The sequence below is a fragment of the Stenotrophomonas sp. Pemsol genome, from assembly GCF_003586545.1.
In the GTDB taxonomy this organism is placed as follows: Bacteria; Pseudomonadota; Gammaproteobacteria; order Xanthomonadales; family Xanthomonadaceae; genus Stenotrophomonas; species Stenotrophomonas sepilia.
The window spans coordinates 3,812,354-3,869,246 of the sequence record NZ_CP025780.1; the positions used below are offsets into that span (position 1 = coordinate 3,812,354).

The window sequence follows — 56,893 nt, forward strand, 5'->3', positions numbered from 1 at the left end:
GGGCACGGCCTACACCGGCAGCGACCAGGACAGCCTGATCGAGGCACTGGGCGCGCGGTTGGACACGCACTTCGTGCTGGCCAACGTCGGCGCCAGCGAGGTCGGCCTGTTGCTGCGCAACGGCCGCATCGATGAAGTGCTGCCGCCGGGCAGCCACCGCCTGTACTGGCGCGGTTCTGTCGACACCCAGGTGCGCGTGATGGCACTGGGTGACGAGCCGCGCGTCCCGGCGGACGTGCAGCAGCGGCTGGGCCAGCTGGGCGTGCTGCCGCGTGTGGCGGTGATCAGCACCGTGCCGAGCGAGTCGGTGGGCCTGCTGTTCATCGATGGCACGCTGCGGCAGACCCTGGACGCCGGCCTGCACGCGTTCTGGAACTTCAACGGCAACGTGTCGGTGGAGCGTGTGGAGCTGCGTGCGCGTTCGCTGGACGTATCCGGCCAGGAGCTGCTCAGCCGCGACAAGGTGACCCTGCGGGTGAACCTGGCCGCGACCGTGCAGGTGGTCGACCCGGTGCGCGCACACCGCTCGCTCAGCAACGCTGATGAGTTCATCTATCGTCAGCTGCAGTTCGGCCTGCGCCAGGCGATTGCCGCGCGCAGCCTGGACGAGCTGCTGGGTGACAAGGCGGCACTGGACGGTGAGATCGCCGCCCATGTGCAGGCCGCGATCGAGGGCCACGGTGTACGTCTGCTTGGCGTGGGCATCAAGGACGTGATCCTGCCGGGCGAGATGAAGGAGATTCTCAACGGCGTGGTGCTGGCCGAGAAGCAGGCCCAGGCCAGCGTGATCCGCCGCCGCGAGGAGGCCAATGCCACCCGTTCGCAGCTCAACACCGCAAAGCTGATCGAGGACAACCCGGTGTTGATGCGCCTGAAGGAGCTGGAGGCGCTGGAGAAGGTCACCGAGAAGATCGACAAGCTCACCGTGTTCGGCGGCCTGGACGGCGTGCTGAAGCAGCTGGTGACGATCAGGTAGGGGGTCGCGGTGGCGCAGGGACGCGCCGCCGGCCCATCAAGGACATACACGAAGACATGGACACTCAACACAATTATCAATGGCTGCATGCCGAGGGCAGCACGCCGATCAAGGGCTGGGTCAACGGCGTGCCACTGGAGGCGCAGGCGCATGAGCAGCTGCGCAACATCGCCGCGATCCCGTTCGTCGGGCCGTGGGTGGCGGTGATGCCGGACGTGCACCTGGGCAAGGGCGCGACCGTCGGCTCGGTGATCCCGACCCGCGGTGCAATCATCCCGGCGGCGGTCGGCGTCGACATCGGCTGCGGCATGGCGGCCGTGCGCACCACGCTGCGCGCCAACGACCTGCCCGATGACCTGCGGCAGCTGCGCAACAGCATCGAGCGCAGCATCCCGGTCGGCAACGGGCGCGGCGGCGAGCATCAGCGCATGCCCGACAGCATCCATACCCGGCTGGTGCAGTCCGGGCTGGCCGCCGGCCTGGAGAAGATCAAGGACAGGCACCGCAGGATCCGCACCGACAAGCTCGACCGCCAGCTCGGTACGCTGGGTGGCGGCAACCACTTCATCGAACTGTGCCTGGACGAGACGGATACGGTGTGGGTGATGCTGCACAGCGGGTCGCGCGGTACCGGCAACCTGATCGGTACCTACTTCATCGAGAAGGCGCGCGAGGAACTGGCCCGGCGCGTGCTGGGCTTCCACCTGCCGGACAAGGACCTGGCGTTCTTCATGGAAGGCGAGCCGCTGTTCGATGACTACGTCGAAGCCGTGTCGTGGGCACAGGACTACGCCCGGCAGAACCGCGAGGCGATGATGTCGCGCGTGCTGGCCGAGATGCGCCACCGGCTGCCGAAGTTCCAGCTGGCGGCGATGGCAGTGAACTGCCACCACAACTACGTGCAGAAGGAAACGCACCACGGACAGGAGCTGCTGGTGACGCGCAAGGGGGCCGTCAGTGCCCGCGAGGGTGAGCTGGGCATCATTCCCGGCAGCATGGGCACGCGCAGTTACATCGTGCGTGGCAAGGGCAACGCGGACAGCTTCAACAGCTGCAGCCACGGTGCCGGCCGGGTGATGAGCCGTGGCGCCGCGCGCCAGCAGATCACGCTGGCCCAGCATCGCGAGGCCACCGCGCATGTGGAATGCCGCAAGGACAGCGGCGTGCTGGACGAGTCACCGGCCGCGTACAAGTCGATCGACGATGTGATGGCCGCGCAGCTGGACCTGGTCGACGTGGTGCACACGCTGCGCCAGGTGTTGTGCGTGAAGGGGTAATGGAGCGGTGCCGGCCAAGGCCGGCACCCACCGCGCATCAATCATGCTCGACCGCGCTGCAGTCGAGCCACGCCATGCGTGGATGGAACGGCGCCGACCAAGGTCGGCATCTACCGGAACACGCGCTTTCAGCGCGGCATGCTGTCCTCGGCCACCAGCGCGTGGTGCACGCCGATACCTGCCCGCACGCCCTCGGCAGCGGCCAACGTGATGTTGCCGACCGTGGTCGCATCGCCTGCGGCATACACGTTCGGCACCGAGGTCTGCTTCATCGCATCGACCTCGATCAGCACGCCCAACGGGCTCTCGGCCAGCACGCAGCCGAGCTGCTGCACCAGCGGCGTGGCCATCGCCTGGGTGGCCGGCACGAACAGCGCACGCTGGGCGATGCGGCGGCCATCGGCCAGCTCCACTTCCAGCCAAGTCGGCTGGTCGCCCTGCACGCCCAGCACCGGCGACGTCTCGATCCGCACGCCACGCTGCTGCATGGCAGCCCGTTCCTCATCGGTGATCGGCAGGCCCTGGCTGAAGAAGGTGACATTGCCCCAGTCGGCAAAGAGCGGCGCCTTGCTGGCGGACATCGGATGCCCACCAAGCAGCCCGATGGCGCCACCGCCCACTTCGTAACCGTGGCAATAGGGGCAGTGCAGCACGGTGCTGCCCCAGCGCTCGGCCAGCCCGGGCAGCTCCGGCAGCTGGTCGGCGATACCGCTTGCCAGCAGCAGCTTGCGCGCGGCGAGCACCTGCCCATCGGCGGTTCGCACTTCCACACCCTCTGCGCCGGCGGTGGCCTGCACGGCCTCGGCATGCACCCAGCGCACGCTGGGGTAGTCCAGCAGCTGCTGGCGCGCGGCCTTCAGCAGCTCGGCACCGCTGATGCCATCCAGCCCCAGCACCCCGTGCGAATGGCTGGCGAAACGATTGCGCGGCAAACCGGCGTCGATGACGGTGACCGGGCGGCGGGCACGGGCCAGGATCAGGCCCGCAGCAATGCCGGCATAACTGCCGCCGACGATGAGCACATCAGGATTCATGGTGACCTTCCAGGGAGCGGTGATGGGCGAGGTGGCGGGCGAAGTCGGCGCCGAGCTTGTCCAGTGTGGTCGCCCGCAGGCGCTGTTCGAGCAGGCGCTGTGCTTCGCGTGCACCCTCCAGCAAAGCGCTGTTGACCAGCTGCTGGATCGGGCAGCCACCGCCGGAATCGCGGGTGCCTACCTGTACCAGCGACGGTGCGCCCACCGCCAGGTAGACGTCATGCAGGGTGATGGCTGCGGCATCGCGGGCCAGGTGGCTGCCACCGCCATGGCCACGGGCGCTGCGAACCAGGCCCGCCCTGTGCAGCTGCGCCAGCAGACGGCGGATCACCACCGGATGGGTCGGCAGGCAGGACGCCAGCTGCTCGGAGGTGCGCGGGCCGTCCTGGCCGACCAGATGCGCCATCACGTGCAGGGCGTCGGAGAGCGGGTTCGCGGTCTTCATGTAACTACGATAGTTACATTTATATCCCCTGTCCAGGGTCCACATTTGTTCCATACGGACACATTTGTCCTATGATACAGTTCCTTCACATCACTAAACGAAACGCTAATGTGATTTACGTCGCACTTCAGCGGGAGCTTGGCGGGTCGATACCGCAATGCCCCTTCCCGAGAGTGCTTCCCCATGAATGCGTCTGTCCGTGCTCCGCGCCTGCAGTCCAAGCTGCTCGGCGCGGTGTCTGTTGGCTTGGCCGTGGTCCTGCTGTGCGCGCTGGCTGGCCTGGCCTCCGCCTGGTTCAAGTTGTCCACCGAGGTTCCGCCCGAAGTCACGCACAGCCGCGACGCCGAACGCCTGCAGCGTGAGTTCCGCGGCCAGGTGCAGGAATGGAAGAACGTGCTGCTCCGCGGCCACGACGACGCGTTGCGTCAGCGCCACCTGGACGCTTTCGACAACGAAGGCCGCCTGGTCGAACGGCTGGCCAAGGGCCTGGTGACCAGCCCGGACGCGCGCACGCGTGAACTGGCGCAGGCGTTCGTTGGCCTGCACGCGCAGCTGCAGCAGGACTATCACGCGGCGCTGCAGGCATTTGCCGCGGCCGGCTACGATCCGGCCGCCGGCGACAACCTGGTGCGCGGCAAGGATCGCGCGGTGGCGACCGCTCTGGATGCACTGAGCGCGCATGCCACGCAGGTGGCCGAAGCGGCGCTGGCGGCACGTGCGCAGCAGGCGCGGCAGACCCTGCTGCTGTGCGCGTCACTGACGGTGCTGGCCGCGGTGCTGTTGCTGATCGGCCTGGCCTGGTGGCTGCGGCGCGCCGTGGTGCAGCCGGTACTGGCGGTGGAAGCCGCTGCACGCGCAGTGGCTGCCGGCGATCTGCAGCACGTGGTGCAGGTGCGCAGCCGCGACGAGATCGGACGCCTCGCCCAGGCGATGCAGGCGTTGCAGTCCACGCTGCGCGGCGTGCTGGATGCACAGGCCGCGATGGCTCAGGCGCACGAGGCCGGCACGATCAGCCATCGCATGGACGCCGCTGCCTTCCCCGGCGCGTTCGGCACCATGGTGGCCGACTGCAACACGCTGGTCGACGCACACATCCGGGTGAAGATGCGCGCGATCTCGATCATGGGCCGCTACGCCGTCGGCGACCTCAGCCAGGACATGGAACGCCTGCCCGGCGAGAAGGCAGTGATCACCGAAGCGCTGGATGCGGTCAAGCACAACCTCGGTGCGATCAACGGCGAAATCCGCCGCCTGGCCGAAGCGGCGGCCGCCGGTGACTTCAGCCAGCGCGGCGACAGTGCGCGCTTCGAGCATGATTTCCATGCGATGGTCGAGGGCCTCAACCGCCTGATGCAGACTACCGAGCTGAACCTGGGCGAGGTCTCCAGCATGCTGCGTGCCATCGCCGGCGGCCGCCTCGGCGCGCGCATGCACGGCGATTTCCAGGGCGTGTTCGCGCGCATCGCCGGCGATGCCAACACCACTGCCGCGCAGCTGGCAACCATCGTCACCGACATCAAGCATGCCTCCGGCAACATCCATACCGCTGCCGCAGAGATTGCCGCCGGCAACAATGACCTGTCGCGCCGTACCGAGCAGCAGGCCGCCAATCTGGAAGAGACCGCGGCATCCATGGAAGAGCTGACCTCCACCGTGCGCCAGAATGCCGAGCACGCGCGCCAGGCCAACCAACTGGCGATCGGGGCACAGAGTGTCGCCTCACACGGTGGCAGCGTGGTCGGGCAGGTGGTGGCGACCATGGGTGCGATCGAAACGTCGTCGCGGCAGATCGCCGAGATCATCAGCGTGATCGATGGCATCGCCTTCCAGACCAACATCCTGGCGCTGAACGCTGCGGTGGAAGCGGCACGCGCCGGTGAGCAGGGCCGCGGATTCGCGGTTGTCGCCAGCGAAGTGCGCACCCTGGCGCAGCGCTCTGCGGCGGCGGCAAAGGAGATCAAATCGCTGATCGAGGCGTCGGTGGAACAGGTCGGTGAGGGTGCGCAGCGCGTGCGCGAGGCCGGTGACACCATGGCCGAGATCGTCGCCTCGGTGCAGCGCGTGACCGACATCATGGCCGAGATCTCCGCGGCGTCGCAGGAGCAGAGCGCAGGCATCGAACAGGTCAGCCAGACGGTGATCCAGATGGACGGCACCACCCAGCAGAACGCCGCGCTGGTGGAAGAAGCCAGCGCCGCGGCGCGCAGCCTGGAACAGCAGGCGAACCGGTTGATCGATGCGGTGGATGTGTTCGACCTGTCGGCCACGGCGACAGCGAAGGACGCGTTGGCGCGCGCGGCCTGAGTGATCCGGTTGCCGGCCAGCGGCCGGCAGCATCCACCGCCGCACGGGTGGCGCCCGGCCGTTGGTCGGGCGATGGCAGGAATCCGTGCGGACCAATGGTCCGCACCCACAAACCGGTCCGCACACACCGCGGCCCGCAGCGGCCTCGTGGTCGTACACGGTGGTGCAATGCACCGTTGCCGGCATGCACACGGGCGCTGGCCTACCCTTTCGTGGATATTCCCGTCTCCCTCCCCCCTGCTGGAGCCCCTCATGACAGTCCCCGCCTTCGGTCTCGGCACCTTCCGCCTGAAAGACCAGACCGTGATCGACTCCGTGCGCAACGCGCTGGATGCCGGCTACCGCGCCATCGATACCGCGCAGATCTACGGCAACGAAGCCGAAGTCGGCCAGGCCATCGCCGATTCCGGCGTGCCGCGCGATGAGATCTACCTGACCACCAAGGTCTGGATCACCGCGTTCAAGCGCGAAGCGCTGCTGGCCAGCCTGCGTACCAGCCTGGAAAAGCTGCGCACCGATCATGTCGACCTGACACTGATCCACTGGCCGTCGCCGAACGACAAGGTCGACGTGCCGATGGAGGAGTACCTGACCGCACTGGCCGAGGCCAAGGCACAGGGCCTGACGAAGGAGATCGGCATCTCCAACTTCACCATCGCGCAGACCCGCAAGGCGATCGGCATCCTGGGTGACGGCGCCATCGCCACCAACCAGATCGAGATCCACCCGTACCTGCAGAACCGCCTGCTGGTGAAATTCCTGCAGGACAACGGCATCCACATCACCGCCTACATGAGCCTGGCCTATGGCGAGGTAATCAAGGACCCGGTGATCCAGGCCATTGCCGGCCGCCACCAGGCCACGCCGGCGCAGATCGCGCTGGCCTGGGCGCTGCAGCAGGGCTTCTCGGTCATTCCGTCCTCGACCAAGCGCGAGAACCTGGCCAGCAACCTGGAGGCAGCAGCGATCCGCCTGACCGACGAAGACATGGCACAGATCGCCAAGCTTGACCGCGGCCATCGCCTGGCCAACCCGGAAGGCATCGCCCCGGCCTGGGATTGATTCCAAGACGGCGCGCAACCGCTCTGGTAGACGCCGCCCCTGGTCGGCGCAGACGTCTGACCGATCGATGAAACACCGTGCCGACCAAGGTCGGCACCTACCGGAACGCGGGGATCATCCCCTGCCCTGCAACAACCACCCACGCATCGCCGCACTGACCTCGTCCGGTTTTTCCATCGGCGCCAGGTGCCCGCAATCGGGAACCACCACCAGCTGCGAGTGCGGCACCATCGCGTGCATTTCCTCGCTCACCGCGAGTGGCGTAATGCGGTCGTTCGCGCCGCACACGATCAGCAGCGGATCACGGTAACCGGCCAGCACATCATGACCATCACGGCGTTCCAGCGCGCTCTGGCGCAGGAACACCTCCGCGCCCAGGCGGGTGGTCATGTCGCGCACGCGCTGCACCAGCACGTAGTCGTCCAGCCGCGAGGCATCGATGTAGCTGCGCATCAGCACATCGCCGAAGCCGTGGAACTTCCCCGGCAGGCGCACGCTGGCGCGCTGGCTGCGCCGCTGCTCGGCCCGCTCCGGCGAGTCGGCGTGGATGGAGGTGTCGATCAGCGCCAGCTGCAGCACCCGCTCCGGCGCAATGCGCAGGATCTGCTGGGCCACGAAGCCGCCCAGCGAGAACCCGGCCAGCGCAAAGCGCTCCGGTGCCTGCGCCAGCACGTCTTCGGCCACCGCCTGCAGGGTCTCGCCACCGGTCTGGTCGCCCACGGTGCAGTCGGCGATATCGGCCAGGTCGGCCAACTGCGCGCGCCACAGCTCAGCATCGTTGAGCAGGCCGGGCAGCAGCAACAGGGGGATACGGTCGGTCATGGGGATATTGTCGCGCCAGCACGGTGACGGAACCATGCCGCAACGGGCGATTGCGTTGTAGAGTCGCGCCATGCTCGACTGCAGTACAGCCCGTCGAGCATGGCTCGACTCTACAGAAGGCAGCGACACGGACGCGACCATGGCAGACCCCTACAACAGCGGCAGCCCCACCCCACCCGCGCTGCGCTTCGACGATGCGCTGGTCACCACCGCCTTCGAGCTGCCCGGCCATCGCGTCGTGCGCAACCTCGGCGTGGTGCGCGGTATCACCGTGCGCTCGCGTTCGATCGTCGGCAACTTCCTGGGCGGTATCCAGACGCTCTTCGGTGGCAACATCACCATCTACACCGAGCTGTGCGAACAGGCTCGCGAGGAAACCTACCGCGACATGGTCAAGCACGCGCGGCAGCTGGGTGCCAACGCGATCATCGGCATGCGCTACGACGCCACTGATGTGATGACCGGGCTGACCGAAGTGCTGTGCTATGGCACGGCGGTGGTGGTAGAGCCGGTGCGGTGATGCAGCCGCCAAGCGTGCGCAAAAGCAGCCGAGCGTAGGCTCGGCTCTACAGGAATTACGCCACCGGCGGCACGTCGGGCACCTCGACCTGCTGCACCGGCAAGGTCACCATCATCACCGTCGGGTCGTCCGGGTCCAGCCTGGTCTTGAATCCCAGGCTCTGGCACATCGCCAGCATGGTGCTGTTTTCGCGCAGCACCTGGCCTTCGACCACGTCCAGGCCCAGCCACTTCGCGTACTCGATCATGATCGCCATCAGCCGCCAGCCGATGCCGTGGCCCTTCAGGTCCGAGCGGATCAGGATGCCGTACTCGCCACGGTGGTAATCGGCATCGGCGTGCAGGCGCACTGCGCCCAGCATCTCGCCGCTGCGCGGTTCGATCGCTACCAGCGCGATCGAGCGCGCGTAGTCGAGCTGGGTCAGGCGCGCGATGAATTCGTGGCTGAAGTGCTTCACCGACTGGAAGAAGCGCAGGCGCAGGTCTTCGTCGCTGACGCGGGCGAAGAACGCGCGGAACAGCGCATCGTCTTCCGGCCGCACCGGGCGGACGAACGCGCGGCCGCCATCGGACAGTTCGATGGTGCGCTCCCACTCCTTCGGATACGGGAACACCGAGAAGCGCGGATGCCCGCGGCCCTTGTGCAGGATGCGCGACGGTGCCACTGCCACGCGCGCGTCGAGGGCGAGGATGCCCTTGCCGTCGACCAGCAGCGGGTTGATGTCCAGCGTACGCACTTCGGGAATGTCGGCGGCCAGCTGTGCCAGCTTGACCAGTGCCAGCGCCAGTGCGCGCTCGTCGGCGGCGGGCACATCGCCGTAGGCCTTGAGGATGCGCGAAGCGCGGGTCTGGCCGATCAGCTCGTGGGCCAGGCGCAGGTCCAGCGGCGGCAGGGCCAGCGCCTTGTCGTTGATCACTTCGACGGCGGTTCCGCCACGTCCGACCACGATCACCGGGCCGAACGTCGCGTCATCGGCGATGCCGACAATCAGTTCGCGCGCCTTCGGGCGGACGATGGTCGGCTGTACCAGCAGGCCATCGATGCGCGCATCCGGCCGCAGCTGGCGCGCACGCGACAGGATCGCGTTGGCCGCGCTCTGCACCGCCGGCAGCGTGGACAGATTCAGGCGCACGCCGTCCACTTCGGACTTGTGCGGAATGTCCGGCGACAGGATCTTCAGCGCTACGGACGCACCGCGTTCCAGCAGTGGCTGCGCCAGGTCCATCGCCTCATGCGCATCGCGCGCATGCATCACCGGCGCGGACGGGATGCCGTAGGCCTTGAGCAGCTCGTGCGTGGCCAGCGGGTCCAGCCACTGCTGGCCGTTGGCCAGCGCGGCATCGACCAGTGCGCGCGCGGTGGCCGTGTCGACGCTGAAGTCCTGCGGCAGGCTGGGCGGCGTTTCCATCAACGCGTTCTGTGCCTCGCGGTAGCGCACCAGGTGCTGGAAGCCCCGTACTGCTTCGGCCTCGGTCGGATAGGTCGGCACTCGTGCTGCGTTGAGCGTGGCGGTGGCCTGGTCGTCGTTGCCCAGCCACACCGCGAATACCGGCTTGTCGCGGTGATGGCGCGGGCGCAGGCCGAGCGTGCGGGTGAGGGCCTGCGCCGCGTCGGCGGACGAGGTAAACGCGGTTGGCACGTTGACCACCATCACCGCATCGTTCTCGTTGTCGGCCAGCAGTGCTTCGATGGCCGACGCATAGCGGTCACCATCGGCGTCGACCACGATGTCCACCGGATTGCTGCGCGACCAGCCCTGCGGCAGCACCGCATCGAGCTTCTCCACCGTGCTGTCGGAAAGGGTGGCCAGCGTGCCACGCAGCGCGATCAGTTGGTCCACGGCCAGGCGGCCGACACCGCCGCCATTGCTGAGAATGGCCAGGCGGCGACCGGGAAAGGTGCCCAGCCGCCCCAGCGATTCGGCAGCAGTGAACAGTTCGTCCAGCGCACCCACGCGCAGCAGGCCGGCACGATTGAAGGCCGCACCATACACATCATCGGCACGCGCCAGGGCCTGCACATGGGTATCGCGGCTGCCCGGCTGCACGCGCTCGGCGCGACCGGACTTCACCACCACCACCGGCTTGGCGCGGGCGGCGGCACGCGCGGCCGACATGAACTTGCGCGCGTCCTTGATCTGCTCGACATACAGCAGGATGGCGCGGGTGCGGTAGTCCGTGGCGAAGTAGTCGAGCAGGTCGCCGAAGTCGACGTCCATCGTGTCGCCCAGCGAAACCACGGCGGAGAAGCCCACCGAGCGCGCCACGCCCCACTCCACCAGCGCGGCGGCAATGGCCGAGGATTCGGAGATCAGCGCGAGGTCGCCGGCCTGCGGGAAGTGCGCGGCGATGCTGGCATTGAGTCGCGCGTGCGGCGCGATGACGCCCAGGCAATGCGGCCCGAGGATGCGCAGGCCATGCTTGCGCGCCACCGCCTCTACCTGTGCGGACAACGAACCCGGGCCTTCGCCCAGGTGCGCGGTGAGGATGATCGCCGCCTGCACGCCACGCTCTGCAGCTGTACGCACCACCTGCGGCACGATCGCCGCCGGCGCGGTGATCACCACCAGGTCGGGCACCCAGTCCAGGTCCTTCAAGCGCTTGACCGTGCGGATGCCGTCGATCTCGGCGTGCCGCGGGTTGATCCACGCCACCTTGCCGGGGAAGCCGGTGCCGCGCAGGTTGCGCATCACTGCGCGGCCGGCCGAACGCTCACGCGGGCTGCCGCCGATCACCGCGACCGACTGCGGACGGAATACGGACTGCAGGTGGTAGGTACTCATGCGCCTACGGTACCCAAATTCCGTGGCGATGGGGTCGGAGGAAGGGTCGGATCCCTTTTCGCAGGAAAGGGCTCCGACCCCTGCTGCGGATATCCGGGGTCAGAGCCCTTCGCTGCGCGAAGGGATCCGACCCCGGCGTGCACGTTTTGTTACAGCAGCGTGCCGTGCAGGATCAGCGCGGCGATGCTGAAATAGATCACCAGGCCGGTCACATCCACCAGGGTGGCCACGAACGGGGCCGAGGCGCTGGCCGGGTCGAAGCCGAGGCGCTTCAGGACGAAGGGCAGCATCGAGCCGGACAGCGAACCAAAGGTGACGATGCCGACCAGCGCGGCGCCGATGGTGATCGCCAGCAGGATCCAGTGCTCGCCGTAGTCATGCAGGCCACCCAGCTGCCAGATCACGATGCGCACGATCGCCAGGCAGCCGAGGATGGCACCCAGCACCATGCCGGTCGGGATCTCGCGGATGGCCACCTTCCACCAGTCGCGCAGGCGCAGTTCGCGCAGCGCCAGGCTGCGGATCAACAGCGAGGTGGCCTGCGAGCCGGAATTTCCGCCCGAACTCATGATCAACGGGATGAACAGGGTCAGCACCACCGCGCGCGCCAGTTCGTCCTCGTAGTGCTGCATCGCACTGGCCGTCAGCATCTCGCCCAGGAACAGCACGCTCAGCCAGCCGGCACGCTTGCGCAGCATCTCGAAGAAGCCGATCTGCATATAGGGCTTGTCCAGCGCTTCCATGCCGCCGAACTTGTGCGCGTCCTCGGTCGATTCCTCGATCAGCGCATCGAGCACGTCGTCCACGGTGACGATGCCGAGCATCTGCTGCTGCGCGTCGACCACCGGAATCGCCAACAGGTCGTGGCGGCGGATCAGACGCGCGACTTCTTCCTGGTCCATCAGCGCGTCCACCGTCACCGGCGGATTGACCTGGGCCACGTCCAGGATCGATTCCTCGGGCAGGCCGGTGATCAGCCGGCGCATGGTCACCACCTGCTGCAGCTGCTGGCTGGCCGGGTCCAGCACGTAGATCGCGTACACCGTTTCACGCGTGCGCTCGACCTGGCGGATGTGCTGCAGGGTCTGCGCCACGGTCCAGCTGGCGGGCACCGCCACGTATTCGGTGGTCATCAGCGCGCCGGCGGTGTTCGGCGGGTAGCTCAGCAGCTTCTGGATGACCTGGCGGGCGTCGGTGCCCAGCAGCGGGATCAGCCGCGCGCGTTCTTCCTCATCCAGCTCGTGGACGATGTCGGTGGCGCGGTCGTCAGCCATCAGCCCGAGCAGGGCAGCGGCGCGTGCCGGCGGCAGCGCGGCCACCAGCTCGCCGCTGCGGTGCAGCTCCGGCGCTTCCAGCATCTTCACTGCACGCGGCAACGGCAGCGCGGCCAGCGTTTCCGCCGCGCGGGCCAGTTCCAATGTGTTGAGGAATTCCACCGCATCGGCGGTGTTGTAGTTCGCCAGCGGTGCGGCCAATGCGGCGGCATCGGCCACCGGGCGCAGCAATTGCTTCTGGTTCATCGGTTTTGCCTTGTGGGGGTGCGACCTCGCGCAACGCCAACGCAGGCAAACCGTCCCGATGTCAGGCGGTGGCCATCGCTGGCGTCGAACGAGGTCGACTTCTACTGTCGCTGGACATGGGTTGGGGACTCCGGAATGCGCGTGCCGGCGGTGCGCCGCCAGCGGCGGGCAGTCTGGACCCGCGGGCCATGCAGGTCAACCCGGCATCCCTGCGCCGGGCGCCTGCCGGCCGGTTGTTCTCGTGCATACACCAACCGGCGCGCATAATGGCCGGGTGGCGCTCGCCACGCTTTCCCCACCCGAACGGACGCACTGCGGGCTTCCCCGATGACCAGGTATTCCCATGCATAGCGGCGGTCTGGAACTGGCCCTGGTGCTGCTGCTGGCGGCGGTCATTGCCGTGCCGGTGTTCAAGAAGTTCGGCTTCGGCGCGGTGCTGGGCTACCTGGCGGCCGGCGTGGTGCTGGGCCCGGACGGGCTGGGCTTCGTGCAGGACGCCGACCGCATCCTCGGCGCGGCCGAGATCGGCGTGGTGATGCTGCTGTTCGTGATCGGCCTGGAGCTGTCGCCGGCACGCCTGAAGGTGATGCGGCGCTCGGTGTTCGGCGCGGGCGCGGCGCAGGTGGCGATGTCCGGGCTGGTGCTGGGCGGCCTGCTGCTGCTCGACCACTTCCAGTGGAAGAGCGCGCTGGTGGTCGGTGTTGCGCTGGCGCTGTCATCCACCGCGGTAGGCCTGCAGCTGCTGTCCGAGCACAAGGCGATCAACAGCGACCATGGCCGGCTGGGTTTTGCCATCCTGCTGTTCCAGGACCTGATCGCGATCCCGCTGCTGGCGGCCATCCCGCTGCTGGGCGGGGTGAAGAACGAGACCCTGCGCTGGGAAGACGCCGCCGTGGCCCTCGGTGCGCTGGCAGTGGTGATCCTGTGCGGGCGACCGGTGCTGCGCAAGGTGTTCAGCATCATCGCCCGCACCCGCAGCCCGGAAGTGTTCACCGCCACCGCACTGCTGGTGGTGCTGGGCACCGCCTGGTTCATGCAGGAAGCCGGCCTCAGCCCCAGCCTCGGCGCGTTCCTGGCCGGCGTGCTGCTGTCCGATTCGGAGTTCCGGCATGAGCTGGAAGCGCAGATCGAGCCGTTCAAGGGCCTGCTGCTGGGCCTGTTCTTCATCGCGGTGGGCATGGGCATCGACCTGGACCGCATTGCCGCCGAACCGTGGATGATCGCGGCTGGCGTCGGCATCCTGCTGGTGGTCAAGTTCAGCCTGCTGTACGCGATCGGCCGCATCGCCCGGCTCAGTCCGCGGCAGTCGCTGCTGCTGGGCAGCGTGTTGTGGCTGGGCGGCGAGTTCGCTTTCGTGGTGTTCAACGAAGCGCAGCGCGCGCACCTGCTCGGCAATGCCAACCACGACCGGCTGGTGGCGATCGTGGGCCTGTCGATGGCGATCACGCCGCTGCTGATGATTGCGCTGCTCAAGCTGCTCGGCCAGGAGAAGGCCGCACCGCGCGAGGCAGCCGAGGCCGACAAGGTGGCGCCGGACAACCGCCCCAAGGTGCTGATCGCCGGAATGGGCCGCTTCGGCCAGGTCATCGCACGCCTGCTGACGGCACAGAAGGTGCCCTTCGTGGCGCTGGAGGCGAACCCGGACACCGTGGCCGACCTGCGCCGTTTCGGCAACCAGCTGTATTACGGCGACCCGACCCGGCCGGAGATGCTGCGTGCGGCGGGCGGCGAGCACATCGATGTGTTCGTGATCACCGTGGACGACCCGGAGACCAACCTGCGCGCGGTGCGCATGGTGCGCCGGCTGTACCCGGACGCGAAGGTGCTGGCGCGTGCGCGCAACCGCCAGCATGCCTGGCGCCTGATGGACATGTCGGCCGAGCCGTTCCGCGAAGTGTTTGGCACCAGCCTGGAGATGAGCGGCCGCGTGCTGACCGCATTGGGCGTGGCGCCGGACGTGGCCGAACGCCATGTGCAGCGCTTCCGTGAGCATGATGAGCAGCTGCTGCGTGACCAGTACCTGGTGTACGACGACGAGGCCGCGGTGATCCAGACCTCGCGTGATGCGCGCAACGACCTGATGCACCTGTTCGAGGCCGACGCGGAAAGGGACGGCGAGTAGGGTGTGCCGGCCAACGGTCGGCATCCAGCTGATCGATGGCACTACCCACTGCGGATTCTGGCAGCGCGGTGTTGGGGTCAGAGCCCTTTCCTTCGGAAAGGGATCCGACCCCGGCCTTTCAGCCGTTGTCGCGCAGGAACCGCGCCATCGAGGAAACGCCCGGCACGCGCGGCTCGAACTCGCCGGCCACGTCGATGAAGCCACGCATCACCGCGATCTCGCGCGGGCTGCGGTTGAGGCTGTCGCGCGCTTCAGGATCGGCGCCGGCGCGCAGCAGGCGCTGCACCAGCAGCGGCAGGCCATGCAGCGCGGCCAGATGCAGCGGGCCGAAGCCACGCGGGTCGCGTACATCCAGGCTTACGTCCTCGTCCAGCAGGCGCTCCACTGCGGCCATCACCACCTGCTCGTCGCAGGCGGTACCCGGCTCGGCGCGCGCGCCCAGCAGCAGCAGCAGCGGCGTGACAGAACCAGCGGCGGCCTGGTCCGGTTCGGCACCGGCCAGCAGCAGGGTGTCGAGCAGCGCCAGCAGGCGCGAGCGGTCGCGGGCACTGAAACCGTACAGCGCGGCACAGTGCAGCGGACCCAGCTGCTGCGCGTCACCGGCATGCACGTCGGCACCCGCCGTAAGCAGGCGCGCGACGATGTCCGGAAGGCCCAGCGCGGAGGCCAGCATCAGCACCGTCACGCCACCCGGCAGGCGGTGTTCCAGCTTGGCGCCAGCGTCGAGCAGGGCCGAAACGATGTCCACCTGGCGCATGCTGACCGCCGCCGACAGCGGCGTCGCGCCACTGGCCGCCGCGTGCTGCGGATCGGCGCCGCGCGCCAGCAGCAGGTCGGTTACCGCCAGGTGGCCGCCACCGGCAGCACGCAGCAGCGCGGTGCAGCCCTGTGCGTCGACGGCGTCGACGGCGAAGCCCAGATCGATCAGGCGGCGCACGGCATCGACGTCACCGGCCATTGCGGCGGCCGGCAGATCGGCCTCGCGCAGGGTGCGGCGCGGCAACGGCCACACCCGCCAATCGAGCCAGTCGGCCAGATCGCGGCGACCGATCGACAGCGCCACGCCCAGCGGTGTCTGGCCGTCGGCGGCACGTGCTTCCGGCGAGGCACCATGCTGCACCAGCAGCTTAAGCGCGCCTTCGCGGGCCAATGCGGTGGCCAGGTGCAGTGCGGTCATGCCGTGGCTGTCGCGTGCTTCGCGATCAACGCCGGCCTTGAGCAGGGCCTGCTGCAGCCGCAGCCACCCCAGGCGCACCGCCAGCGACAGCGGCGGATCGCCCGCCGGCGAGGCGGCGAACGGATCGGCGCCACGCTCAAGCAGTTCCAGTGCCAGCTGTTCCAGGCCACGCGCGGCCTGGTCGTGCTGTGCGCAGGCAGCAAGGAAGCGCGCCAGGCCACCGCGGCCGGCCGGCGACAGGCCACGCTGCAGCATCACCTGCAACGCCGGCACCGCATCGATGCCGCGCGACAACAGCGCGAACATCGGCGTGTCGGAGCAGGCATCACGCACATAGGGATCGGCGCCGTGGCCCAGCAGCCAGTCCACCGCACGCGGTTCCAGCGCCAACTCCGGATCGAGCAGCAGCCCGCCCAGTTCCTCCGGTTGGCACAGCCTGGCCAGCGCCGCCATGCCGTCGGTGTTGCCGAAGCCCAGGGCCTCGCGCAGCAGGGTCAGCGGCGGACGGTCCGGCAGCAGGCCGCTGGCACTGGCTGCTTCGCCACGATCGGCCAGGCCATCACTGACCGCGGCCGGCAACGGATAGGACGGGTCCAGCAGGGCTACGATCGCCCAGCGGCCGGCCTCGGCGGCGTAGTCCACCGCACGGCGGCCGACCGGATCGGTGGCATCGGCCGCGATGCCCAGTTCGACCAGGCGCTTGATCAGCAGCGGCGAGACATCCTCGGCCATCGCCGCCAGCTGCACCGCATTGCGGCCTTCGCCGTCCACCGCGACCAGGTCCGGCTTGTGCGGCAGCAGGTGCTCGATCACGGCGGCGCGACCGGCACGGGCCGCTTCCAGCCACGGCGTACGCCCCAGTGCATCGCGCGCCTCCAGATTGGCGCCCGCGCCGAGCAGCACGCCGATGATCTCGACATGGCCGGCCAGGGCCGCCTCATGCAACGCACTGCGGCGCTGGCGATCGCGGGCGTCGGCCCGTGCCTTGTGCTTGAGCAGCAGCTGCACGCCCGCCGGATCGTCATCCTCGGTGGCGGCGGCGGCCAGCAGCACCGGGGTGCCATCGGCCGGTTCGCAGCGTGCACCGCGTTCGAGCAGGAAGCGGGCCAGACGCCAGTTGCCCACCTGGCAGGCCACCGCCAGCGGCGACCAGCCATCACGGTTCAGCGCATCGACTTCGGCAGCGGCATCGCGCAGCAGCGCGGCCACCCCCGGGTCGGAACTGCGTGCGGCATGGTGCAACGGGGTGTTGCCATCACTGTCGGTGGCACGCGAGTCGGCGCCGTTGGCGAGCAGGGTCATCACCGCTTCGGGGCGGCCATGCCAGCTGTCGCGGGTCGCCGCCAGCAGCGGGGTCATGCCCCGGTGCGGCGCATTCACATCGACGCCGCGGGCAATCAGTTCGCGCAGCAGGCGCAGGTCCGGCAGCACCGCGGCCAGCACCGCCAGGCTGCGCTGGTCACGCCAGTTCGGGTCCGGCAGCGCATACGGATCGGCACCGGCCTGCAGCAGCTGCAGGCCCCGGTCGATGCGGCCCTGGCGGGCGGCTTCATACAGCGCCGGTGTCAGTTCCTGCGGCGCCATCGCCTCCAGCGGCAGGGCGTCGGCCGCCGCTGCGAACATCGGTTCGGGTTCAGCGCTGGACGCCACCAACGGGCTGGAGCGCAACGACACCAGCGGCGCAGGCGCGACCCGCTGCAGCAGCAGGTGCAGCACCGGCGACAGCAGTACGACCGCCAGCGCGGCGGGCCAGCGCGCGCTTTCCGGCAACAGGCCCGGCCAGGCCGGCAGCACCACCAGCGCGGCCAGCGCAATGACCAGCGCGGCCACGCCGAGGCCACGCCAAGCAGTCAGGTCGCGCCCCGCCAGCGCCTGCCAGTGCTGGGCCAGGCTGCCATCCAGGCGTTCGACATCGTTCCACAATGGCCAGGTGCGCCAGGCCGCCAGCAGGCCGGCACTGACCAGTACGCTCAGGCCAAGCACTGCCGCCAGGCTGCCGCTGTCACGCAGCGCTGCGAGCGGCCAGGCCAGCAGCAGCGCCAGCAACAGCGGGGCGGCTGCCCACAATGCCAGCAGCGCCGGCAGGTCCTGGCGTGCGACCACCTTCAGCGGCAGCAGCGCGCGGCTGCGGCGCCACCACGATATCGCCAACGCGAACGCGGGCTGCGCCAGTGCGGCAAGGACCGCACCCGGAACGCCGCCCACGGCGGCGCCCAGCGCCAGCACCGCGCCCGCGGCGAAGGCAATTGACAGAATGCGCGGACGGGAGGCGTCAGTCATAGTGGCGCGGCATCAGGCTGGCCACCGACGGCGGCACCTGCAGGTAGAACCCGCGCTCGCTCATTTCGCTGCGGACCTTTTCCGGGTCAGCCTGCGCCAGGCGGCGCTGGGCATCCAGGACCACCTCCAGGACGAAGGCGAGCGTCCCCAGCGAGGTGAGCAGCGGCGCGGGCAGCGCGCTGAAATCATCGCGTCGGGGAACGTAGACGTAGGTGTCCGGCTTGAGTTGGCTTTTATAGACGTAGGCGTACATGTCCGCGGGACGATAACCCGGGAAGAGCCATGATTGTGTCGGAAAGCCGACACCGGGGAAAGCCGTCAGCCGACGATGGCGGCGCGATCGGCGGTGTTTCGCCTGCGGGGTTCAGCAATGTGGCGGCGACGTTCAGGCTGCGCCGCCGCCACACGGGCGCTTACTTGACCTTGGCGTAAGTGCCCTTCAGCGCGACACCCGCGAGGATGGCACCGGCGTAGCACTCGTAGTTGGTGCTGCTCTTGAACTCGTTCTTCTTGTAATAGCTGACGATGTCGACCACGGCGTTGGCGCCGCGCGACTTGGCACCGTCCTGCAGCGCGCGCAGTGCCGACAGCGCAACCCAGCGGCAGGCCTCGGCATCGCTCTTGTTGGCGGCGTTGGTCTTCTTGTTGGTCACGTCTTCGCCCAGGCGCTGCTGCACGCTGACCGGCTGGCCGGCCAGATAGAAACGCACGCTGCCGTCGATGCCGGCGTCCTTGGCGGCCTGCGAATTGACCAGTTCCTGCAGGGACTGTTCGACACGCGTGTCGCGGGCGGAAGCGGTGGAAGTCAGGGCCAGCAGCGCGGTAGCCGTGGCGATCATGAGAGTGCGGCGCATCGGAACATCTCCTTGTCGAGGGTGCGGGGGTAACGGGAACGGTGTGTTGGCGCAGTGGATCACTCGCTCCAGCGGCGGAACACCAGCGAGGTGTTGATGCCGCCGAAGGCGAAGTTGTTGCTCATCACGTACTCGGCCTGCAGTTCGCGGCCCTGCCCGGTGATGAAGTCGAGCTGGCCACAGCGCGGGTCGACCGCGGCCAGGTTCAGGGTGGGCGCGAACCAGCCGGCACGCATCATCTGGATGCTCACCCAGGCCTCGAACGCGCCACAGGCACCCAGCATGTGGCCGACGTAGCTCTTCAGCGAGCTGATCGGCACGCGGCTGCCGAACACCTGTGCGGTGGCCTGGGTCTCGGCGATGTCGCCGTGGTCGGTGGCGGTGCCATGGGCGTTGACGTAGTCGATCTGCGCCGCGTCCAGGCCGGCGTCCTCCAATGCCAGGCGCATGGCCTGGGCCATGGTGTCGGCGCTGGGCTGGGTGACGTGCTGGCCATCGCTGTTGGTGCCGTAGCCGACCACCTCGGCAAGGATGGTGGCGCCGCGCGCCTGCGCGTGTTCCAGGTCTTCCAGGATCAGCGTGCAGGCGCCCTCGCCCAGCACCAGGCCATCGCGGCCGGCATCGAACGGGCGAGGCGTGGTCTGCGGCGCGTCGTTGCGCACGCTGGTGGCGAACAGCGTGTCGAACACCGCTGCAGCGGTGGCATCGAGTTGCTCGGCACCGCCGGCCACCATCACCGTCTGCTTGCCGCTGCGGATGGCTTCATAGGCCGCGCCCACACCCTGGCTGCCTGACGTGCAGGCGCTGGAGGTGGTGTACACGCGCCCGGACAGGCCGAAGAACACGCCGATGTTGACCGGCGCGGTGTGGCTCATCATCTTCAGATAGGTCGTGGCGCTGATGCCATCGGTGGTGAATTCGTTGAGCATGCGCCCGAATTCGCCGGTGGCCTCGTGGCTGCCGGACGAGGAGCCATAGGCCACGCCGGTACGGCCACTGCGCAGCACCGGATGCTCATTCAGGCCGGCCTCGCGCAGCGCCACCTCGGTGGCGCGCACCGACATGATCGCGACCTTGCCCATCGAGCGGGTGGTCTTGCGGTTGTAGTTCGGCGGCAGCTCGAAGTCCTGCGCCGGCGCGGCCAGCTTGGTGTTCAGCCCGGCATAGACATCCCACTCGGGCATCGCACGCACCGCGTTGCGGCAGCTGCGCAGGTGCGCTTCGATGGTCGGCCAGTCGTGGCCGAGTGGACTGATGGCAGCGGCGCCGGTAACCACCACGCGACGATCGGCGGCCATCAGAGCATGCCTCCGTTCACCGAGATCACCTGGCGGGTGATGTAGCCGGCCGGTTCGGACAGCAGGAACGCCACGGTAGCCGCCACTTCGTCCGGGCGGCCAACGCGGCCGGCGGGAATCAGCTTGAGCGCGTGTTCAACCACTTCGTCGTTGAGCATTTCGGTCTCGATCAGGCCCGGGGCCACGCAGTTGACGGTGATCTGGCGGCTGGCCAGTTCCAGCGCCAGGGCCTTGGTGGCGCCGATGATGCCGGCCTTGGCGGCACTGTAGTTGACCTGCCCGCGGTTGCCGGCCAGTCCGGAGACCGACGACAGGGTGACGATGCGGCCCGGCTTGCGCCGCCGCACCATCGGCATGATCAGCGGATGCAGCACGTTGTAGAAGCCATCCAGGTTGGTGTGGATGACCTGGTCCCAATCGTCCGCTGACAGCGCCGGGAAGGCGCCATCGCGGGCGATGCCGGCATTGCAGACCACGCCGTAGTACGCGCCGTGCGCTTCGACATCGGCCTCCAGAGCGGCCCGCGCAGACGCGCGGTCGGCCACGTCGAACACCAGCACGCGGGCCTGCTGGCCCAGTGCCTGGATCTCGGTGACCACCGCCTGTGCTTCATCCACGCGGCTGCGGCAATGCACCACCACGTCGAAGCCATCGCGCGCGATGCGCAGCGCGATGGCCCGGCCGATGCCCCGGCTGGCGCCGGTCACCAGCACGCTTCGATTCCCTGTCATGCCTGTCCACTCTCCAGATAGGCCATCGCGTCGGCCGGTTCGAACACCGACACGTTGGCTGTCGCCCATTCTTCCTCGCCTGCCAGGATGCGGCAGGCGAACATCCCCAATCCATTGTCACCCAACAGCTCGCAGCGCGCCTGTACGCGCAGCCGCGAACCGCTGGGGAAGCTGCTGCGCGCGCTGCTGTAGCGGCGGCTGCCGAGCAGGAAGCCCAGCTGCGGTGGCCTGCCGGCCGCACGCGCGCGGCAACCGGCCCAGGCCGCGATGGCCTGCGCCATGTACTCGATGCCGACCCATGCCGGCACCTGGTCATCCTCGACGAACAGGCCGGCCTCGGGCACCACCAGTTCGGCCTCGATGGCGTCCTGGTCCCATTGCGTGATGCGCTCCAGCAGGCACATGTCCTGGCGGTGCGGCACCACGTCTTCGATCGCGTACAACGTGTTCATCGACGCTCCAGTGCCAGCACGGCATTGCTGCCGCCGAAGGCGAACGAATTGCTCAGCACCCGCCGCGGCGGCTGCGCAAGGCGCGTGCCCGGTGCGACCAGCGGCAGCACCGGCAGTGCCGGGTCGGCCACGCCGTCCCACCAGTGCGGCGGCAGCAGCTGCTGCGGGTTCTCGGCCAGCACGATCCAGCACAGCGCCGCCTCGATGGCACCCGAGGCACCCAGCGTGTGGCCGGTCAACGGCTTGGTCGAACTGGCCGGCACGTGGCAGCCCAGCACCTGCGACACGGCCAGGCTTTCCATCGCATCGTTGTGGCCGGTCGCGGTCCCATGCAGGTTCACATAGTCCACTTCGCCGGCGGCCCAGCCAGCACGCTGCAGCGCCTGCTGCAGGGCGTCGATGGCGCCCAGGCCCTGCGGGTCCGGGGCGGACATGTGGTGGGCGTCGGCCGACTCGCCCCACCCCGCCAGGCATACCGGGCCGGGTTCGCGGGTGAGCAGGAACAGCGCGGCGCCTTCGCCGATGTTGATACCAGTACGATGCTGCGAGAACGGATTGCAACGTTGGGCCGAGACCGATTCCAGTGCGCTGAAGCCGGCTACGGTGAAGCGGCACAGCGAATCGGCGCCACCGGCGATCACAGCATCGACGATGCCGGCGCGCAGCATGCGTGCGGCCGACATCAGCGCCTTGGCACTGGACGAGCAGGCAGTGGACAGGGTCCATGCCGGCCCCTGTGCGCCACTGCGCTGGCGCACGAACTGCGCGGCGGTGCCCATTTCCTGCTGGGCGTAGTCAAAGCCCTGCGGCCACTGGCCCTGTTCGGCATGGCTGCGCAATGCCTGCTCGGATTCACCAATGCCCGAGGTGCTGGTGCCCAGCACCACCGCCACGCGCTCGGCGCCATGGCGGGCGATCGCCGCGGCCACTGCCGGCGCGATCTGAGCCAATGCCACGTCCAGCAGGGCATTGTTGCGCCCGCGCAGGGCCACCGGCAGATCATCCAGCGCCGGCAGCGGCGTGCGTACTTCCCCCAGCGCCAGGGTGCGCCCCGGCAACAGGCTCTCGTTGTCGCTGAGCCCGCCCGGCGCGTCGGCGAACAGTGCCGACGTCACGGCGGCGCGGTCAGCGCCGAGTGCACAGACCACACCCAGGTCGTTCAGGTAGATCGGTGCGCTCATCGGTCCGGCCCGGCCATGTCGATCGATTCGATGCGCAGCGCATAGCCTTCGGCGCGGTTGTCCAGCTGCACGCTGCCATCGTCCAGCCGCTGCAGGTGCAGCCACACGGTGCCCTCACGCGACAGGCTGCGCTGATGGCCATCATCACTGACCTGCCAGCCCGCCGGCAGCACGGCGGCAATGGCCGCGGTCGGCCACAGCGCGAACTGCAGGTCATCCAGCACGCGCTCGGCGCGCACCTGCGGTGGCAGCCATGGCGCGCGCTGCTGGGTCAGCTGCTGGCCGTCCCATTGCAGGCGCACGCCGGTCTGGCCCATCGCCTGCACGGCCAGCTGCACCTGCTGGGCGTCGGCTTCCAGCAGCGCGTCGAGATCGCGCTCATGCGTGCCGAAGCGGAAATGCAGCTGCTGCTGCAGCGCCAGCGGCGCCGGCAGGCTGGCCGGCGCCAGGCGCAGCGGCGGCAGTTCCACCTGCGGTTTCGGCATGCGGCCGGCACAGGCGGCCAGCAGCAGGCACAGCAGCAGCACCGCAGTACGGGCAATCACGCGCCGCACAGCTGCTCCAGCACGCGCATGCGGCGGCCGCTGTCGTCGGCCACGTAAGGGTTGTTGGTGTCCCAGGCGTAGCCGGCCAGGATGGAGCTGATCATGTCGCGCACTTCGGGCTGCTGTTGCGGGTGGTAGATGATCTTCTGGAAACCGCCCTCGTACCAGCTTTCGACGAAGCGCCGGAAGGTCTTCACGCCGGCACGCAGCGGGATCGAGAACTCGGCCTCCCAGTCCACGGCCTGGCCGGCATAGCGGCGCTTGAGGCATTCACTGGCCAGCTGCGCGGACTTGAAGGCAATGGTCACGCCGGAGGAGAACACCGGATCGAGGAACTCGCCGGCGTTGCCCAGCAACGCGTAGCCGGGCCCCCACAGCGAACTGACGTTGGCCGAATAGCCGGTGATGCGGCGCACCGGCAGCACCGCCCATTCGGCGTTGGCCAGCAGCCCGGTCAGGTTGGGGTCCTCGCCGACGATGGCCTGCAGCTTCTGCAGGTCGTCACCCTCGTAGCGCTCGAAGAACGACGGCTCGGCGACCACGCCCAGCGAACAGCAGCCGTTGGAGAACGGAATCGTCCAGTACCAGACGTCGATGTGCTCGGGGTGGGTGGTGATCAGGATCTTGTTGCGGTCGAAGTCCGCTTCGGCCGGAATGTTGTCGCGCACGTGGCAGAAGATCGCGCCGCGCACCGGGAAGTTGGACGGCGACTCCAGCTGCAGCAACCGCGGCAGCAGCCGCGCGAAACCGGAGGCATCGAGGATGAAATCGGCCTCGATGCGGTATTCACTGCCGTCCGGGCGGCGCACCGTCACCGCCGGTTGCTCGCCCGGCTCGACCGCAAGCACTTCGTCGCCGAAGCGCAGCGTGGTGCCCATGCGCTCGGCACCGCGTGCCAGCACGTTGTCGAAGTCGGCGCGCTGCACCTGGTAGGTGGTGCCCCAACCCGGCGAGAACTTCTTCCTGAAGTCGAATGCAGTGCGCGCTTCGCCGTGCACGAAGGCGGCACCGTTCTTGTACTGGAAGCCCGCCTCGACCACATCCTGCAGCAGGCCGGCCGCCTCGATGTACTCCATGCTCTGCGGCAGCAGGCTTTCGCCGATGGAGAAGCGTGGGAACTGCTGGCGTTCCAGCATCAGCACCTGGCGGCCCTGCTGGCGCAGCATCGCCGCAGCCACCGAACCGGCCGGGCCCGCGCCGATGATCAGGATTTCAGTACGTTCGACAGCATCCACAGCAGTGTTCATCGGTGCGTCCTTGTTGCTCGATCAAGTGGAAAGAAGGAAGTCGGAAACAGGTTCAGGCCGGCGGCAGATCGTGCGGCGGCGGACGGAACAGCGGCGAGATCAGCCAGACCAGGCCGATGCCGAACAGCAGGGTCAGGCCGAACGCGCGCAACGCTGGGGTCTGCGACAGGCCCAGCAGGCCGAACGACAGCCAGGTGCTGGCCGCGCCCACGCACACGGCCAGCCAGGCACTGGCGTCGCCGCGGTGCTCGATCAGGAAAATGCCGTAGTCGATGCCCATGCCCAGCAACAGCATCAGTGCCAGCACGTTGAACAGCTGCAGTGGCTGGCCGAACAGGCCCAGCAGGCCCAGGGTCAGCGCACCGGCAATCAGGGTCGGCGCGAACACGCGCCAGGCCTGGCGGCGATAGCGCAGCCACAGCGCGCCGAACACCAGCACGATGCCGACCAGCAGCAGCCCGCCCATCAGCTTGCGGTAGTGGCCCAGCAGCTGCGAGAAGTCGGCGGTGCGGTCCACCCAGCGCACACCCGGCAGGCCTTCGGCCGCCCCGCGCAGGGTGGCCAGCGCATCAGCGCGCGACAGGTCATCGACCATCACCACGCTGATCATCTGCCCGCCGACCTCGCCCACCCACAGGTGGCGGAACGGCTGCGAGGCCGGCGAGGCCAGGAACGCCTCCGCGGTCAGCGGCGTAGCGGCGAAATCCGGGCGCGGCAGCGGTTCGCCGACCGCCTCGGACACCGCGTCCAGCACGCCCGGTTCCACCTTGGCGGTCAGCGCCGCATCGGCCTGCTGGCGCGCTGGCGACGGCAGCCAGTCGCTGATCGCACGGTAGCCACCAATGCGCTTGTCGTTGGCCAGTACACGCAGGCGTTCGGTCAGCGCTTCTTCGCGCTGCAGCAGCTGTGCGGCGTCACTGCCCTGCACCAGGTAGAACTGCGCCGGGCTGGGCATGCCCAGCAGCTGGCTCAGGCGGATCTGCTGGGCCATCAACGCCGGCGGCGAGGACTGCAGGCTGCGCAGGTCGTCGTTGCTGTTCAGGCGGGCAATGCCGATGGCAGACAGCGCCAGCGTGATCACCACGAACACCGTCACCGGCCGGCGGCCATGCAACCGCGGGAAGCGCTCCAGCGTGTTGCCCAGCCACTGCGAGAAACGGGTCTGGCGGATCTCACCGCCATCCAGCCACGGGAACCAGAAAATCACCGTAAGGAAGGCGGCGGCCAGGCCGACCACCGAGAACAATGCCATCTGGCGCAGGCCCGGGAACGGGGCCAGGCCCAGTGCCAGGTAGGCCAGCGCGCTGGTCAGCAGGGCCAGCCACAGGCCGGGCAGCAGGTGCCGCAGCAGCTTCCAGCGACGATCGGCCGGTTCGGCCTGGCGCGAAGCGAACCAATGGATGCCGTAGTCCTCGGCCACGCCCACCAGCGACGCGCCGAACACCAGGGTGAGCACGTGCACCTTGCCGAACACCAGTACGGTCACCGCCAGCGCCACGCCGCAGCCGATCAGCAGTGAGGCGGCGACCAGCAGGATCGGCCGCAGCGAACGGAACGCCAGCCACACCAGCAGCAGCACCGCGGCCAGCGAGCCCCAGCCGATCGTGTTGATCTCCTGGTTGGCCTGCACTGCGGCCGCTTCGGCATGCAGCGGTACGCCGGCATGCAGGATTTCCAGCTCGGGCGCCGCCGCCCTGGCGGCCTGCCCGGCACGTTCCAGCAGGCCATCGAGATGGCGCTCGCCGTCAAGCTGGAACGCCGAACCCGGCGTATCGAACTGCAGCGCGGCCCAATGCTTGCCCTCGGCTTCGAGCAGGCCATCATCGCCCAGCCGCAACCCCGACCCCTGCGCCTGCTGCTGCCACCATTGCGGCCACAGCGAGAGCGGGTCTTGCCGCCAATCGGTCAGGCGCGGTGCGCCCATCGGACCGTACAGCGCAGCCAACGCCTGCTCGGCCAACACGCCCGGCTCGCTGCCCTGCAGCTGCTCGCGCTGGGCCGGGGTCAGCAGGCGGTCGCGGTACGGCGCGTAGAACGCGCGCGCCTCGTCGAACCAGCCTTCGATCGAACCACTGGGCACCAGCAACGCGCTGTCGGCATCCGCCGCCATCGCCGCAGCGAACGCCGCCTGTGCGCGCTTGGCGGCGGCGCCATCCTTGCTGCCCAGCAGCACCACCACCTGGCGCGAGCTGCCGTCGGCGATGCGCCGGGTGACGTCACTCAACAGGCGGTCATGCGCGTCCTGCGGCAGCAGGGCGAGGATGTCGGTGTCGATCCGCGACTGCTGGCTCCACAGGCGCCATTGCTGCGCACCCAATACCAGCAGGAGCACCAGCCAGGCGATGCCCAGCCAGTGCCACCAGCGCCGCAACCGGTCCGGCCCGTTCGATGCTGCCCCCTCACTCAAAGCGGCGTGCCTCGTCGGCGGTGAGCGTGGCCGGCGCTTCGCTCAGTGCACTGAACTGGATCTGCGTGCGGTCCTTGTTGGCCTCGACGATCTCGACCTGGCGCACGTAGCGGTCACCTTGCAGGGTCAGCGACTGGAACGCCTTGGCCAGCATCGCCGACTTCGGCGTCAGTCGCAGCCGCCAGCCCTGCCCTTCACGGCTGGCCGCCACGTTGAACTGGCCGGACAGCGCCTGCACGTCGCCACTCATCAGCGCGAACATGATCGCGTTCACCGAACGCATCGCCGGCTGCTGCCGTGCATCGAGCTCGACACGGGTGCTGCCATCGCGCTGGCGGCTGAGGATGCGGTCGGCGGTGACCACCACTTCGGAGGGGAACGGCTTGAGCGTGGTCCAGATCACGCCGTGCTGGCGCGCGACCACGAACTGGCCCTGCGAGCGCAGCGGGTTCTTGAAGCCGCTGACCTGCTTTTCCTGGCTGAACTGGCCGCGCAGCACGTCCGGCCGCGCCACCGCCTGGGTGATCGCATCGATGGCGGGGTCGGCGGCCTGCACCTGCGGTGCGGCAATGAACATCAGCGCGCACAGCAGCACGCTCGGAAGACGGGCAAGCATGTTCACGGCGCAGGCACTCCCAGGCGTTCCCACAGTACCGGCGGGCACTGGTACAGCATTTCCTTGCTGGCCGCGTCCACCGCGACTTGGATGGTCATCGCGCGGGTCAGTACCTGGCCGCTCTGCGCATCGACGATTTCGTACTCGATCTTCAGCCGGTTCTCCCATTCCACGATACGCGCAATCACGCGCAAGGCCTGGTTGAACAGCAGCGGGCGCACGTACTTCACCCGCGCATCGACCACCGGCCACAGGTAGCCCGATTCGAGCATCTGCGGGTAGTCGTAGTCATAGCGCCCGAGCAGCGCGCAGCGCGCGATCTCGAAGTACTTGAAGTAGTTGCCATGCCAGACCACGTTCATCGGATCGCAGTCATGGAAGGCGGGAGTCAGCGCAATCTCGCCGACCCGTTCGATGGCCTCATTCACCGGCATACAGCTCCCAACGTTGCGCGCGGATCTCCACCAGCAGTTCCCGCAGTTCGCGATCCAGCGCGCGGTCTTCTTCGACCAGGGCGATGCGCTGCCCCAGGTCGGCGTACATGTCGGCCAGACTGCCATGCAGCTGCGCGTTCAGGCCAACCCGTTCGCGCAGCGCCAGGCCCTGGCGGGCGGCGATCAGCATCGCGGCCACCACTTGCTCGGTCAGCTCGATCACGCGCAGGCAGTCGCGCGCGGCGATGGTGCCCATGCTGACCTTGTCCTGGTTGTGGCACTCGGTGGAGCGCGAAAACACGCTGGCCGGCAGGGTCTGCTTCAGCGCTTCGGCCGTCCAGGCCGACACGCTGATCTGCAGCGCCTTCAGGCCGTGGTTGATGGCCGCGCGCGGGCCCGTGGCCGCCGACAGGTTGGCCGGCAGGCCATGGTTGTAGCGGGCATCGACCACCAGCGCCAACTGGCGGTCGAGCAGATCGGCCACGTTGGCTACGGTGTTCTTCAGGGTGTCCATCGCCAGCGCGATGTGGCCGCCGTAGAAGTGGCCGCCATGCAGGATGCGCTCGCCATCGGCATCGATCAGCGGATTGTCGTTGGCGCTGTTCAGTTCGGTTTCGATCAGCTGGCGCAGGAACGGCAGGCTGTCCTCCAGCACGCCGATCACGTGCGGCGCGCAGCGCAGCGAGTAGCGGTCCTGCAGGCGCTGTTCATTGCGCGGCGGACGCTCGCTGTGCAGGTCGCTGCGCAGACGCGCGGCGATGCGGCCCTGGCCCGGATGCGGCTTGGCCGCGAACAGGGTTTCGTCGAAGTGGTGCGCGTTGCCGTCGCTGGCCAGCACGTTGAACGCGGTCAGGCGCGTGGCCATGCGCGCCAGGTAGTCGGCGCGCTGCCAGGCCAGGCAGGCCAGGCCGGTCATCACCGCTGTGCCGTTCATGATCGCCAGGCCTTCCTTCGGCCGCAGCTTCAGCGGGGTCATGCCGATCTTCGCCAGCACCTCGGCCGCCGGCTGCACGCGGCCATCGTGCAGCACCTCGCGCTCGCCACACAGCACCGCAGCCACGTACGACAGCGGGGTCAGGTCGCCGCTGGCACCGACCGAGCCTTCGGCCGGAATCATCGGCAGCACATCGTGCTGCAGCAGCGTGGCCAGGCCTTCCAGCAGCGGCACGCTGACACCGGACATGCCGCGCACCAGCGATGCCAGGCGCGCGGCCAGCACCGCACGGGTCTCGACCGGGTCCAGGTAGCGGCCCAGGCCGCAGCCATGGTAGGTGTACAGGTGGTGCGGCAGTTCAGCCACCAGCGCCGGCGGGATGTTCACCGTGCACGAATCGCCATAGCCGGTGGTCACACCGTAGATCACGCCATCCTCGCGCAGCAGGCGGTCAAGGAAGTCGGCACCGCGCTGGATGTGTGCGCGGAACGCCGGCGCGTCGCTCAGTGCGGCCTCGCACTGGCGCTGGGCCAGGGCAACCACGTCTTCGATGGTCAACGGTGCATCGCCAAAGCGGCACACGGGTACGGCGTCAGTCGTCATGCGGAGCCTGATCCCAGAAGGGGAAGAAATTGAACCAGTCCAACGGGGACTGGATGACCTGGAGTTCCAGCCAGCGCGCGAAGCGCTGTGCCTGTTCGGCAAGTGCCGCGTCGCGCGAGCCACGCGGCAGCACGATGCGTTCGGCGAATTGTTCAAATGCCACGCGATAGCCCTCGCCCTGGTGCAGGCAGGCCATGGTGTAGACCGGGCAGCCCAGCGCCGCGGCCAGCACATAGGCGCCGATCGGGAATGGCGCGCGATGGCCGAGGAAATCGGCGGTGACGCTGCGGCCGCCCTGCACCGGCGTGCGGTCGCCGACGATGGCGACGAAGCCACCGGCCGCCACGCGCTCGGCCAGCATCACCGCGGTGGCCGGCCCCATTTCGGTGACCTGCACCAGCTCCACCGCCGCCAGCGGGTCCAGCCGCTGCAGCAGGCGATTGAAGCGCTGCGCATGCGCCGTATGCACCAGCACGGTGATGCGGAACCCCGGCACCTGTTCGGCCAGCACCTGGCACAGTTCCAGGCAGCCGATGTGCGCGGTGAGGATCAGACCGCCTTCGCGGCGCGCGATCTTCTGCAGCACCAGGTCGCGGTGCAGGTGAATACGGTTGGCCGGGTAGCGCCCGCCCAGGCCGAGGATCTTGTCCAGCATCGTGTCGGCGAAGGCGAAGAAGTGGCGCAGGCTGTCGCGCCGGGTCGGCGCGCGGCCGAGCACACCGCTGTATGCCTGCAGCCGCTGCAGGTACTGCATCGAGGCCTGTCGCCCCACACGGTTGCCCAGCCAATGGCAGGCCACCACCGGCCACGCGCACAGGCGGAATGGCCAGCGCCCGAACCAGCGGTGCACCCAGCACAGGAACAGCACGCCGGCCACCGACGTCGATTCGCCGATATCGGCCCAGTGCGGGGCATCCTGCGCGGTCGCCATCTCAGCGCTGCCCCTGCAGGCGGCGCCACAGCAGCCGCGGTGCGCGCCAGAGCATGCCGAAGAACAGGCGGGTGTGCATGCGGCTGATGCGCACGTTGTCGCGCCACACATCGAAGTGCGACACGCCATCGGCGGGATAGGTCACTCGCGTGGCCAGGTGCTCGACCGGCAGCTGGCGCCAATACAGGCGCACCATCACTTCAGTATCGAAATCCATGCGCCGGCCGATGGTCTCTTCACCGATCAGGCGCAGCACCGGTGGCAGTGGATACACCCGGAAGCCGCACATGGTGTCGCGCAGGTGCAGCGACAGCGTGTTGATCCAGACCCAGACGTGGGTGGCGTAGCGGCCATACAGGCGTGCCTTGGGAACACTGGCGTCGTAGGCCGGAATGCCGCAGATCACCGCGTCGGGATGCACACGCGCGGCCTCGATGAAGCGTGGCAGGTCAGCGGTATCGTGCTGGCCGTCTGCGTCGATCTGCAGCACGTGGCTGTAGCCACGCGCGCCGGCTTCAGCAAAACCGGCCAGCATCGCCCCACCCTTGCCCTGGTTGGCGTCCAGGCGCAGCAGGTCGACGCCCTGGCGCTGTGCCAGCGTGCGCAGCACCGCCGCGCACGCCTCATGCGAACCATCGTCGACCAGCAGGCAAGGCAAGCCAGCGGCCTGCACATCGTCGACCACCGCCACGATGGCGTGCTCGTGGTCGTAGACGGGAATCACCACCAGTGGCGCAAACGCGGCACCGGCAACGGCCGGGTCAGTCCGCATCGGCGAACACCACCCTGCCGCTGGCATGTACACCGTGGCTGGAGGTATAGCGGAAGGCCAGCACGTTGCGTGCGGCATCCCAGTCCAGCTGCAGGGTCAACTCATCGCCGGGGCGGGCCACGTGCTGGAACTTCACCGCGTCCATGCGCAGGAACGCGCGCGGCATCGCAAATGCCTGGCGGCCGAAACGCATCGCCCAGTCCAACTGCGCCACACCGGGCAGGATCGCCGCCTGCGGGAAGTGGCCCTGGAACGGCCGCAGCGCCGGGTCGAGGGTCATGCGCAGCGTGGCGCTGGCGGCGTCGCGGCGGTCCCAGACCGGCACCGGCATCAGTGGCTGGAACAGCGCCGCCAATGCCGCCTGGGTCACCTTGCCCTGCGCGTTGATCGGCAACGCCTGCACCAGGCGCCAACGGCGCGGCCGGGTCACCGCGTCATGCGCATGCGCCAGGCGCGCGCCCAGGCGTTGGCCCAGCGCACGGCGCGCGGCGTCGCCGCCCTCCAGCAGCGCCGGATCGGCCGGAACCACCACGGCGGCCAGCTGCTCGCGCTGCCCGGGCAGCACCAGCACGCGCACGTCATCCACTTCGGCGTCTTCCCGCAGCGCGCGTTCCAGCGCATCCAGCGAGACGCGGCGCTCTTCGATCTTGACGATGCGGTCGGCGCGGCCCAGCAGCCGGAAACGGCCATCGGCCAGGGCTTCCACGCGGTCCTGGGTGCGCCACCAGCCGGGGGTTTCCAGATGCGCCGAGGCCACCGCCAGGCAGCCGTCGTCGATCCGCCACTGCACACCCGGCAGCGGCTGCCACGGCGGCAGGTCGGTGTCCCAGCGGCGCCAGGCGATACCGCCGGTCTCGCTGCTGCCATAGACCTCGGTCGGGGCCACGCCCAACCACTGCCGCACGTGTCGCGCCGCGTCCTCCGGCAGCGGGCCACCGGAGGAGAACACCGCGCGCAGGCGGCCATGCAGGCTGGCCCAGTCGAGCTGCTCGGGCAGGCGCTTGAGATGGGCCGGCGTCGCCACCAGCACCGTGTCGGTACCGGCCAGCGCACCCACCAGGTCTTCGTGGAAGAACCGACGCGGATGGATCAGGCGGCCGGCGGCCAGCGGCCACAGCACGCGGAACAGCAGCCCGTAGATGTGCTGGTGGGACACCGTGCCGTGCACCTGCGCGCCATCCAGCTGCGCACCGAACGCGGCCTGCAGCGCTTCCACCTCGCGCACCAGCTGGTCCAGGCGCTTGCCGATCGCACTGGGCTGGCCGGTGCTGCCGGAGGTGAACACGCACAGCTCGCAGGCGCGCTCGTCCAGCGCCTGCAGTTCGTCGTCCAGTGTGGCGTCCAGCGCCGCCAGCGGGCGGTAGTCGGCCGGTACGTCGCCCGCGAAACCGCTCACCTGCGGCTGCAGCGCCTGCAGCGTGGCCGGCAGGTTGTCAGCGGCCAGGAACACCCGCTTGCCGGCATGCCAGGCGCCGAACAGCGCCGCAGCGAAGGCCACGGCGTCATCGAAATACAGGGCCCAGTCGCGGCCTTCAGCCGCCGCAAAGGCGGCGCGCCAGCCCCGTACGCGCTGGCGGAAGCAGGCGTGGTCAACCATGTCTCCGTCGCACAGGCCGACGCTGCGCTGCGGCCCCGCCTCCAGCAGCAGCCGGTCCAGGGCAATCCACTCAGCCATGCGCGTGCGCCGCCTTCACCCGCCGCCGCACCAGCCACTCACCTGCGAACAACACGCCCATCATCACGTACGCCAACAATCCGTTGTAGAGCATCCAGGCCCGGTCCGACGCGTACAGCGCGGTCAGCAGGGCCAGGCTGCCGTTGAGAACGAAGAAGCCGCACCACACCTGGGTGACGCGGCGGGTATAGGCCACCGCGAACGGGGGCAGGTCCGGCTCCTGCAGCCGCGCCAGGCGCTCCACCAACGGCGGCCCGAAGCGCAGGCTGGTGCCGAACACCGCCAGCATCACCGCATTGACCAGCGCCGGGTACAGCTTCAGCGGCAGGGCCTGGTTGAGCACGGTGGCCAGCACCGCCAGCAGGCCGGTGCCGGCGGCGGCGGCCCACCACAACGGCTGGCGCGTGCTCAGCGCACGCAGCAGGGCCAGGGTGAACAGCAGCAGCGACAGCCAGCGCGGCTCGAAGCGGCCCATCGCCAGGTACACCAGCAGCGGGTAGGCAAGCGAAATCGCTGCCACCACGACGGTACGTGCGCGAGCCATGGCGAAGCCGCCGGCGCTGCGGTCAGGCGGCTGCCTGGTCCGGCAGCAGTCCATACACGACATCAACGATGTCCTGCACGGTGCGCACGGCCTTGAACGCTTCCGGCTGCAGGTTGCGGCCGAGCAGTGGCTTGAGCTGCACGATCAGGTCGACCGCATCGATGCTGTCGATGTCCAGGTCGTCGTAGAGCCGGGCCTCGGGGGTGATCCGGGCGGTTTCAATCTCGAAGCTGTCGGTCAGGATGCTGACGATGCGTTCGAACAGTTCATTCTTGGTCATGGCTATTCCTGGCGCCGTTACGACTGGCGGGCGGCGACGAACTCGCCGAGCGCGCGCACGCTGGAGAAATGGCGACGGGTTTCTTCCGAATCGGCCGAGAGGCTGACACCGTACTTCTTCTGCAGCGCCAGGCCCAGCTCCAGCGCGTCGATCGAATCCAGGCCGAGGCCCTCGACGAACAGCGGCGCGGTCGGATCGATGTCCTCCGGCGTGATGTCCTCCAGCGAAAGGGAGGAAATGATCAATTCCTTGATCTCGTGCTCAAGTGCTTGCACGGGGCGGATCTCCAGACAGGTCGAAATAACGAGAAAGGTGCTCGGTGACGCGGCGGGCTGCCAAGGCATCCCCCCTTGGCGAGTCGTCATCGGCCAGGAAGGGCGCGATCGGGATATCTTCGCCGATCTGCAGCCGAACGTGAAAGCGACGTGAGGGGACACGATACCACTTCTGTCCCTTGGTCAACGTGGGCGGGGTGCAGGTGATCCGCACCGGGGTGATGTCCAGCCGGCCACGGACGGCGATGTTGGCGGCCCCGCGCTGCAGCCGCGGCGGCTGGCCCGGCACGCTGCGGGTGCCTTCGGGGAAGATCACCAGGGTGCCGCCGGCGTGCACCGCCGCCACGCAGTCGTCGACCAGGCCAGCGCCATCGTCATTGGAGATGTAGCCGGCCGCCCGCACCGGACCGCGCATGAACGGGTTGCAGGCCACGGCCCGTTTCACCACGCAATCGGCGTTGGGCAGCAGCGAGATCAGGCAGACCACGTCGATCAGGGTCGGGTGATTGGCCAGCACCAGCAAACCGTCGCGCTGCAGGCGTTCACCGCCCTCGATCTGGTAGGTCATCACCCCCAGCGCGCGCATCAGGCGCAGATGGCTGGCAAAGGCAACCTGAACCACGCGGCGGGCCCGGCGGCGACGGACCACCGGGTCGCGCATCAGCAGCAGCACCGGCATCACCAGCACGCCCAGCAGCAGGCCGCCCATGCCGAATGCGGCAAAGCTCAGGCCGGTGCCGAGCACCCGCCAGGCATGATCGAGACGGCGCAGCGCCTCAGCCACGGCGCCCCCAGCGCCAGCGCTGGCCCTGGGCCACGTGCTCAAGCGCCGGCGCACCGGACAGCAGGAAGCGGTGCAGGTCCAGCGCGTGCGGCAGCGCGCCCGGGGCGGTGGCAGGGGCCTCCGGCGCCGCCTCCCACTGCAGGGAGAGGGTCGGCTGGCCCGGCATCGGCGCCGTCAAACGCCAACACCAGGCAAAGAACGGGTCGGGTTCGTCGGCGAACGTCGAGTAAATCTCGGGAAGGCGCGACTCATACACCACGACCCGCACTTCGCGGGCGCCATCGGCGAGCAGACCGGCCGCTTCCAGGCAGGCGGTCTCGACCGTGGCCTGGCCGGCGGCCAGCGCCAGGTAGTTGCCACGGTGGCCGCGCGCGATCGAGTACAACGCCGCGATCGCGTTGTGCACCGACAGGCCGAACCCCGTCGGTGACAAGGGCTGATCACTGGCCAGCGCCCCCAGCAGCTCCATCGAACGGGCCACGTCGCCGTGGCGGCTGGCGAACACCAGCGGGACCTGGTTGTCCGCCCCCTGCCCATCCTCGCACCAGCAGGCAGCCTGGATCGCCATCCGGCCCAGCCGCTCGATGCGGCGGCGCTGCATTGCCGGGATCTCGGCCAGCGCCGGCGTGTCTTCGCCAACCGGCGGATACGGCGCATCGGCCCAGCCCAGCCACTGGCTACGCTCGCTCAGGCCGGGCGCCCAGGCAGCCCAGTCGACGATGGAGAATTCGATCATTTAGCGAAGGTGCTTCAACGGGAGAACGATAGGCACGAGCCATTACGGCGACGCGCGGCGGCCCCCCAGTCCTGCAGCCGTGCGTCCGTCCAGGACGTCGCCGGCTGCCCCCCTGGCTGCCGGAAAGGAGCGCACGCTAGCACGTCCTGCACGGGGTGTGCAGGTTTCACATTCCCCAACACGGGAGCCGGCACCGGCGGCCCCCGCTTCAATCGATCAGTGGTAACCGGTATCGGCGTGCACCTTGCCGCGGAACACCCGGTACGACCACGCCGTGTAGCCGAGGATGACCGGCAGCAGAATGACCAGCCCGACCAGGGTGAAGCCCAGCGAGGAGGCCGGCGCGGCGGCCTGCCACAGGGTCATCGACGGTGGCAGCAGGTAGGGCCACATCCCCAGCACCAGGCCGAGGAAGCCGAGTACGAACAGGGCCAGGCTGAGCAGGAACGGCGGCAGGTCATGGCGCGGGTGGGTGGCACTGCGCCACAGCGCAGCGGCTACCGCCAGGGTCAGCAGCGGCACCGGCGACAGCCACCAGAAGTTGCCGTCGCTGAACCAGCGCGCCATCAACCGCGAATCGAGGAACGGCAGCCAGCTGCTGACCAGGCCCATCGCCGCGATCACCGCCACCACCAGCGGCCGGGTCATCTGCCGCGCCAGCGCCTGCACGCGCCCTTCGGTCTTCAGGATCAGCCAGGTGCTGCCCAGCAGCGCATAGCCGGCCACCAGCGCGGCACCGGTCAGCATCGCGAACGGGCTGAACCAGGCGAACGGCCCGCCCTGATAGACACCGTCCACCAGCGGGATGCCCTGCACCAGGGTGCCCAGGATCACGCCCTGGGCGAACGTCGCCAGCAGCGAACCGAGGCCGAACGCCACGCTCCACAGCCGGCGTGACCGATGTGCCTTGAAGCGGAATTCAAAGGCCACGCCACGGAACACCAGCGCCACCACCAGCACCAGCACCGGCAGGTACAGCGCCGACAACAGCACCGCATAGGCCCTGGGGAAGGCCGCCAGCAGGCCGGCACCACCCAGCACCAGCCAGGTCTCGTTGCCGTCCCAGATCGGCGCGGCGGTGTTCATCATCAGGTCCAGCTGCTCCTCGTCCTCGGCGAAGGGGGCGAGGATGCCGATGCCAAGCACGAAGCCGTCCAGCACCACGTACATCAGCACGCCGAAGCCGATCACCGCGAACCACGCCACCGGCAGCCAGGTCATCAGGTCCACGTCAGCGCTCCTCCAGCGGTTCGTCGGCTGCCGACAGCGGGCGCGCCGGGGTGTGGCTGCCGTGGTCCAGCGACGGCCCTTCGGCGTAGGGCTGCGGTCCGTGGCGCAGGATCTTCACCAGGTACCAGATGCCCCAGCCGAACACGAAGGCATAGCCAACCACGTAGACACCCAGCGACAGCGCGGTCATCCACGCGCTCTGCGGGCCGACCGCATCGGCGGTGCGCAGCAGGCCATACACCACCCATGGCTGGCGCCCCATCTCGGTGACGAACCACCCCGACAGCAGCGCGATGAAGCCGCTGGGCAGCATCCAGTTCCAGCCGCGCAACAGCCATGGCGAATCGAGCAGCTTGTTGCGCCACAGCTGGAAGGCCGACACCCAGGCCAGCAGCAGCATCAGCGTGCCCAGCCCGACCATGATGCGGAAGGCAAAGAACACCGGCGTCACCGGCGGCCGCTCGCTGGCCGGTACCGCGGTCAGCGGGTCGAAGGTGCCGTCCAGGCTGTGGGTCAGGATCACGCTGCCCAGCTTCGGGATGGCCACTTCGAAATCGTTGCGCTCCTCCTTCTCGTTGGGCAGCGCGAACACCACCAGCGGTACACCCTCGCCTTCCCGGGTCTCATGCCAATGCGCTTCCACCGCCGCGATCTTCATCGGCTGGTGCTTGAGCGTGTTCAGGCCATGCATGTCGCCGACGAAGATCTGCACCGGCACGGTCAGCGCGGCGAATGCCACAGCGGCGATCAGCATGCGCCGGCCCGCTTCCAGGTGCGTGCCCCTGCGCAGGTACCACGCACCCACGCCACCAATCACGAAACAGGTGGTGATGAACGAACCCAGCGCCATGTGCGCGAGGCGGTAGGGGAACGAGGGATTGAACACCACCTGCCACCAGTCCACCGGATGCACGATGCCGTTGACCATCTCGTAGCCGGCCGGCGTGTGCAGCCAGCTGTTGGACGACAGGATCCAGAACGTGGAGAACAGCGTGCCCAGCGCAACCATGCAGGTGGACAGGAAATGCAGGCGCGGCGAGACCCGGCCCCAGCCGAACATCATCACGCCGAGGAAGCTGGCTTCCAGGAAGAACGCGGTCAGCACCTCGTAGGTCAGCAGCGGGCCGATGACCGTGCCGGCCACCTCGCTCAGCCGCGGCCAGTTGGTACCGAACTGGAAGGCCATGACGATGCCGCTGACCACGCCCATGCCGAACGACACCGCGAAGATCTTCTGCCAGAAGAAGTACAGCTCGCGCCACACGGGCAGCCTCGTGCGCAGCCAGCGCCACTCGATAAAGGCCAGCCAGCTGGCCGTACCGATGGTGAAGGCGGGGAACAGCACGTGGAAACTGATGACGAATCCGAACTGGATCCGGGACAACAACAACGCGTCCAAGGGACGCCTCCTGCCTGCGACCGGTGGGATACCGGACCACTTTAGGAGGATTTCGTTAAGACGGGATGCGACCGGGTGACGCGCTGCTTCACTTTGTCGCAGGGGTCAACCGTTCTGGTAGCTGCCAACCCTGGTTGGCACACACGCCCAAACGCCGCCCCAGGTCGGCATCTACCCACCGCGATTGGAGCGGCCCCTTGGCGGGTGCCTCAGTGCCAGAAATACCAGGCCGCCGCAGCCAGCAGGGCGCCAAACAACAGCACCTGCACCACCACATAACCCACGCCATCGTCGCGCGACTCAGCGGCAATGCGCTTCTGCAGCGCCTCGCTCACATCCGGCGTGTCTTCCTGCTGCGCCTGCTCACGCAACGCCTGTGCCAGCGCGCGCGCTTCCGCATCGCGAGGGTCGGTCGGTGGGTTCACAGCAGCTCTCCGGCGGTGGCATGCCGCGTCAGTTCCTGCTTCAGGATCTGGCGCGCGCGGTGCAGGTGGCTCTTGATGGTACCGCGCGCCAGCCCGGTCACCTGTTCGATCTCGGCCAGATCGAAATCCTCCAGGTAATGCAGGCCGACGATCAGGCGCTGCGGCGGACTCAGCCGTTCCAGTGCCGCGCTGAGCTGGCGCCCGGCCTGTAGCGCCTCGCTCAACTCGGCGGGCCCGGGGCCTTCATCGCCGATGCCCAGTTCCTCCGGCGCCTCCACCGCCACCATCCACTGCGCCTCCAGTCGCCGCCGGCGCAGGTGCTGCAACGCCGTGGTGTAGGCCACCCTTGAGACCCAGGTGCGCAGCGAGGATTCAAAGCGGAACCGGTGCAGCTGGCGGAATACCGCCAGGAAGGTTTCCTGCAGCAGGTCGGCCACCTGGTCACGGTCGCCGACCATCCGCCCGATCAGATGCGCGCAGGTACGTTGATGGGCCTGCACCAGCTGCGCGAACGCCGGTTGCGAGCCGTCGATGATGGCGATGACCAGGGCGCGGTCGTCGCCCGCGTCCAGCGAGGGCTCAACGCGGACATCGCGGCGGCGTCCCCGCCATGCAGCCAATGCTCCGCCCAGCAGGCTCATGCGCGGGGCGCCCCCTGTGCCCGTGGCATGCCTGCCTCAGCCCTTGCGCGCGGCAGGCCGGGTGAAGTGCCAGGCCAGCAGCTGGCCGAGGCCGGCACTGCCGACCAGCGCGGCAGCGGCACCAAAGGTCAGGTCGCGGGCCCCGATGGCTTCCAGCAGGGCCATGGCCAGGGCCAGGCAGACCAGGCTGATGCCCCAGCGCAACGCACCCTGGCGGCGGCGCTCTTCTTCCAGCACGGCCAGCGAGCGGATCACTTCCTCCGGTACGTGCGGGGCCACCAGCTTGCTGCGCGCGCGTGCATCGGCAATGGCATGGATCGCGTAGGCGATGCAGATGAATAGGGTGATCGGGATCAGTTCCTGCATGGTCGGGCTCCTGTTCGATGGATGATGCGGGTTCAGGAGAATGGATGCGCGACCACGGCAACCGGTTGCACTAGCTGTCCACCGACGTTTCGCTGGCGCCGGTCGTGTCCGCCGGGTCGGGGAAATAGGTCTCCACCTGGAAATCCAGCTGCAGGTCCGCCATCAGCCGCAGCAACTGCGGATCCAGCTCGAAACCCGCCCATGCCGTCTTTCCAAAGATGCCAACACGCAGGCCGATCCCGGCCCCCTCCTGCAGCAGTTCCCTGATCACGTCGGCGCGTGCCCGCAGGAGATCGATCAACGTCGGCCAGGCATCCATCAGCCAACCGTCCTTTCCCCTCTGCAGTACGAACACCACGCGGGTCGCCGCATGAACCCGGATCAAGGTACCGTCGCGATCCCGATATCCGGTCCCGACATCACGGGAAAACGCCGGTTCCAGATCCAGCCGGGCGGCAATTCCGGCGCCGGCCTCTGTCGGGTGCTGCACGCCCAGAGAGATCCTGTAGTCGTAGCAGTACATATCGGTTCCATCCGAACGGAATGACCATCATGCCGCACACGCCGTCGCAGCGACCCGGGTGGTGCCGTTTTGCCGATTCCGCTGCCATGACCTGTGGCCCCTGCCCCCGGCCCGGACGGCTGCTACCCTTGCCCGGTTTCCTCTTCTGGTGCCGTCCGCCCATGTCCCGAGTGCTGCCCCTGTCCCTCCTGCTGTCGGCCGTGCTGGCCGCACCGGCCGCGCATGCCGCGCCGACGCCGATCACCATCGAACAGGCCATGGCCGACCCGGACTGGATCGGTCCGCCGGTCGAGAAGGCCTGGTGGTCGTGGAACAGCCAGCAGGTGGAATACCAGCTCAAGCGCAACGGCAGCCCGGTGCGCGACACCTTCCGCCAGCCGGTGGCCGGCGGCGTGGCCGCGCAGGTGGCCGATGACCAGCGCGGTACCCTGGACGTCGCCGATCCGGTCTACGACCGCAGCCGCAGCCACAGCGCCTTCGTGCGCAATGGCGATGTGTTCGTGCGCGACCTGCGCAGTGGCGCGCTGACCCAGCTGACCCGCAGCAACGAGCGCGCGGGCAATGTGAACTTCGCGGCCGACAACGGCGTGATCTGGCGCGTCGGCCAGAACTGGTTCCACTGGACCGCCGCCAGCGGCGTGCAGCAGGTGGCCAGCCTGAAGGCCGAGAAGGACCCGCGCACGCCGCCGAAGGCCGACGTGCTCCGCGACCAGCAGCTGCGCACGCTGGAAACCCTGCGCCGCGACCGCGAGCAGCGCGAGGCACTGAAGGACCAGGACCAGCGCTGGCGCCAGGCGGATCCGACCCGCGCACCGGGCCCGGTCTACCTGGGCGCCGACGTCGAGATCGGTGACAGCGTGCTGTCGCCGGACCTGACCCACCTGATCGTGGTGACCAAGCCGAAGGACTTCGACGACGGCCGCACCAGCAAGATGCCGCTGTACGTGACCGAGTCGGGCTACGAGGAAACCGAGGACACCCGCACCCGCGTCGGCCGCAACGGCTTCGAGCCACACACCCTGTGGTACGTGGACGTGCGCACCGGCAAGGCCGAGAAAGTCTCGCTGTCCGGCCTGCCGGGCATCAGCACCGACCCGCTGGCCGAACTGCGCCGCAAGGCCGGCAAGGATGCACTGAAGGGCGAGCGCAGCGTGCAGGTGATGAGCGACTTCATGGGCGGCGGCATCCGCTGGAGCGCCGACGGCCAGCAGGCCGCGGTGATGCTGCGTGCCAACGACAACAAGGACCGCTGGATCATCAGCGTCAACGCCGCCGACGGCCGCGTTCAGAACCGCCACCGCCTGACCGACAACGCCTGGATCAACTGGGGCTTCAACGATTTCGGCTGGATGGCCGATGGCCGCACGCTGTGGCTGTTGTCCGAGGAATCGGGCTTCTCGCACCTGTACACCCAGGCCGGCACCGCCAAGCCGCAGGCGCTGACCAGCGGCAAGTGGGAAACCTCGGCACCGGTGCCGTCGGCCGATGGCAAGGGCTTCTACTTCCTGTGCAACCAGCAGGCGCCGCATGATTACGAAGTCTGCGCGGTCGACACCGGCAACCGCCAGGTGCGCGAGCTGACCAGCCTCAACGGGGTGGAAGACTTCTCGCTGTCGCCGGACGGCCAGCAGCTGCTGGTGCGTTACTCCGGCGCCTACCTGCCGCCGCAGTTGGCGGTGCTGCCCAGTGCCGGTGGCCAGGCGCGCGTGCTGACCGACACCCGCACCGCCGACTACAAGGCACGCCAGTGGATCCAGCCGAAGCTGGTGGCAGTGCCGTCCAAGCATGGTGCCGGCGTGGTCTGGGCCAAGTACTACGAACCGGAGAACAAGGAACCGGGCCGCAAGTACCCGATCGTGATGTTCGTGCACGGCGCCGGCTACCTGCAGAACGTGCACCAGCGCTACCCGGCCTATTTCCGCGAGCAGATGTTCCACAACCTGCTGGTGCAGAAGGGCTACATCGTGCTGGACATGGACTACCGCGGCAGCGAGGGCTACGGCCGCGACTGGCGCACGGCGATCTACCGCAACATGGGCCACCCGGAACTGGAAGACTACAAGGACGGCCTGGACTGGCTGGTCGACACCCAGCAGGGTGACCGCGACCACGCCGGCATCTACGGCGGTTCCTATGGCGGCTTCATGACCTTCATGGCGCTGTTCCGTGCGCCGGGCACCTTCAAGGCCGGCGCGGCGCTGCGCCCGGTGGTGGACTGGCACAACTACAACCACGGCTACACCAGCAACATCCTCAACACCCCGGACATCGACCCGGAGGCGTACCGCGTGTCCTCGCCGATCGAGTACGCGCAGAACCTGCAGGACAACCTGCTGATCGCCCACGGCATGATGGATGACAACGTGTTCTTCCAGGACTCGGTGAACCTCACCCAGCGCCTGATCGAACTGCACAAGGACAACTGGTCGATCGCCCCGTACCCGCTGGAACGCCACGGCTATGTGCGTGCCGATTCCTGGCTGGACCAGTACAAGCGCATCCTCAAGCTGTTCGAGCAGAACCTGAAGTGAGCAACGCCGCAGCCACGATCCGGATCGTGGCTGCGGTCATCCTGGATGACCGCGGCCGGGCGCTGGTGGTGCGCAAGCAGGGTGCGCGCCGCTTCATCCAACCCGGTGGCAAGCCCGAACCCGGCGAGGCGCCCCTGCAGGCGCTGGCCCGCGAGCTGGACGAGGAACTGGGCGTGCAGCTGCGCGCCGATGCCGCCATCGCGCTGGGCACGTTCGAGGACTGGGCGGTGAACGAGCCCGGCCACCGCGTGCAGGCACAGGCGTGGTGGGTGCAGGTGGACGGCACGCCGCAGGCGCGCGCCGAAATTGCCGAACTGGCCTGGGTGCCGCTGCAACCGCCGCATGGCCTGCCCTTGGCACCCTTGAGCGAACACCATATCCTGCCGGCCGTCGCCACCCGGGCGACGGCCCGCTGAGCAGGCGGGCGCCGACTGCAAGGACATCGGATGTCAATGTCGATCCCGTCGATCCCCTCGCCGCTTTCCCCGGCGTATCACGCCTGGGTGCGCCCGGTCGCACAGGCTTCGTTCTGGCTGTCACTGCTGCTGACGATCTACTTCGTGCTGCAGGGACTGGTGCTGTGGCCGCTGCAGAACCTCAGGCTGTGGCGCCTGGTGGAAAGCGAAGTGCAGCAACAGCAGCTGCACAGCCTGGTCTGGCTGCTGGCGCACCCGGTGGCCGCGTCAATGGTCGTCGCGCTGTTGTGCCTGGCCTCGACCGTGTCCAGCTGGGGCCTGCTGCGTGAACGTCGCTGGGGCCTGTGGAGCTTCGTGGTACTGCTGCTGCTGAGTGCCCTGACCAACTTCGCAGCCGCCTGGTGGCTGGACCTGTTCATGGGCGACTTCATTCCGCTGCTGGCCGATGACCCGGCCCTGCTGCAGGAGCTGCAGCTGAAACGCTGGCTGATCACGCTGACCGTGGTCGGCATGTCGTTCGTGCTTCTCGGCCTGCAGGGCTGGCTGGCCTGGCGACTGCTGCGCCCCGACGTGCGCGCGCGCTTCCACTGAGTTCTGCCGGGCGTGGGCCAGGGCCTCCGGCAGCACCCGGCGTTTGCCTTTGATCGTCAAGGAGATGACATGCTCTCACGCGCACCGTACCGCCACTGGCTGGCCTGGGCGTTGCTGCTGGCCACGCCGGTGGCCGCGGCACAGTCACCGCAATGCGGCCTGTTCGAGGCCGAGGAAGGCAGCAGCACGCTGCGTGTCAGCTCATCCAACCGCGGCGAGCAGAAGCACTTCGGCAGCGCACCGACGCCGGTCGCGTTCCAGCAGATCGACGGAAAGCTGCAGCTGGTGAACCTGGAGTACGGCCTGCCCAGCGTGCTGCAAGTGCGCGATCGGGGCCGCACGGTCGAGGTGGATGGCACGGTCTACACCCTGCAGGCCCCCGCACAATGCGCCGCAGCCGCCACCCCGGCTGAAGGCAGCTGCCTGGCCGATGCGGCGGCGTGCCTGGACAACCGTCGCGAAGCGACCCCGACCGTGCTGGCAGCGGCTTGCCGGGAGGGCGTGCCCGGCATGTGCCTGCAGTTGGCCGATCGCTGGCATGACGAGGCCAGGGCGCCGGCCACGCCGGATGAGGCGCAGCAACAGGCCATCCTCGATACCGCACTGGCCGGCATCGAACTGCCTGTGCCGTGCCGGAATGGCGGCTTCAGCAACGAGACACCGGCCTGTGCAGCGGCGCTGGAAGCGGATCCGGCGCTGCAGGAGCAGATCGTCAAGGCCGCGATGGGTGCGGCGATGGTCGAAGCGGTGAGCTCCGTGCTGTCACCCTCCACGCCGGTGGTGGTGCCGGCCGCGCAGCGCCAGCAGCTGTTGCAGTTGTGCCAGCAGGTCGGCCATGGCGGCTTCTGCAGCCGCGTGGCCGAGCTCTCGTGGGAATCCGGCGACCCCTTGCAGGCGGTGCAGGCACTGGCCACAGCGTGCGCGCCCGGCAAGGACAGCGCCGCCTGTGAGCGCCTGCCTGCGTTGCGGGCGCTGGGCGCCTCGTTGCGGCCGCAGCCGGCTACGGCGCTGCCCTGCGGTACCTTCCGCGCCGCAGGTGGCCTGATGGATACGCTGGACTTCGGCGATGCAGGACGGGTCGGCATCGGCTGGGACAGCCAGCTGCGTGCCCGTGTCGAAGAGGGCGACATCCGCATCCGCCACGACAAAGGCGGCGACTTCGTGCTGCGGCCGTTGCCCGGGGGCCAGCTGCTGGGCCTGGACACGTGGACACGCTTCCAGGTGTTCGTGCCGACCGGCGAGGGCGCGAGCACCTGCAGCCCGCCGAAACACTACACGGTGCTGCCGCTGCCGCAGGACTGCCCACTGGCGCTGGCCAACGAGGACGGCGCCGACGCCTGCTGTGCGCAGGGCAAGCTGCAGGGCTGCAACATACTCGGCAACCGGCTCGCGCTGTCCGGGCACTGGCTGCAGGCCGCAGAGCACTACACCACGGTCTGCCGCGCCGGCGTCCGCGAAGGGTGCGAGAACCTGGTCACCGCGCAGGGCAATGGGGCGGACGTGGATGCACGCGCCATCCTGGGGCAACTGTGCGAGGCCGACCGCAGCGGCCTGCATGTGGCCTGCGATGTGCTCGGAACCCAGAACTGGGAGCTGATCATGCTGGGCGGTGCCCTGCAGAAGGCGGTTGATGAAGCGGCCGTGGACGACGCTCCGGCGCCGCGCACTACCAACCGCAAGCGCTGAGCCTGCCAGGGCCTGTCCGCGGCGTTGGCCGGGCCCTGCGGTAAAGTACGCGCCATGAACGAATTCGAGCGCGTTCGCGCCTACCTCACCGAGCTGCAGGACCGCATCTGTGCGGCGATCGAGGCCGTCGATGGCCGGGCCCGCTTCCAGGAAGACCTGTGGCAGCGTGCCGAGGGCGGTGGCGGGCGTACCCGCGTGCTGCGCGACGGTGCGGTGTTCGAGCAGGCCGGCATCGGCTTCTCCGACGTGGCTGGCAGCCGCCTGCCACCGTCAGCCTCGGCCAACCGCCCGGAACTGGCGGGCGCCTCCTGGCGCGCCACCGGCGTGTCGCTGGTGTTCCACCCGCTCAACCCGTACGTGCCGACCACCCATGCCAACGTGCGCTTCTTCCAGGCGCAGCGCGACGGCGAAGTGGTGGCCAGCTGGTTCGGCGGCGGCTTCGACCTGACCCCGTTCTACCCGTTCGACGAGGACGTGCAGCATTGGCACCGGGTCGCACGCGACCTGTGCACGCCGTTCGGCGAAGAACGCTATGCCGCGCACAAGCGCTGGTGCGACGAATACTTCTTCCTGCGCCACCGCAATGAAACGCGCGGCGTCGGCGGCCTGTTTTTCGATGACCTGCACGGCGACTTCGAGCGCGATTTCGCTTATCTGCGTGCGGTCGGCGATGGCTTCCTCGATGCGTACCTGCCGATCGTGCAGCAGCGCAAGGATGCCCTCTACGGCGAGCGCGAACGCGAGTTCCAGCTGTACCGCCGCGGCCGCTACGTGGAATTCAACCTGGTCTACGACCGCGGTACCCTGTTCGGGCTGCAGAGCGGTGGCCGCAGCGAAAGCATCCTGATGAGCCTGCCACCGCGGGTGCGCTGGGAATACGGCTTCTCGCCCGAACCGGGCAGCCCCGAATCGCGCCTGGCCGACTATCTGGTGCCGCGCGACTGGCTCTGAGGGGTGCCGTCGCGCGGGGCGTGGGCTCGGCGCTGGTCAGCTGCCCTTCCGCGCGATGATGGTGATGTGCCCGGTGGTCTCCAGCAGGGCAATCTGCACGTCTTCAATCTGCAGCCCGCCCTGCTGGCGCAGCGCGGCATCGAAGTCGGCGCGGCTGATCAGCTCGCGGCGAAGTACCGCCTCGAACAGGCGACCATCGCGCGCGATTACGGTGGGTTCTCCTTCGATCAACCGCTCCATCCGCCGGTTCCGGGTGGTCAGCCAGCCCACCCCGTAGTTCAGCAGGATCAGTGTCGCCGCCAGCAGCAGGCCGCCGCCCAGCGAGGTGTCAGCGCCCAGCAGCGCGTTCTGCACCGCGTTGCCCAGCAGCACGATCAGCAGCACGTCGAAGGGCGTGATCTGCCCCAGGGCCCGCTTGCCGCCCAGCCGGACCATGCCCAGCACCACGACATACACCACCACCGCGCGCAGGATGAATTCCCACCACGGCATGGCCAGAGCGAACAGGTCGGGCATGGTCTTCCCCTGCGGAACGGTGGCCCAGCCTAGCACCTGGGGTCAGATCCCTTTGCCCGACGGGCAAAGGGATCTGACCCCATCCGAGGTTCCGTTGGCGCAAATAAAAAGCCCCGCTGACCAGGGGGAGGTCAACGGGGCCGGGGAACGGGCACTTGGGGAGGAGTCCCCGTTCCGAGATCTGCTCCAGGGGATGGGAGAGATCCACAACAGGCATTGCGCCTGTCGGGAGTTATAGAAGCACTCCGAACACTAACGGTTCGTGAAGGGGCCCCATTTAATGAAATTCAATCGGGGCAACATTCATGGTCGAGTCAGAAACCCCCGACTCATGAACACATTCACGTCGTTTTAGGCCTGAAATGCCGTCAGTGCGCTTCGTCCCAGTTGTTGCCGACGCCGGTATCGACCACCAGCGGCACTCGCAGTTTGGCCGCTTGCGACATGCGCTCCACCACCTGCAAACGCAGGTCTTCAACGAAACTGCTTTCGGTTTCGAAGACCAGTTCATCGTGTACCTGCAGGATCATCCGCGCTGGTGCCCCGCTGTCGCGCAGCCACTGGTCCACATCCACCATTGCACGCTTGATGATGTCGGCGGCGGTGCCCTGCATCGGCGCGTTGATCGCGGCGCGCTCGGCACCGGCACGCAGGCCCTGGTTGCGGGCGTGGATGTCGTTCAGGTACAGGCGGCGGCCGAACAGGGTTTCCACGTAGCCCTGGTCACGGGCCTGCTGGCGCATCCGCTCCATGAAGTCGCGCACGCCCGGATAGCGGCTGAAGTACAGCGCCACGTAGTCCTGTGCCTGGCCACGGTCGATGCCCAGATTGCGGGCCAGGCCGAAGGCGCTCATGCCGTACATCAGGCCGAAGTTGATCGCCTTGGCGGCGCGGCGCTCGTTCGGGGTCACCTCCTCCAGCGTGCGCCCGAACACCTCGGCGGCGGTGGCGCGGTGCACGTCGGCGCCCTGCTCGAAGGCGCGCACCAAGCCCGGATCCTCGGACAGGTGGGCCATGATCCGCAGCTCGATCTGCGAATAGTCGGCGGCCAGCAGCTGGAAGCCCTCCGGCGCCACGAACGCGCGGCGGATGCGGCGGCCGTCCTCGGTGCGGATCGGGATGTTCTGCAGGTTCGGGTCCGATGAGGACAGGCGGCCGGTGGCGGCACCGGACTGGTGGTAACTGGTATGCACCCGGCCGGTGTCCGGGTTGACCATCTCCGGCAGCTTGTCGGTGTAGGTGCTGCGCAGCTTGGCCAACCCGCGGTAGTCGAGGATCACCCGTGGCAGCTCGTGCTGGTCGGCAATTGCCTCCAGTGCCTCTTCATTGGTGCTGGGCTGGCCCTTCGGGGTCTTCACCACCGCCGGCAGCTTCAGCTCGTCGAACAGCACCGCCTGCAGCTGCTTGGGCGAATCCAGGTTGAAGCTGCGGCCGGCCAGCTCGGTGGCCTTCTGCTGCGCGGCCAGCATGCGCGAGGACAGGTCCTGGCTCTGGCGGCGCAGTTCGTCGGTGTCGATCCGCACGCCGTTGGCTTCAATGCTGGTCAGCACCGGCACCAGCGGCATCTCGATGTCGCGGTACACGCTGTCCAGCGCCGGCTCGGCCAGCAGCTGCGGCTGCAGCGCGCGATGGAGGCGCAGGGTAATGTCGGCGTCCTCGGCCGCATAGCGGCTGGCTTCGTCGATGCCCACCTGCGAGAACGGAATCTGCTTGGCGCCCTTGCCGGCCACGTCCTCGAACTTGAGGGTGGTGTAGCCCAGGTAACGCAGGGCCAGCGAATCCATGTCGTGGCGGGTGGCGGTGGAGTTGAGCACGAAGCTCTCGAGCATGGTGTCGTCGTGGTAGCCCTGCACCTCCACGCCGTGGCGGCGCAGCACATGCAGGTCGTACTTGCCATGCTGGCCCAGCTTCTTCTTCGCCGGGTCCTGCAGCACCGGGCGCAGCGCATCCAGCACCTGCTGCATCGGCAGCTGGGCCGGCGCGCCGGGGTAATCGTGGCCGACCGGAATGTAGGCCGCCCTGCCCGGCTCGACCGCCAGGCTGATGCCGACCAGGCGCGCGCGCATCGCATCCAGTGCGTCGGTCTCGGTGTCGAAGCTGATCAGCTCGGCCTGCTGCAGGCGTTCGATCCAGGCCTGCAGCTGCCCGCTGGTCAGCACGGTCTCGTATTCACCCGGCGCGGACAGTGCCGGATCCAGCGTGCCGGCGGCGGGCGCCTCGACGCTGCCACGCGCGAAGCCGGCCGCAGTGCCGCGCAGGCTCGGGGTTGCCTCGCTGGCCGCTGCCGGCGCCGGCACAGGTGCACCAAGTTCCTTCAGCGCTTGGGTGAAACCATAGCGCGTATACAGCTCGGTCAGCACCGGAACATCCTGCTCGCGCAGCGCCAGCGTGGTCGGGCTGGCCTCCAGTTCCACATCGGTGCGGATCGTCACCAATTCGCGGTTCAGCGGCAGGCGTTCCAGCGCAGCGCGCAGGTTCTCGCCGATCTTGCCCTTCATGGTCGGCGCGGCTGCCATCACCCCGTCCAGGTGCTGGTACTCGGCCAGCCACTTGGCAGCGGTCTTCGGCCCGCACTTCTCCACGCCCGGCACGTTGTCGACCGCGTCGCCCATCAGCGCCAGCAGGTCGATGATCTGATCGGCGCGCACGCCGAACTTGTCCATCACCGCCGCGTCGGAATCCATGCGGCTGCCGGTCATGGTGTTGACCAGTTCGATGCCCGGCCGCACCAGCTGGGCAAAGTCCTTGTCACCGGTGGAAATGGTCACCTTCAGGTCCTGCGCCAGGCCCTGCAGCGCAAGCGTGCCGATCACATCGTCGGCTTCCACGCCGGGGATGCGCAGGATGCTGATGCCCAGCGCTTCGACGATGCGGCACATCGGCTCGACCTGGCTGCGCAGTTCATCGGGCATCGGCGGGCGGTTGGCCTTGTACTGGTCGTACAGGTCATCACGGAAGGTCTTGCCGGGCGCATCGACCACGAACGCGACGTAGGCCGGGCGCTCCTTCAGCGTCGAACGCAGCATGTTGACCACGCCGAACAGCGCGCCGGTGGGTTCACCCTGTGCATTGGACAGGGGCGGCAGCGCGTGGAACGCGCGGTACAGGTAACTGGACCCGTCGATCAGGACTAATCTGCTCATGCGCCGATTCTACGCGCCCGTGCCTGCACCGCGGCGACACGGCGCGCACACCGCGATGGGGCATAATCAGGGCTCTTTCCAGGCAAAGGCCCCCGCCGATGAAGACCCTGATGCTGGCTTCCCTGCTCCTGCTCGCTGGCTGCGCCAGCATGGGTGGCGCGGGTGCTCCCCCGGTGGACGTCAAGGGCGCGGATGTGTCCAGGCGCACCATGGACAACGGTGACACCATCGAGGAATACCGTGTGTCCGGCCAGCTGCGCATGGTCAAGGTGACCCCGTCGCGCGGTGCCCCGTTCTACATGTATGACAAGAACGGCGACGGCCGCATGGACAACGACAAGGACGGTGTCTCGCCGGTCTACTGGAAGCTGTACAGCTGGTGAGGTGACCGGGGTTGTGACCGGGGTCGGATCCCTTTCCACAGGAAAGGGCTCTGACCCCCTCGAAGCCATCGGCACGGCCGCCGATCCCCCCACAAAAAAACAACGCCGGCACGCATCCTGCGCACCGGCGTCGGGTCCCTCCCCGGGAACGCTTGAATCTGCGGGTATGGATCAGCGGATGACCAGTACCGGCAGCGTGCTGCGTGCCAGCACCTCGGCAGTCTGGCTGCCCAGCAGCACGCGGGTCACGCCACGGCGGCCGTGCGAGGTCATCACGATCAGGTCGCTGTTGCGCTCGGCCGCCGTCTCGATGATGCCGTCGGCCGCGTAGCGGTCCAGCACGTGCACCGGGTTGGCGGTGATGCCCTGCTCGGCGGCCTTGGCCAGCGCCGGCTGCAGCACCTTCTGCGCGCCTTCCTCGCGGTCAGCCTTGTATTCCGGGCTGTTCATGTAGCCCACGCTCCAGCCCATGGCGTCGTACATGCCGACGGCCCACGGCTCGGAGACAGTCACGATATCGACCTCGGCGTTGAGGTCCTTGGCCAGCTCCAGGCCCTTGGCCAGGCCCTTGTCGGCCAGCTCGGACCCGTCGGTGGCAATCAGGATGCGCTTGTACATGGTGGGGCTCCGTGGCGGTCTGCCAGATGGGAACGCCACCATTGCACACCGGATGTGCAGGCCGCGCCTTGAGCAGGATCAATCCGGCGCCGTGGAGCGGCCCGTGCGCGCCACCCGCTTGCCCGCCCCCCTTCTGTAGAGCCGAGCCCATGCTCGGCTCCACAACAATGTCGCTCAGGCGATCTGCACCACGCGTGCGTTCTGGCACAGCGGATAACTGGACACGAATTCGGCAATCGCATCACGCATCGCCTCGAACGATTGGCCGTACATGTACAGCGCGGTCTCGCTCGGGCCCTGCCACCAGCTGCAGATCTCGCCAAGGCCATCAATGCGCTCGGACAGCTGCTCGAACACGTGGTTGGAATCGCACTGTTCGTAGACCTCGTCCGGCAGGTTCAGGCCATCCAGGTAGATGCCCAGGCCCTCGGTCACGCCGAAGCTGCGATCGGCTTCACCCGCGCCCTGGATCTTCGAGCCCTTCGGTGCACCCAGCTGCTCCAGCAGGTCGATCAGCTTGGGCACCCCGGCCACGTCGACCAGTGCCACTTCGATATCGCCGTATTCGACCTCGCCGTCGTCGGACATCGCGGTGCCGCCACCGGTGATCTCGCCGACATTGGCCGCCTGCAGCAGCGCATCGAGCGGGTCTTCGAACAGCTCGTGGCGATGCTCCGGCTGCAGCCGGGCGTTCAACTTCACGGTGACGTGGAGCGTGGGTTCGGTCATGGGAGCGGTCCTGGTAGAAGTGCCGCCTATTGTAGAGCCGAGCCCATGCTCGGCTGCTTTTCCCGCCAGAAGCAGCCGAGCATGGGCTCGGCTCTACAACAGCCCGTCAACGCAGGAACGGCGTCACCTTGTGCTTGAGCAGCTCGATCAGCACCGGGTCCATGTACTCGTAGTCGTCCGGAATATCCAGGCAGATCACTCGCTTGCCGTTCAACCACGCCTTGTAGCGGCTGGACAGCCGGTTGCGGTGGGCGCGCTCCATCACGAACACCAGGTCGGCCCACTGCAGCAGCTCGGGGCTGAGCACTTCCTCGGCATCGGCCAGCAACCCGGCCGAGGCGGTCTCGATACCCGGCCAATCGGCGAATACCTGCTCGGCCGTCGGGCTGCGCAGGCGGTTCTGACTGCAGAGGAAGAGCACGTTGCGGGTCATGAGCGCAGCCTAATCGGGGTCGGATCCCTTTTCCAACGGAAAGGGATCCGACCCCATACGTGTACCGCGTTGGGGTCAGCGCCCTCCCTGCGGGAGGGATCCGCCCCTCGACGGTGATCAGATCACCGTCAGGTTGGCGTAGGCCATCACCAGCCACTTGCTGCCGGCGTCGGCAAACTCGACCTGCACGCGGGCGTGGGCGCCGTTGCCTTCGTAGTCGGTCACCATGCCTTCGCCGAACTTGGGATGGGTGACCAGTGCGCCGAGCTTGATCGGTGGCAACTCGATGGAGGCATGGCCCATCACCCGGCTGCTGCCCAGCGAGGCCGGACGCGAGACCTGCACCTTCGGGCGCACTTCGTGCAGCAGCTCGCGCGGAATCTCGCGCAGGAAGCGCGATGGCAGGCTGTAGTTGTCCTGGCCGTGGATGCGGCGCGATTCGGCATAGCTCAGCACCAGTTTCTGGCGCGCGCGGGTAATGCCCACGTAGGCCAGCCGACGCTCTTCTTCCAGACGCCCACTTTCCTCCAGCGAACGTGCGCTGGGGAACAGGCCTTCCTCCAGGCCGGCCAGGAACACCAGCGGGAATTCCAGGCCCTTGGCCGAGTGCAGGGTCATCAGCTGCACGCCGTCCTCGCCCGCCTGCGCCTGGCCTTCGCCGGCCTCCAGCGCAGCGTAGGCCAGGAACGCGACCAGCTCGTCCATGTCCTCGCCCACTTCCTCGATGTCGTCGGCGCGGCGCACGAAGCGCGAAGCGACCGAGACCAGTTCGTCGAGGTTGTCGGTGCGCGATTCCGAATCCAGCGAATTGCGGCTTTCCTTGCTCCAGTGCTCGCGCAGCTGCGAGCGGGCCAGCACGTGGTCCACGCGCTCGGCCAGGGTCATGTGCACGGTCTGCGCCTGCAGCTCGTTGACCAGCCCCAGGAAGCCGGCCAGTGCATTGCGCGCGCGTGCGGCCAGCGCGTTGCCCTGGGTGACCAGCATCGTTGCTTCCCACAGCGAGATGCCCTGGGCGCGCGCCTCGCGGCGCACTTCGTCCAGCGTGCGGTCGCCGATGCCCCGGGTAGGCGTGTTGACCGCGCGCTCGAAGGCGGCGTCATCGTTGCGGTTGGACAGCAGGCGCAGGTAAGCCAGCGCGTCCTTGATTTCGGCACGTTCGAAGAAGCGCATGCCGCCGTACACGCGGTACGGCACCTGTTCGCTCAGCAGCGCCTCTTCAAGCGCGCGCGACTGTGCGTTGCTGCGGTAGAGCACGGCCACTTCGGTGTAGCTGCCACCGTCGCGCACCCACTGGCGGGCACGCTCGACGATGTAGCGCGCCTCGTCCATCTCGTTGTACGCCGCGTACAGGTCGATCGGTTCACCGTCGCCGCTGTCGGTCCACAGCTGCTTGCCGATGCGGTCCGGGTTGTGCGCGATCACCGCGTTGGCGGCGCCGAGGATGTTGGCGGTGGAGCGGTAGTTCTGCTCCAGGCGGATGGTCTGCGCACCCGGGAAGTCGCGCAGGAAGCCCTGCACGTTCTCGACCTTGGCGCCACGCCAGCCGTAGATGGCCTGGTCATCGTCGCCGACCACGAACACGTGGCCGGAATCGCCGGCCAGCACGCGCACGAAGGCGTACTGGATGGCGTTGGTGTCCTGGAACTCGTCCACCAGGATTTCGCGGAAGCGCGCGCGGTAATGCGCCAGCAGGGCCGGGTTGTCGCGCAGCAGTTCATGCGCGCGCAGCAGCAGCTCGGCGAAGTCGACCAGGCCGGCGCGGTCGCAGCGTGCCTGGTATTCGATGTAGGCCTGGCGCATGGTTTCCAGCCACGCGTCGTGCGGTTCGGGCTGGATGTGCTGCGGGCGGCGGCCCTCGTCCTTCTGCGCGTTGATCCACCACGCGATCTGCTTGGGCGGGTACTTGCCGTCGTCCAGCTCCAGCGCCTGCACCACGCGCTTGACCAGCCGCAGCTGGTCGTCCGAATCCATCACCTGGAAGCCTTCGGGCAGCTTCGCGTCCTGCCAGTGCAGGCGCAGCAGGCGGTTGGCCAGGCCGTGGAAGGTACCGATCCACATGCCACGGCTGCCATGGGGCAACTGTGCATCGATGCGGTGGCGCATCTCGCCGGCCGCCTTGTTGGTGAAGGTCACCGCGAAAATGCCGTGGGTCGGCACGCCGTCGACTTCATGCAGCCAGGCGATGCGGTGGGTGAGTACGCGGGTCTTGCCGGAACCGGCACCGGCCAGCACCAGGTGGTGGCCGGGGGGAGCGGAGACGGCTTCGCGCTGGGCCGGGTTCAGGCCATCAAGCAGGTGGGAGACATCCATGCCTCCATTTTACGGCATCGCCGTCGCGGCTCCTGCGACCACCTGGCTGGCCAGTGCCTGCGCCTGCTGGCGCAGTTCAGGCACCGCCAGGCTTTCCCACAGGCTGCCGATGCGCAGGCTGCCGAGCACGCCCAGCCGTGCCTGCGGCTGGCCACCGGCAGCACGCAGGCGGTCGCCCGGCACCGTGCTGTCCAGGCCCAGCCCATGCGGGCCGGGGCGTGCCAGGCCCTCGGCCTGCAGCTGCTGCAGCAACGGATTGCGCAGCGCACTGGCGCGGGTTTCCACGCCGGTGGCGTTGACCACGCCGCCGATCGTCCAGTGCTGTTCATTGCCGTTGGCTTCGCGACCCGACAGCCGCAGGGCATCGCCTTCGCGGCGGACGCGTTGCAGGCGGGACCGGTGAATGCGCAGTTGGCCGCTTTCGATCAGCGCCTGCAGCTGTGCGTCGACCTCTTCGGCGATGCGGTGGCGATGCACGTCCCAGTAGCGCACCACATGACGCAGGAAGCGGCGCTGGTCGGCCGCGTCGAGGCTGCACCACAGCGCCTGTCCATGCGGACGGATGCGGTCCATCACGCCCTGCCACGGCAGCCCGTCGGCCTGCGCCTGGCGAGCGAACCCGCGCAACGCGCGCAGGCGCTGGCGCAGGTTCATCTGCAGCAGCGTGGCTGGGTCGAACGTGGGCAGGCCGCCATGCGCATGCGGTAGCGGCAGCAGGCCATGGCGCGAGATCACGTGCAGCGGGCCGGTGTGGCCGGCGGCGACCAGCGCCAGCACGGTGTCGGCCATGCTCAGGCCGGAGCCGACGATAGCCACGGCCTGCTCACCGGCCAGGGTACGCACGCCGTCGTAGTCCCAGGCCTCGATCACATCATCGGCGGGCAGTGCCTCGGCACCGGCCACCGGCAGCGGCCGCATGCTGTTGCCGGTGGCGAGCACCGCCTGCACGGCGTGCAGCGCCTGGGCATCGCCAAGTGTCAGCCGGTAGCCATGGTCATCCGGCTGCAGGCCCAGCACCGGCTGCGCGATCACCTGCAGCTGCGCCGGGCTGGCCGCAGCGGCCTCCTGCAGGCGCTGCTGCAGGTACGCCGCAAAGTAGTGGCGGCATACGTAACGCTCGCCCAGCACCTCGCGCGCCTCGCCCGGGTAGGCGTTGGCGGCCATCAGGTAGTCGAGGAAATCGCCCGGCTGGTCGGCAAACGCACTCATCTTCGCCGCCGGCACGTTCAGCAGGTGCTCCGGCCACGGCGTGGCATAGGCGATGCCCTGGGCCAGCTGCGAAGCCGGTTCGAGAATGGCCAACGCCAGTGGCGCCTTGGCTTGGCGCAGTACCTGGATCGCCACCAGCACCCCGGCCGCACCACCACCGATGATTGCCAGGTCCAGTTCGCCATTACGCGGTGAATCAGTCATGCGCCGATTGTAGGCCATCGGCGATGACGGGCCGGGTTGCCGAAGCGGGCGATTGCCGCCGCCTCACATCAACGCATCGGCCAGCCGTGCGATGCCTTCGCGGCTGCGCCGCCACGTGGGGCGGCTGCGCCACTGCTGCAGGTCCAGCTGCCGCGACTCGCGCAGGTAGCCATCCTCGATCGCACACAGCTGCTGCACCAGCGCGCGGTCGTAGCAGACCAGGCCGATCTCGGCATTCAGCGCGAATGAGCGGATGTCCATGTTGATCGAGCCGAGCACGGCGATGTCCTCGTCCACGCTCATGTGCTTGGCGTGCAGGAACTGCGGCTCGTACAGCGCGATGCGCACGCCACAGCGCAGCAGCTCGTCGTAGTACGCCTCCTGCGCCCACGAGGTCAGCCGCTGGTTGTTGCTGGCCGAGAGGATCAGCTGCACCTGCACACCGGACAAGGCCGCAATGCGCAACGCGCTGAGCGTAGCTTCGTCAGGCACGAAATATGGCGTGACCATCACCAGCCGTCGCCGTGCCAGGTGGATCAGCGCCGCCACCGCATCGCGCGCATTGCTGTACGGATAGGCCGGGCCGCTTGGCAGCAGCTGGGTGGCGATGTCGTCGCTGCACTCGGGCACATCGGCGATCACGTCCAGGCGCTGGCCGGTTTCCATGTACCAGTCGCTGGCGAACACTGCTTCCAGGTGCGCCACTGCCGGGCCACGCACGCGCGCCACCAGCTCGCGGTTCGGGTGGCCGGGCACGAACTGCGGGCCGGCCAGGTTCTGCGAACCGACATAGGCCACTTCGTTGTCGATCACCGCGATCTTGCGATGGTTGCGCAGATCCATGCGCCCGCTGCGGCGCCAGCGCAGGCCACCGGGCAGCATCGCGCGTACCTCGATGTCGCGCGCCTGCAGGCGCTTGCGATAGGCGCGCAGGCCACGCTTGGCGCCCACCGCGTCGAGCAGCACACG

52 protein-coding genes (2 of these 52 cut by a window edge) are annotated in these 56,893 nt (G+C 68.4%); 12 read left to right on the top strand and 40 right to left on the bottom strand.

Annotated elements, in window-relative coordinates; genetic code table 11:
• Positions 1 to 976, top strand: partial view of a slipin family protein gene (locus PEM_RS17625; RefSeq protein WP_111128529.1) — the 3' portion only. Its footprint begins 149 nt before the window's first position; only the last 976 of its 1,125 coding nucleotides appear in the window; its start codon lies beyond the left edge, outside the window; its stop codon occupies positions 974 to 976.
• Positions 977 to 1,032: 56 nt separating this feature from the next.
• Complete coding sequence (locus tag PEM_RS17630; RefSeq protein ID WP_111128531.1) at positions 1,033 to 2,253, top strand: RtcB family protein; 1,221 nt, start codon at positions 1,033 to 1,035, stop codon at positions 2,251 to 2,253.
• 128 nt (positions 2,254 to 2,381) lie between these two features.
• Here the strand turns inward: PEM_RS17630 and PEM_RS17635 are convergent, their stop codons facing one another.
• Positions 2,382 to 3,287: an NAD(P)/FAD-dependent oxidoreductase gene (locus PEM_RS17635; protein WP_005420261.1), complete on the bottom strand. Its 906-nt coding sequence runs from the start codon at positions 3,285 to 3,287 to the stop codon at positions 2,382 to 2,384.
• Positions 3,277 to 3,732, bottom strand: coding sequence for an Rrf2 family transcriptional regulator (locus PEM_RS17640; protein ID WP_053496770.1), 456 nt, complete (start codon positions 3,730 to 3,732; stop codon positions 3,277 to 3,279). The genes PEM_RS17635 and PEM_RS17640 overlap by 11 nt, the downstream gene beginning before the upstream one ends.
• 183 nt (positions 3,733 to 3,915) lie before the next feature.
• Between PEM_RS17640 and PEM_RS17645 the strand changes: the two genes are divergently transcribed.
• Both PEM_RS17645 and dkgB read left to right on the top strand, forming a co-directional pair.
• Positions 3,916 to 6,036 carry a methyl-accepting chemotaxis protein gene (locus PEM_RS17645; RefSeq protein WP_005420264.1) on the top strand — a complete coding sequence of 707 codons (2,121 nt, stop codon included), beginning with the start codon at positions 3,916 to 3,918 and terminating at the stop codon, positions 6,034 to 6,036.
• Positions 6,037 to 6,288: 252 nt separating this feature from the next.
• On the top strand, positions 6,289 to 7,098 hold the full coding sequence (gene dkgB / locus PEM_RS17650) for a 2,5-didehydrogluconate reductase DkgB (protein WP_111128533.1): 810 nt from the start codon (positions 6,289 to 6,291) through the stop codon (positions 7,096 to 7,098).
• Positions 7,099 to 7,212: 114 nt separating this feature from the next.
• Here dkgB and PEM_RS17655 read toward each other — a convergent pair whose 3' ends face one another.
• Positions 7,213 to 7,920, bottom strand: a complete 708-nt coding sequence (locus PEM_RS17655) for an alpha/beta hydrolase (protein ID WP_111174841.1) — start codon at positions 7,918 to 7,920, stop codon at positions 7,213 to 7,215.
• A 139-nt stretch (positions 7,921 to 8,059) separates the two neighbouring features.
• Here PEM_RS17655 and PEM_RS17660 point away from each other — a divergent pair, with 139 nt between their 5' ends.
• Positions 8,060 to 8,440, top strand: a complete 381-nt coding sequence (locus PEM_RS17660) for a YbjQ family protein (RefSeq protein WP_111174842.1) — start codon at positions 8,060 to 8,062, stop codon at positions 8,438 to 8,440.
• A gap of 55 nt (positions 8,441 to 8,495) precedes the next feature.
• Here PEM_RS17660 and PEM_RS17665 read toward each other — a convergent pair whose 3' ends face one another.
• Together PEM_RS17665 and mgtE are read right to left on the bottom strand one after the other, a co-directional pair.
• Positions 8,496 to 11,222, bottom strand: coding sequence for a bifunctional acetate--CoA ligase family protein/GNAT family N-acetyltransferase (locus PEM_RS17665; RefSeq protein WP_005420272.1), 2,727 nt, complete (start codon positions 11,220 to 11,222; stop codon positions 8,496 to 8,498).
• Between the two features lie 149 nt (positions 11,223 to 11,371).
• Positions 11,372 to 12,742: a magnesium transporter gene (mgtE, locus tag PEM_RS17670; protein WP_005420274.1), complete on the bottom strand. Its 1,371-nt coding sequence runs from the start codon at positions 12,740 to 12,742 to the stop codon at positions 11,372 to 11,374.
• Positions 12,743 to 13,085: 343 nt separating this feature from the next.
• Here mgtE and PEM_RS17680 point away from each other — a divergent pair, with 343 nt between their 5' ends.
• Complete coding sequence (locus tag PEM_RS17680) at positions 13,086 to 14,864, top strand: monovalent cation:proton antiporter-2 (CPA2) family protein (RefSeq protein ID WP_111128536.1); 1,779 nt, start codon at positions 13,086 to 13,088, stop codon at positions 14,862 to 14,864.
• 118 nt (positions 14,865 to 14,982) lie between these two features.
• On the opposite strand, the gene PEM_RS17685 is transcribed toward PEM_RS17680, so the two are convergent.
• The 27 genes from PEM_RS17685 to PEM_RS17815 all read right to left on the bottom strand — a co-directional run bounded on the left by PEM_RS17685 (position 14,983) and on the right by PEM_RS17815 (position 40,204).
• Complete coding sequence (locus PEM_RS17685) at positions 14,983 to 18,321, bottom strand: ankyrin repeat domain-containing protein (RefSeq protein ID WP_005420279.1); 3,339 nt, start codon at positions 18,319 to 18,321, stop codon at positions 14,983 to 14,985.
• Positions 18,314 to 18,574: a YcgL domain-containing protein gene (locus PEM_RS17690; RefSeq protein ID WP_005420281.1), complete on the bottom strand. Its 261-nt coding sequence runs from the start codon at positions 18,572 to 18,574 to the stop codon at positions 18,314 to 18,316. The genes PEM_RS17685 and PEM_RS17690 overlap by 8 nt, the downstream gene beginning before the upstream one ends.
• A gap of 160 nt (positions 18,575 to 18,734) precedes the next feature.
• On the bottom strand, positions 18,735 to 19,175 hold the full coding sequence (locus PEM_RS17695; protein WP_005420284.1) for a hypothetical protein: 441 nt from the start codon (positions 19,173 to 19,175) through the stop codon (positions 18,735 to 18,737).
• Positions 19,176 to 19,234: 59 nt separating this feature from the next.
• Positions 19,235 to 20,473: a beta-ketoacyl-ACP synthase gene (locus tag PEM_RS17700; protein ID WP_005420285.1), complete on the bottom strand. Its 1,239-nt coding sequence runs from the start codon at positions 20,471 to 20,473 to the stop codon at positions 19,235 to 19,237.
• Positions 20,473 to 21,204: a 3-oxoacyl-ACP reductase FabG gene (fabG, locus tag PEM_RS17705; protein ID WP_111128537.1), complete on the bottom strand. Its 732-nt coding sequence runs from the start codon at positions 21,202 to 21,204 to the stop codon at positions 20,473 to 20,475. Before fabG ends, PEM_RS17700 begins: the two co-directional genes overlap by 1 nt.
• Complete coding sequence (locus PEM_RS17710) at positions 21,201 to 21,656, bottom strand: hypothetical protein (RefSeq protein ID WP_005420287.1); 456 nt, start codon at positions 21,654 to 21,656, stop codon at positions 21,201 to 21,203. Before PEM_RS17710 ends, fabG begins: the two co-directional genes overlap by 4 nt.
• Complete coding sequence (locus PEM_RS17715) at positions 21,653 to 22,837, bottom strand: beta-ketoacyl-ACP synthase (protein ID WP_095378246.1); 1,185 nt, start codon at positions 22,835 to 22,837, stop codon at positions 21,653 to 21,655. Before PEM_RS17715 ends, PEM_RS17710 begins: the two co-directional genes overlap by 4 nt.
• Positions 22,834 to 23,391, bottom strand: a complete 558-nt coding sequence (locus tag PEM_RS17720; RefSeq protein ID WP_005420289.1) for a DUF3261 domain-containing protein — start codon at positions 23,389 to 23,391, stop codon at positions 22,834 to 22,836. Before PEM_RS17720 ends, PEM_RS17715 begins: the two co-directional genes overlap by 4 nt.
• Complete coding sequence (locus tag PEM_RS17725; protein ID WP_005420291.1) at positions 23,379 to 24,629, bottom strand: NAD(P)/FAD-dependent oxidoreductase; 1,251 nt, start codon at positions 24,627 to 24,629, stop codon at positions 23,379 to 23,381. Before PEM_RS17725 ends, PEM_RS17720 begins: the two co-directional genes overlap by 13 nt.
• Before the next feature lie 52 nt (positions 24,630 to 24,681).
• The gene (locus PEM_RS17730; RefSeq protein WP_111174846.1) at positions 24,682 to 27,036 is read right to left on the bottom strand and encodes an MMPL family transporter; all 2,355 of its coding nucleotides are present in this window, start codon (positions 27,034 to 27,036) and stop codon (positions 24,682 to 24,684) included.
• On the bottom strand, positions 27,029 to 27,652 hold the full coding sequence (locus PEM_RS17735; RefSeq protein WP_181453242.1) for an outer membrane lipoprotein carrier protein LolA: 624 nt from the start codon (positions 27,650 to 27,652) through the stop codon (positions 27,029 to 27,031). The genes PEM_RS17730 and PEM_RS17735 overlap by 8 nt, the downstream gene beginning before the upstream one ends.
• A gap of 2 nt (positions 27,653 to 27,654) precedes the next feature.
• Positions 27,655 to 28,086, bottom strand: coding sequence for an acyl-CoA thioesterase (locus tag PEM_RS17740; RefSeq protein ID WP_014038931.1), 432 nt, complete (start codon positions 28,084 to 28,086; stop codon positions 27,655 to 27,657).
• Positions 28,073 to 29,623 carry an aromatic amino acid ammonia-lyase gene (locus PEM_RS17745; RefSeq protein ID WP_032954644.1) on the bottom strand — a complete coding sequence of 517 codons (1,551 nt, stop codon included), beginning with the start codon at positions 29,621 to 29,623 and terminating at the stop codon, positions 28,073 to 28,075. Before PEM_RS17745 ends, PEM_RS17740 begins: the two co-directional genes overlap by 14 nt.
• On the bottom strand, positions 29,613 to 30,554 hold the full coding sequence (locus PEM_RS17750) for a lipid A biosynthesis acyltransferase (RefSeq protein ID WP_005420301.1): 942 nt from the start codon (positions 30,552 to 30,554) through the stop codon (positions 29,613 to 29,615). The genes PEM_RS17745 and PEM_RS17750 overlap by 11 nt, the downstream gene beginning before the upstream one ends.
• Before the next feature lies 1 nt (position 30,555).
• Positions 30,556 to 31,326: a glycosyltransferase family 2 protein gene (locus tag PEM_RS17755; RefSeq protein WP_111174848.1), complete on the bottom strand. Its 771-nt coding sequence runs from the start codon at positions 31,324 to 31,326 to the stop codon at positions 30,556 to 30,558.
• The gene (locus tag PEM_RS17760; protein ID WP_111174849.1) at positions 31,316 to 33,001 is read right to left on the bottom strand and encodes an AMP-binding protein; all 1,686 of its coding nucleotides are present in this window, start codon (positions 32,999 to 33,001) and stop codon (positions 31,316 to 31,318) included. The genes PEM_RS17755 and PEM_RS17760 overlap by 11 nt, the downstream gene beginning before the upstream one ends.
• On the bottom strand, positions 32,994 to 33,545 hold the full coding sequence (locus PEM_RS17765; protein ID WP_049416044.1) for a membrane protein: 552 nt from the start codon (positions 33,543 to 33,545) through the stop codon (positions 32,994 to 32,996). The genes PEM_RS17760 and PEM_RS17765 overlap by 8 nt, the downstream gene beginning before the upstream one ends.
• 22 nt (positions 33,546 to 33,567) lie before the next feature.
• Positions 33,568 to 33,825, bottom strand: a complete 258-nt coding sequence (locus PEM_RS17770) for an acyl carrier protein (RefSeq protein WP_005420312.1) — start codon at positions 33,823 to 33,825, stop codon at positions 33,568 to 33,570.
• A gap of 17 nt (positions 33,826 to 33,842) precedes the next feature.
• Entirely contained in the window at positions 33,843 to 34,100 is a 258-nt protein-coding gene (locus PEM_RS17775; RefSeq protein ID WP_005411610.1) for a phosphopantetheine-binding protein, read from the bottom strand.
• Positions 34,087 to 34,884, bottom strand: coding sequence for a lysophospholipid acyltransferase family protein (locus PEM_RS17780; protein WP_005420313.1), 798 nt, complete (start codon positions 34,882 to 34,884; stop codon positions 34,087 to 34,089). The genes PEM_RS17775 and PEM_RS17780 overlap by 14 nt, the downstream gene beginning before the upstream one ends.
• Positions 34,877 to 35,620 (bottom strand): beta-ketoacyl synthase chain length factor, encoded by a 744-nt coding sequence (locus tag PEM_RS17785; protein ID WP_053498347.1) that lies wholly within the window; start codon positions 35,618 to 35,620, stop codon positions 34,877 to 34,879. The genes PEM_RS17780 and PEM_RS17785 overlap by 8 nt, the downstream gene beginning before the upstream one ends.
• A gap of 216 nt (positions 35,621 to 35,836) precedes the next feature.
• Positions 35,837 to 36,850 (bottom strand): cytochrome d ubiquinol oxidase subunit II, encoded by a 1,014-nt coding sequence (gene cydB, locus PEM_RS17790; RefSeq protein ID WP_111128549.1) that lies wholly within the window; start codon positions 36,848 to 36,850, stop codon positions 35,837 to 35,839.
• A 1-nt stretch (position 36,851) separates the two neighbouring features.
• A complete protein-coding gene (locus PEM_RS17795) occupies positions 36,852 to 38,249 on the bottom strand; it encodes a cytochrome ubiquinol oxidase subunit I (RefSeq protein ID WP_111128550.1) in 1,398 nt (465 codons plus the stop codon).
• A 209-nt stretch (positions 38,250 to 38,458) separates the two neighbouring features.
• Positions 38,459 to 38,674 carry a hypothetical protein gene (locus PEM_RS17800; protein WP_065196790.1) on the bottom strand — a complete coding sequence of 72 codons (216 nt, stop codon included), beginning with the start codon at positions 38,672 to 38,674 and terminating at the stop codon, positions 38,459 to 38,461.
• The gene (locus tag PEM_RS17805; protein WP_065177832.1) at positions 38,671 to 39,315 is read right to left on the bottom strand and encodes a sigma-70 family RNA polymerase sigma factor; all 645 of its coding nucleotides are present in this window, start codon (positions 39,313 to 39,315) and stop codon (positions 38,671 to 38,673) included. Before PEM_RS17805 ends, PEM_RS17800 begins: the two co-directional genes overlap by 4 nt.
• 36 nt (positions 39,316 to 39,351) lie before the next feature.
• The gene (locus PEM_RS17810) at positions 39,352 to 39,681 is read right to left on the bottom strand and encodes a hypothetical protein (protein WP_005414880.1); all 330 of its coding nucleotides are present in this window, start codon (positions 39,679 to 39,681) and stop codon (positions 39,352 to 39,354) included.
• A 70-nt stretch (positions 39,682 to 39,751) separates the two neighbouring features.
• Complete coding sequence (locus tag PEM_RS17815; RefSeq protein WP_111128552.1) at positions 39,752 to 40,204, bottom strand: hypothetical protein; 453 nt, start codon at positions 40,202 to 40,204, stop codon at positions 39,752 to 39,754.
• Positions 40,205 to 40,365: 161 nt separating this feature from the next.
• Between PEM_RS17815 and PEM_RS17820 the strand changes: the two genes are divergently transcribed.
• The 5 genes from PEM_RS17820 to hemF all read left to right on the top strand — a co-directional run bounded on the left by PEM_RS17820 (position 40,366) and on the right by hemF (position 46,379).
• Positions 40,366 to 42,735 (top strand): S9 family peptidase, encoded by a 2,370-nt coding sequence (locus tag PEM_RS17820; RefSeq protein WP_111128553.1) that lies wholly within the window; start codon positions 40,366 to 40,368, stop codon positions 42,733 to 42,735.
• Positions 42,732 to 43,151 (top strand): NUDIX domain-containing protein, encoded by a 420-nt coding sequence (locus PEM_RS17825; RefSeq protein ID WP_088496995.1) that lies wholly within the window; start codon positions 42,732 to 42,734, stop codon positions 43,149 to 43,151. Before PEM_RS17820 ends, PEM_RS17825 begins: the two co-directional genes overlap by 4 nt.
• A 30-nt stretch (positions 43,152 to 43,181) precedes the next feature.
• A complete protein-coding gene (locus PEM_RS17830) occupies positions 43,182 to 43,742 on the top strand; it encodes a hypothetical protein (RefSeq protein ID WP_032954647.1) in 561 nt (186 codons plus the stop codon).
• 69 nt (positions 43,743 to 43,811) lie between these two features.
• Positions 43,812 to 45,428 (top strand): hypothetical protein, encoded by a 1,617-nt coding sequence (locus PEM_RS17835; protein WP_111128555.1) that lies wholly within the window; start codon positions 43,812 to 43,814, stop codon positions 45,426 to 45,428.
• A gap of 54 nt (positions 45,429 to 45,482) precedes the next feature.
• Positions 45,483 to 46,379 (top strand): oxygen-dependent coproporphyrinogen oxidase, encoded by an 897-nt coding sequence (hemF, locus tag PEM_RS17840; protein WP_069138869.1) that lies wholly within the window; start codon positions 45,483 to 45,485, stop codon positions 46,377 to 46,379.
• Positions 46,380 to 46,415: 36 nt separating this feature from the next.
• On the opposite strand, the gene PEM_RS17845 is transcribed toward hemF, so the two are convergent.
• Positions 46,416 to 46,895 (bottom strand): YetF domain-containing protein, encoded by a 480-nt coding sequence (locus PEM_RS17845; RefSeq protein ID WP_053498330.1) that lies wholly within the window; start codon positions 46,893 to 46,895, stop codon positions 46,416 to 46,418.
• 368 nt (positions 46,896 to 47,263) lie between these two features.
• Entirely contained in the window at positions 47,264 to 50,038 is a 2,775-nt protein-coding gene (polA, locus tag PEM_RS17855; protein ID WP_111128556.1) for a DNA polymerase I, read from the bottom strand.
• A 98-nt stretch (positions 50,039 to 50,136) separates the two neighbouring features.
• Between polA and PEM_RS17860 the strand changes: the two genes are divergently transcribed.
• Positions 50,137 to 50,421, top strand: coding sequence for a DUF2782 domain-containing protein (locus tag PEM_RS17860; RefSeq protein ID WP_005420332.1), 285 nt, complete (start codon positions 50,137 to 50,139; stop codon positions 50,419 to 50,421).
• A 171-nt stretch (positions 50,422 to 50,592) separates the two neighbouring features.
• Here PEM_RS17860 and PEM_RS17865 read toward each other — a convergent pair whose 3' ends face one another.
• The 6 genes from PEM_RS17865 to cls all read right to left on the bottom strand — a co-directional run.
• Positions 50,593 to 51,039, bottom strand: coding sequence for a universal stress protein (locus PEM_RS17865; RefSeq protein WP_005420335.1), 447 nt, complete (start codon positions 51,037 to 51,039; stop codon positions 50,593 to 50,595).
• 174 nt (positions 51,040 to 51,213) lie between these two features.
• Complete coding sequence (locus tag PEM_RS17870; protein ID WP_111128558.1) at positions 51,214 to 51,768, bottom strand: hypothetical protein; 555 nt, start codon at positions 51,766 to 51,768, stop codon at positions 51,214 to 51,216.
• A 106-nt stretch (positions 51,769 to 51,874) separates the two neighbouring features.
• On the bottom strand, positions 51,875 to 52,201 hold the full coding sequence (locus PEM_RS17875) for a low molecular weight protein tyrosine phosphatase family protein (protein WP_005420343.1): 327 nt from the start codon (positions 52,199 to 52,201) through the stop codon (positions 51,875 to 51,877).
• 117 nt (positions 52,202 to 52,318) lie between these two features.
• Complete coding sequence (gene uvrD, locus PEM_RS17880; protein ID WP_111128559.1) at positions 52,319 to 54,511, bottom strand: DNA helicase II; 2,193 nt, start codon at positions 54,509 to 54,511, stop codon at positions 52,319 to 52,321.
• A gap of 9 nt (positions 54,512 to 54,520) precedes the next feature.
• Positions 54,521 to 55,942, bottom strand: a complete 1,422-nt coding sequence (locus tag PEM_RS17885; RefSeq protein WP_111128561.1) for an FAD/NAD(P)-binding protein — start codon at positions 55,940 to 55,942, stop codon at positions 54,521 to 54,523.
• A gap of 45 nt (positions 55,943 to 55,987) precedes the next feature.
• Positions 55,988 to 56,893, bottom strand: the 3' portion of a protein-coding gene (cls, locus tag PEM_RS17890) for a cardiolipin synthase (RefSeq protein ID WP_065177824.1). The gene runs 513 nt beyond the window's last position; the window shows 906 of its 1,419 coding nt (coding positions 514-1,419); the start codon falls outside the window, past its right edge; it ends in the stop codon at positions 55,988 to 55,990.

Coding starts and splice junctions, on each gene's coding strand:
- uvrD (WP_111128559.1), bottom strand. CDS start 54,511: ATGGATGTCTCCCACCTGCTTGATGGCCTGAACCCGGCCCAGCGCGAA.
- PEM_RS17805 (WP_065177832.1), bottom strand. CDS start 39,315: ATGAGCCTGCTGGGCGGAGCATTGGCTGCATGGCGGGGACGCCGCCGC.
- PEM_RS17665 (WP_005420272.1), bottom strand. CDS start 11,222: ATGAGTACCTACCACCTGCAGTCCGTATTCCGTCCGCAGTCGGTCGCG.
- dkgB (WP_111128533.1), top strand. CDS start 6,289: ATGACAGTCCCCGCCTTCGGTCTCGGCACCTTCCGCCTGAAAGACCAG.
- PEM_RS17835 (WP_111128555.1), top strand. CDS start 43,812: ATGCTCTCACGCGCACCGTACCGCCACTGGCTGGCCTGGGCGTTGCTG.
- fabG (WP_111128537.1), bottom strand. CDS start 21,204: ATGACAGGGAATCGAAGCGTGCTGGTGACCGGCGCCAGCCGGGGCATC.
- PEM_RS17680 (WP_111128536.1), top strand. CDS start 13,086: ATGCATAGCGGCGGTCTGGAACTGGCCCTGGTGCTGCTGCTGGCGGCG.
- PEM_RS17870 (WP_111128558.1), bottom strand. CDS start 51,768: ATGACCGAACCCACGCTCCACGTCACCGTGAAGTTGAACGCCCGGCTG.
- PEM_RS17865 (WP_005420335.1), bottom strand. CDS start 51,039: ATGTACAAGCGCATCCTGATTGCCACCGACGGGTCCGAGCTGGCCGAC.
- PEM_RS17760 (WP_111174849.1), bottom strand. CDS start 33,001: ATGGCTGAGTGGATTGCCCTGGACCGGCTGCTGCTGGAGGCGGGGCCG.
- PEM_RS17770 (WP_005420312.1), bottom strand. CDS start 33,825: ATGACCAAGAATGAACTGTTCGAACGCATCGTCAGCATCCTGACCGAC.
- hemF (WP_069138869.1), top strand. CDS start 45,483: ATGAACGAATTCGAGCGCGTTCGCGCCTACCTCACCGAGCTGCAGGAC.
- mgtE (WP_005420274.1), bottom strand. CDS start 12,742: ATGAACCAGAAGCAATTGCTGCGCCCGGTGGCCGATGCCGCCGCATTG.
- PEM_RS17875 (WP_005420343.1), bottom strand. CDS start 52,201: ATGACCCGCAACGTGCTCTTCCTCTGCAGTCAGAACCGCCTGCGCAGC.
- PEM_RS17640 (WP_053496770.1), bottom strand. CDS start 3,732: ATGAAGACCGCGAACCCGCTCTCCGACGCCCTGCACGTGATGGCGCAT.
- PEM_RS17745 (WP_032954644.1), bottom strand. CDS start 29,623: ATGACGACTGACGCCGTACCCGTGTGCCGCTTTGGCGATGCACCGTTG.
- PEM_RS17885 (WP_111128561.1), bottom strand. CDS start 55,942: ATGGCCTACAATCGGCGCATGACTGATTCACCGCGTAATGGCGAACTG.
- PEM_RS17645 (WP_005420264.1), top strand. CDS start 3,916: ATGAATGCGTCTGTCCGTGCTCCGCGCCTGCAGTCCAAGCTGCTCGGC.
- polA (WP_111128556.1), bottom strand. CDS start 50,038: ATGAGCAGATTAGTCCTGATCGACGGGTCCAGTTACCTGTACCGCGCG.
- PEM_RS17860 (WP_005420332.1), top strand. CDS start 50,137: ATGAAGACCCTGATGCTGGCTTCCCTGCTCCTGCTCGCTGGCTGCGCC.
- PEM_RS17695 (WP_005420284.1), bottom strand. CDS start 19,175: ATGCGCCGCACTCTCATGATCGCCACGGCTACCGCGCTGCTGGCCCTG.
- PEM_RS17690 (WP_005420281.1), bottom strand. CDS start 18,574: ATGTACGCCTACGTCTATAAAAGCCAACTCAAGCCGGACACCTACGTC.
- PEM_RS17810 (WP_005414880.1), bottom strand. CDS start 39,681: ATGCAGGAACTGATCCCGATCACCCTATTCATCTGCATCGCCTACGCG.
- PEM_RS17715 (WP_095378246.1), bottom strand. CDS start 22,837: ATGAGCGCACCGATCTACCTGAACGACCTGGGTGTGGTCTGTGCACTC.
- PEM_RS17655 (WP_111174841.1), bottom strand. CDS start 7,920: ATGACCGACCGTATCCCCCTGTTGCTGCTGCCCGGCCTGCTCAACGAT.
- PEM_RS17635 (WP_005420261.1), bottom strand. CDS start 3,287: ATGAATCCTGATGTGCTCATCGTCGGCGGCAGTTATGCCGGCATTGCT.
- PEM_RS17740 (WP_014038931.1), bottom strand. CDS start 28,086: ATGCCGGTGAATGAGGCCATCGAACGGGTCGGCGAGATTGCGCTGACT.
- PEM_RS17710 (WP_005420287.1), bottom strand. CDS start 21,656: ATGAACACGTTGTACGCGATCGAAGACGTGGTGCCGCACCGCCAGGAC.
- PEM_RS17765 (WP_049416044.1), bottom strand. CDS start 33,545: ATGGCTCGCGCACGTACCGTCGTGGTGGCAGCGATTTCGCTTGCCTAC.
- PEM_RS17700 (WP_005420285.1), bottom strand. CDS start 20,473: ATGGCCGCCGATCGTCGCGTGGTGGTTACCGGCGCCGCTGCCATCAGT.
- PEM_RS17725 (WP_005420291.1), bottom strand. CDS start 24,629: ATGAACACTGCTGTGGATGCTGTCGAACGTACTGAAATCCTGATCATC.
- PEM_RS17735 (WP_181453242.1), bottom strand. CDS start 27,652: ATGCTTGCCCGTCTTCCGAGCGTGCTGCTGTGCGCGCTGATGTTCATT.
- PEM_RS17630 (WP_111128531.1), top strand. CDS start 1,033: ATGGACACTCAACACAATTATCAATGGCTGCATGCCGAGGGCAGCACG.
- PEM_RS17750 (WP_005420301.1), bottom strand. CDS start 30,554: ATGGCGACCGCGCAGGATGCCCCGCACTGGGCCGATATCGGCGAATCG.
- PEM_RS17755 (WP_111174848.1), bottom strand. CDS start 31,326: ATGCGGACTGACCCGGCCGTTGCCGGTGCCGCGTTTGCGCCACTGGTG.
- PEM_RS17815 (WP_111128552.1), bottom strand. CDS start 40,204: ATGTACTGCTACGACTACAGGATCTCTCTGGGCGTGCAGCACCCGACA.
- PEM_RS17660 (WP_111174842.1), top strand. CDS start 8,060: ATGGCAGACCCCTACAACAGCGGCAGCCCCACCCCACCCGCGCTGCGC.
- PEM_RS17830 (WP_032954647.1), top strand. CDS start 43,182: ATGTCAATGTCGATCCCGTCGATCCCCTCGCCGCTTTCCCCGGCGTAT.
- PEM_RS17845 (WP_053498330.1), bottom strand. CDS start 46,895: ATGCCCGACCTGTTCGCTCTGGCCATGCCGTGGTGGGAATTCATCCTG.
- PEM_RS17785 (WP_053498347.1), bottom strand. CDS start 35,620: ATGATCGAATTCTCCATCGTCGACTGGGCTGCCTGGGCGCCCGGCCTG.
- PEM_RS17685 (WP_005420279.1), bottom strand. CDS start 18,321: ATGACTGACGCCTCCCGTCCGCGCATTCTGTCAATTGCCTTCGCCGCG.
- PEM_RS17820 (WP_111128553.1), top strand. CDS start 40,366: ATGTCCCGAGTGCTGCCCCTGTCCCTCCTGCTGTCGGCCGTGCTGGCC.